The sequence below is a fragment of the Pedobacter sp. KBW01 genome (assembly GCF_003852395.1).
Taxonomy (GTDB): domain Bacteria; phylum Bacteroidota; class Bacteroidia; order Sphingobacteriales; family Sphingobacteriaceae; genus Pedobacter.
Genome location: NZ_QAJQ01000018.1, coordinates 1 through 47277 on the forward strand (window position 1 = coordinate 1; position 47277 = coordinate 47277).

The 47277-nt window shown below is 39.3% G+C and carries 38 protein-coding genes and 2 tRNA genes; 14 read left to right on the plus strand and 26 right to left on the minus strand.

Annotated features, from left to right (window positions below; genetic code table 11):
- Positions 1-170: 170 nt before the first annotated feature.
- Entirely contained in the window at positions 171-1376 is a 1206-nt protein-coding gene (locus tag DBR40_RS17760; RefSeq protein WP_124561088.1) for a metallophosphoesterase, read from the minus strand.
- An 85-nt stretch (positions 1377-1461) separates the two neighbouring features.
- On the opposite strand from DBR40_RS17760, the gene nagA reads away from it, so the two are divergent.
- The 3 genes from nagA to frr all read left to right on the plus strand — a co-directional run bounded on the left by nagA (position 1462) and on the right by frr (position 3930).
- Entirely contained in the window at positions 1462-2559 is a 1098-nt protein-coding gene (nagA, locus tag DBR40_RS17765; protein ID WP_124561089.1) for an N-acetylglucosamine-6-phosphate deacetylase, read from the plus strand.
- Positions 2560-2623: 64 nt separating this feature from the next.
- On the plus strand, positions 2624-3328 hold the full coding sequence (gene pyrH / locus DBR40_RS17770; RefSeq protein ID WP_124561090.1) for a UMP kinase: 705 nt from the start codon (positions 2624-2626) through the stop codon (positions 3326-3328).
- A 38-nt stretch (positions 3329-3366) separates the two neighbouring features.
- Positions 3367-3930, plus strand: coding sequence for a ribosome recycling factor (gene frr, locus DBR40_RS17775; protein WP_124561091.1), 564 nt, complete (start codon positions 3367-3369; stop codon positions 3928-3930).
- 58 nt (positions 3931-3988) lie between these two features.
- Here the strand turns inward: frr and DBR40_RS17780 are convergent, their stop codons facing one another.
- On the minus strand, positions 3989-5005 hold the full coding sequence (locus DBR40_RS17780; protein WP_124561092.1) for a LacI family DNA-binding transcriptional regulator: 1017 nt from the start codon (positions 5003-5005) through the stop codon (positions 3989-3991).
- Positions 5006-5152: 147 nt separating this feature from the next.
- Positions 5153-5297 (minus strand) — tRNA-Asp (locus DBR40_RS26725).
- A 344-nt stretch (positions 5298-5641) separates the two neighbouring features.
- Between DBR40_RS26725 and DBR40_RS17785 the strand changes: the two genes are divergently transcribed.
- A complete protein-coding gene (locus tag DBR40_RS17785; protein WP_025145395.1) occupies positions 5642-6118 on the plus strand; it encodes an Lrp/AsnC ligand binding domain-containing protein in 477 nt (158 codons plus the stop codon).
- A gap of 470 nt (positions 6119-6588) precedes the next feature.
- On the opposite strand, the gene feoB is transcribed toward DBR40_RS17785, so the two are convergent.
- From feoB to gcvH, 5 genes are all read right to left on the minus strand, one after another.
- The gene (gene feoB, locus DBR40_RS17790; protein ID WP_124561093.1) at positions 6589-8697 is read right to left on the minus strand and encodes a ferrous iron transport protein B; all 2109 of its coding nucleotides are present in this window, start codon (positions 8695-8697) and stop codon (positions 6589-6591) included.
- 10 nt (positions 8698-8707) lie between these two features.
- On the minus strand, positions 8708-8923 hold the full coding sequence (locus DBR40_RS17795; protein WP_039481214.1) for a ferrous iron transport protein A: 216 nt from the start codon (positions 8921-8923) through the stop codon (positions 8708-8710).
- 309 nt (positions 8924-9232) lie between these two features.
- Positions 9233-12040: an outer membrane beta-barrel protein gene (locus DBR40_RS17800; RefSeq protein WP_124561094.1), complete on the minus strand. Its 2808-nt coding sequence runs from the start codon at positions 12038-12040 to the stop codon at positions 9233-9235.
- A gap of 260 nt (positions 12041-12300) precedes the next feature.
- The gene (locus DBR40_RS17805; RefSeq protein WP_124561095.1) at positions 12301-12699 is read right to left on the minus strand and encodes a VanZ family protein; all 399 of its coding nucleotides are present in this window, start codon (positions 12697-12699) and stop codon (positions 12301-12303) included.
- Between the two features lie 11 nt (positions 12700-12710).
- Positions 12711-13091: a glycine cleavage system protein GcvH gene (gcvH, locus tag DBR40_RS17810; protein WP_124561096.1), complete on the minus strand. Its 381-nt coding sequence runs from the start codon at positions 13089-13091 to the stop codon at positions 12711-12713.
- A gap of 239 nt (positions 13092-13330) precedes the next feature.
- Between gcvH and DBR40_RS17815 the strand changes: the two genes are divergently transcribed.
- A complete protein-coding gene (locus tag DBR40_RS17815) occupies positions 13331-13795 on the plus strand; it encodes a hypothetical protein (RefSeq protein ID WP_124561097.1) in 465 nt (154 codons plus the stop codon).
- A 97-nt stretch (positions 13796-13892) separates the two neighbouring features.
- Here DBR40_RS17815 and sprA read toward each other — a convergent pair whose 3' ends face one another.
- From sprA to DBR40_RS17900, 17 genes are all read right to left on the minus strand, one after another.
- Positions 13893-21089: a cell surface protein SprA gene (gene sprA, locus DBR40_RS17820; protein ID WP_124561098.1), complete on the minus strand. Its 7197-nt coding sequence runs from the start codon at positions 21087-21089 to the stop codon at positions 13893-13895.
- Positions 21090-21101: 12 nt separating this feature from the next.
- Positions 21102-21686, minus strand: coding sequence for a Holliday junction branch migration protein RuvA (gene ruvA / locus DBR40_RS17825; RefSeq protein ID WP_124561099.1), 585 nt, complete (start codon positions 21684-21686; stop codon positions 21102-21104).
- 6 nt (positions 21687-21692) lie between these two features.
- The gene (locus DBR40_RS17830) at positions 21693-24011 is read right to left on the minus strand and encodes an NADP-dependent malic enzyme (protein ID WP_124561100.1); all 2319 of its coding nucleotides are present in this window, start codon (positions 24009-24011) and stop codon (positions 21693-21695) included.
- Positions 24012-24168: 157 nt separating this feature from the next.
- Positions 24169-24969, minus strand: a complete 801-nt coding sequence (locus DBR40_RS17835; protein ID WP_124561101.1) for a Fic family protein — start codon at positions 24967-24969, stop codon at positions 24169-24171.
- Between the two features lie 120 nt (positions 24970-25089).
- A complete protein-coding gene (locus DBR40_RS17840; protein WP_124561102.1) occupies positions 25090-26493 on the minus strand; it encodes a lytic transglycosylase domain-containing protein in 1404 nt (467 codons plus the stop codon).
- Between the two features lie 211 nt (positions 26494-26704).
- Positions 26705-28123: an Asp-tRNA(Asn)/Glu-tRNA(Gln) amidotransferase subunit GatA gene (gene gatA / locus DBR40_RS17845; RefSeq protein WP_124561103.1), complete on the minus strand. Its 1419-nt coding sequence runs from the start codon at positions 28121-28123 to the stop codon at positions 26705-26707.
- 18 nt (positions 28124-28141) lie between these two features.
- Entirely contained in the window at positions 28142-28342 is a 201-nt protein-coding gene (locus tag DBR40_RS17850) for a twin-arginine translocase TatA/TatE family subunit (RefSeq protein WP_029986031.1), read from the minus strand.
- A gap of 12 nt (positions 28343-28354) precedes the next feature.
- Positions 28355-28714, minus strand: coding sequence for a twin-arginine translocase TatA/TatE family subunit (locus DBR40_RS17855; protein ID WP_124561104.1), 360 nt, complete (start codon positions 28712-28714; stop codon positions 28355-28357).
- 47 nt (positions 28715-28761) lie between these two features.
- Positions 28762-30057, minus strand: a complete 1296-nt coding sequence (locus DBR40_RS17860) for a murein hydrolase activator EnvC family protein (RefSeq protein WP_124561105.1) — start codon at positions 30055-30057, stop codon at positions 28762-28764.
- 144 nt (positions 30058-30201) lie between these two features.
- Positions 30202-30993: a DUF4292 domain-containing protein gene (locus DBR40_RS17865; RefSeq protein ID WP_124561106.1), complete on the minus strand. Its 792-nt coding sequence runs from the start codon at positions 30991-30993 to the stop codon at positions 30202-30204.
- On the minus strand, positions 30971-32668 hold the full coding sequence (locus DBR40_RS17870; RefSeq protein ID WP_124561107.1) for a tetratricopeptide repeat protein: 1698 nt from the start codon (positions 32666-32668) through the stop codon (positions 30971-30973). The genes DBR40_RS17865 and DBR40_RS17870 overlap by 23 nt, the downstream gene beginning before the upstream one ends.
- 38 nt (positions 32669-32706) lie before the next feature.
- Positions 32707-33138, minus strand: a complete 432-nt coding sequence (gene dut, locus DBR40_RS17875) for a dUTP diphosphatase (protein ID WP_124561108.1) — start codon at positions 33136-33138, stop codon at positions 32707-32709.
- A gap of 54 nt (positions 33139-33192) precedes the next feature.
- Positions 33193-34671, minus strand: a complete 1479-nt coding sequence (locus DBR40_RS17880) for a lipopolysaccharide biosynthesis protein (protein ID WP_124561109.1) — start codon at positions 34669-34671, stop codon at positions 33193-33195.
- Between the two features lie 132 nt (positions 34672-34803).
- Positions 34804-35076 carry an acylphosphatase gene (locus tag DBR40_RS17885; RefSeq protein ID WP_124561110.1) on the minus strand — a complete coding sequence of 91 codons (273 nt, stop codon included), beginning with the start codon at positions 35074-35076 and terminating at the stop codon, positions 34804-34806.
- Positions 35077-35139: 63 nt separating this feature from the next.
- Complete coding sequence (locus DBR40_RS17890; protein WP_124561111.1) at positions 35140-36096, minus strand: NAD(P)H-dependent flavin oxidoreductase; 957 nt, start codon at positions 36094-36096, stop codon at positions 35140-35142.
- Positions 36097-36099: 3 nt separating this feature from the next.
- The gene (locus tag DBR40_RS17895; protein WP_124561112.1) at positions 36100-37260 is read right to left on the minus strand and encodes an amidohydrolase family protein; all 1161 of its coding nucleotides are present in this window, start codon (positions 37258-37260) and stop codon (positions 36100-36102) included.
- Positions 37261-37359: 99 nt separating this feature from the next.
- Positions 37360-37432: transfer RNA gene (locus tag DBR40_RS17900), tRNA-Thr, on the minus strand.
- Between the two features lie 286 nt (positions 37433-37718).
- Here DBR40_RS17900 and DBR40_RS17905 point away from each other — a divergent pair.
- The 3 genes from DBR40_RS17905 (at position 37719) to DBR40_RS17915 (ending at position 39828) form a co-directional block, all read left to right on the plus strand.
- On the plus strand, positions 37719-38033 hold the full coding sequence (locus DBR40_RS17905) for a hypothetical protein (protein WP_124561113.1): 315 nt from the start codon (positions 37719-37721) through the stop codon (positions 38031-38033).
- A gap of 80 nt (positions 38034-38113) precedes the next feature.
- Positions 38114-38428, plus strand: coding sequence for a hypothetical protein (locus DBR40_RS17910; RefSeq protein WP_039481283.1), 315 nt, complete (start codon positions 38114-38116; stop codon positions 38426-38428).
- A 68-nt stretch (positions 38429-38496) separates the two neighbouring features.
- On the plus strand, positions 38497-39828 hold the full coding sequence (locus DBR40_RS17915; protein WP_124561114.1) for a sigma-54-dependent transcriptional regulator: 1332 nt from the start codon (positions 38497-38499) through the stop codon (positions 39826-39828).
- Between the two features lie 3 nt (positions 39829-39831).
- On the opposite strand, the gene DBR40_RS17920 is transcribed toward DBR40_RS17915, so the two are convergent.
- Positions 39832-42303: a hybrid sensor histidine kinase/response regulator gene (locus DBR40_RS17920; protein WP_124561115.1), complete on the minus strand. Its 2472-nt coding sequence runs from the start codon at positions 42301-42303 to the stop codon at positions 39832-39834.
- A gap of 141 nt (positions 42304-42444) precedes the next feature.
- Between DBR40_RS17920 and DBR40_RS17925 the strand changes: the two genes are divergently transcribed.
- The 6 genes from DBR40_RS17925 (at position 42445) to rlmN (ending at position 46937) form a co-directional block, all read left to right on the plus strand.
- Positions 42445-43134 (plus strand): helix-turn-helix transcriptional regulator, encoded by a 690-nt coding sequence (locus tag DBR40_RS17925; protein ID WP_124561116.1) that lies wholly within the window; start codon positions 42445-42447, stop codon positions 43132-43134.
- Between the two features lie 71 nt (positions 43135-43205).
- On the plus strand, positions 43206-43766 hold the full coding sequence (locus DBR40_RS17930; protein WP_233603925.1) for a DinB family protein: 561 nt from the start codon (positions 43206-43208) through the stop codon (positions 43764-43766).
- Positions 43767-43884: 118 nt separating this feature from the next.
- A complete protein-coding gene (locus DBR40_RS17935; RefSeq protein WP_124561117.1) occupies positions 43885-44406 on the plus strand; it encodes an NADPH-dependent FMN reductase in 522 nt (173 codons plus the stop codon).
- Positions 44407-44433: 27 nt separating this feature from the next.
- Positions 44434-45396 (plus strand): 23S rRNA pseudouridine(2604) synthase RluF, encoded by a 963-nt coding sequence (gene rluF / locus DBR40_RS17940; protein WP_124561118.1) that lies wholly within the window; start codon positions 44434-44436, stop codon positions 45394-45396.
- Entirely contained in the window at positions 45396-45803 is a 408-nt protein-coding gene (locus DBR40_RS17945) for a DUF3995 domain-containing protein (protein ID WP_124561119.1), read from the plus strand. The genes rluF and DBR40_RS17945 overlap by 1 nt, the downstream gene beginning before the upstream one ends.
- A gap of 78 nt (positions 45804-45881) precedes the next feature.
- Complete coding sequence (gene rlmN / locus DBR40_RS17950) at positions 45882-46937, plus strand: 23S rRNA (adenine(2503)-C(2))-methyltransferase RlmN (RefSeq protein ID WP_124561120.1); 1056 nt, start codon at positions 45882-45884, stop codon at positions 46935-46937.
- Positions 46938-47277: the final 340 nt, after the last annotated feature.

Below are 47277 nucleotides of genomic sequence, written 5' to 3' on the forward strand. Positions count from 1 at the left end.
CCATGCATATCGGAAAGTCCGTGTACAGAGTTTTCTTCTCTGATTACCTTGTTGACTAAATCAAGTTTAAACTGATAGTCGTATTTCTGTTTTCTACTCATAAAAAATGCCCCAAAAAGCGTCTAACTTTTTGGGGCATGTCCATTAACTAAATAGTTAACCGGCTTTTTTTATTTCCTTGAAGCGGTGTAGGCGCCTACTTCTTTGCCCGAATCATCTAGCATGCTTACCACCAGCTTATTTTTATTTGCTGTTATTCTGGTAATGGTCCTATTGCCTTTTTGCGGTCCGCCGCCAATAATTAAGGGATAATGATTTAACGCTTTATCAGGCTGGTGTACCATATATTTGTGCGTATGGCCACTTAACACCAAATCAACCTTTCCCTCGTTCAATAAAGGTTCAAATAACTCAGTACAATGTTTTGGTCCATGCGCATCGCCCGAATAGCGCGGCGGAATATGCATCAACACAATCCGGAACGGGGCTTTTTTAAACTCCTTAGAATTAATCTCTGTTTTAAGCCACTCGGCCTGTTGAATCCGGTAATCATCAAAATTTACAATACCTGCATAAACCGGGTGAGCATCTTCTTTATCTTCTCCTGTATCGATAATTACAAAGCGAACCGGCCCTAAAGTAAAAGCCGTGTGGCCAACATGCATGTAATATTGTGCAAACTCACGCGCAAATTTGCCACGGGTTTCATGGTTACCCCTAACATATATAAAAGGTGTATTTTTAGCAAAATTATCTACACAGGGTTGCAACATGTGATCGATGATCTGTTTTTCGTCTGTTTGGTAATCGAAAATATCACCGTTAAAGAAAACAAAATCCTGTTGGGCAGCCGGAACAAGTCCCAACAAATGGGGAATAGACTCGGGACGATCATGAATATCGTTCATCATCACAAACGACACCTCTTCCTTTGCCTGATTCGTATTCAGAAATGTTTCTACATCGCTGCTTACGGTTTCGCCATAAGTTAGTTTGTAAGGCTGAAAATCTTTAATCTCTTTGGAGACAATTTTATAATAATACTTAACTCCAGGTTTTAAATTATTAAGCGTTACTGCATTTAGCTTACTGTTAGCCTGCATTAAACCCAGCTCGGCCTTTCCATAGGCTTTTTGGCTTAACTGATCGGCCTGCTCACCAAATTCTACCCAGCCAGCTGCATTTTTGTTGGTTAACCATAAAATGGTCATCGAGTTATTAAAATTGGTTTGAAGGTAAGGTCCAACTGCAATTTTAAATGCATCTTCTCTTTCTGTGACATCTGCAATAGCTGCACCAGGCGCAACCAATGTTGCTGCACTTAAAGTAAGTCCTGCTTTTAGAAAGCTCCTTCTATTGGACTGATTTTCATTCATTTGATTAGTTTATCTTATTAACCAAATATATCGTTACAATATTTAACTTTGATCGTGTAAGCTTAAATTTACTCAAACGTTTGATATGCCTAAGATAATTCCCAATACCTCCTACTATAATAACAACGTACTCTTAACCAACCAGGAAATCGAAATCAGCGGTGCAGATATTGCAGCCATCAGGCCGGCTGCAATAAACGGCAATCACCAGTCGATTACTGCACCGGGTTTTATAGATTTACAGATTTATGGATCCGGAGGTCGCCTTTTCTCTGCCGATCCAACTATCGAATCGCTGACCATTATGGAAGATGATTTGCTAAAAAAAGGGACAACAGGTTTCCTGGCCTGCCTGGCTACCAATACGCCCGAAGTATTTAATGCCTGTATCGAAACTGTTAAAGCTCATCGCCCCTTAGCAAAAAACTGCATGGGACTTCATTTAGAAGGGCCATTTTTAAGTCCAAAACGTTTAGGTGCACATGTTCCGGCATTTGTGCGTAAGGCTTCGCTGGATGAAATCAAACAATTGCTCGATTTTGGCGATGGAGTAATTAAAATGATAACCATCGCGCCAGAGCTTCAGGATGATGATGTAATTCAATACCTGCTCGATAATGGCGTGGTAGTTTCTTTAGGCCACAGTAACGCCACTTTTGATGAAGCTACCGCCGCTTACAATAAGGGTGTACAAACCACCACACATCTATTTAATGCAATGAGCCCCATCCACCATCGCGAACCGGGTATTCCTACGGCAGTTTTTAACCATAACAAGGCTATGGCCAGTATCATTGCCGATGGTCAACATGTAGATTTCGAGGTGGTTAAATTTGCGCAAAAATTGTTAAAAGAGCGTTTATTCCTCATTACTGATGCCGTTACAGCATGTGCTACCGGACCATACCAGCATGTACAAAAAGGAAATAAATATGTAATGCCCGATGGAACGCTTTCCGGTTCATCGTTAACGATGTTAGAAGCCGTTAAAAACTGTGTAAGCCATTGCGATATCGATTTAAACGATGCGTTGAAAATGGCTACCCTCTATCCTGCTAAATTAATCGGCATTGAGCATTTAACCGGAACAATAGAAACCGGAAAAACAGCCGATTTGCTGGTTCTTGACAGTGCCCTGGAGTTAAAAGAGGTGATATTTAAAGGCGAAAAAATTTCTATTTAAATATTTACATCAATTGTTAAAAAGCATAGCGAGGTATTAAAAAATTGTTAATATTTTTGGGGTCATGAAATACAAACGTATCCTACTAAAGCTTAGCGGAGAATCGCTAATGGGCGACAAACAATATGGCATTGATAATGAACGCGTTAAGCAATACGCCGAAGATATTAAAGCCGTACACGATAAAGGTTTAGAAATCGCAATCGTAATTGGTGGAGGAAACATTTTTAGAGGTTTAAGCGCCGAAAAAAGCGGGATGGACAGAGCACAGGCCGATTATATGGGCATGTTGGCTACTGTAATCAACTCAATGGCCTTGCAGGATGCCTTAGAAAAAGTGGGCATTAAAACACGCTTACTTACAGCAATTAAAATGGAGCAGATTTGCGAGCCTTTTATCCGCAGAAGAGCTGTTCGCCACCTGGAAAAAGGACGTGTAGTTATTTTTGGTGCCGGTACAGGTAACCCTTATTTCACTACCGATTCTGCTGCTGCCTTACGTGCCATAGAAATTAAAGCTGATGTGGTATTAAAAGGAACCCGTGTAGATGGTATTTATACTGCCGATCCGGAGAAAGATGCTACAGCAACAAAATTTGAACAAATTTCTTTCAGGGAAGTGTATGATAAAGGACTTAATGTTATGGACATGACCGCCTTTACACTTTGTGAGGAAAACCAGTTGCCTATTATTGTGTTTGATATGAACAAACATGGTAACTTCATGAAAATTGCCAGCGGTGAACCAATTGGTACCCTGGTTAAATAAGCATATTAAAATATTAATTCGTAGAAATACCCACAATTATGAACGAACTTATACAATTACAATTAATGGATGCCCAATCTTCAATGGATAAAGCCATCGATCATTGTGAAGCAGAATTAACTAAAATTAGGGCTGGTAAGGCATCGGCAGGAATGCTTGATGGCATTTTCGTTGATTATTATGGTGCTTCAACTGCTTTAGCACAAGTGGCAAGCATCAATACACCTGATGCAAGAACTATTGTGATCCAACCATGGGAAAAATCACTTTTAACCGTAATCGAAAAAGCCATCCAGGTTGCAAATATTGGTATCAATCCACAAAATGATGGTATTGTAATCCGTTTAGTTGTACCTCCATTAACTGAGGAGCGCAGGAAAGAACTGGTTAAAAAAGTAAAAGAAGAAGCCGAAAGAGGCCGCATCACTGTACGTAATATTCGTAAAGATGCCAACGAGAAAATTAAAAAACTTAAAGGCGATGGTGTTTCTGACGATGAAATCAAAACCGGTGAAGGCGAGGTTCAGAAACTAACTGATGCGTACATTATTAAAGTAGATAAACACGCAGAGGCTAAAGAGAAAGACGTAATGACAGTTTAAACTGTTTAAAACATAATAAAAAGGGGAACGAATTAAATTTGTTCCCCTTTTTATTGCCTTATTTTTTTGCGCTCGATGGCCTTATATTTAATGATGTAGGGAGCGAAATTTGTGTATTCCCGACGTTCTGCCCAGCTTTTTTAAGTTTATTGAGTAAAACCTTCATAATATTCTCTGCAATGGCCTCAAGGGGCTGTGCTATCGCCGTAACAGCTGGCTCACAAAACTCCAAAATCTCAAAATCATCAAAAGATACCACGGCCAGATCTTTGTGAATCCGGATGCCCGATTTTCTAAAAGTTCTCAGGCCATCTAAACAGATATAGTTGGCTGCAAAAATTACAGCGTCTAGTTGTTTTTCAGCTTTAAAAAAACTGGTCATCTCCAGAATCGAATCTTCAGATCCTGTGTATTTGATTTTCTTTACAACCGCTGGTAGTTTATGTTTTTCAATTGCTGCTTCGTAACCAGCCAAGCGGTCAACCATTTGTAGCTGCAACGTATCAATGGTAACAAAGCCAATATTCTTGTAACCGTTCTTAATCAGGTGTTCTGTGGCTTCGAATGTACTTTTCTTATTATCAATAATTACATAATCGGTTTTTACATCCTGTACGTAACGGTCAAACAAAACCACAGGTGCATCTGTCTGGATCAGCTTCTTCACTTCGTCTTCCAACCCTTCCGGCAGGGCCATAATGTAACCATCAACATGGCGGTCTTCAAAAATTTGCAACAGTTCTATTGCCTTCTCTGTATCGTTACGGGTACTGCTAAAAAGAATTTTATAACCAAGGTTCGATGCAATTTCATCAATATGGCGGGCTATACCCGAAAAAAACGGCTCAGAAATATCATCAACCAAAAAGCCGATAATTTTTGTTTTACCCGTTCTTAAACTAGTTGCAAGTGCATTTGGCTGATAGTTTAACTCTGCAACCAGATCCAATACTTTTTTGGTAAGTGCTTCACTAATATTTTTTTCGCGCGCCTTTCCATTAATTACAAATGATACGGTGGTAATGGAAATATTTAATTGTTTGGCTATATCTTTAATTGAAACGCGTTTCTTCATCACAGTACTTAAGTCGTTTTGAATAATTTAAGCCGGTAATATAACAATAATCTGCAAAGATTGTCATCTAAACTGGTGCTCTTAAACAAAAAAAGAGCAACCTATCCAGGATTGCTCGATTAACTAACTTATTATTCATAAAAAATGCTGTTGGGGAAGGAGTCGAACCTTCAAGGGGTAGTTAGCTACAGTTCAAAAAATTAATTTGTGGTCAACCCAATAAACTGCGTTTGTCCCATTATTCCCCACCACCGAGACAAGGAGGCGTGTCTGCCAATTTCACCACCCAACATTTTAAAAGTTAACAGTTTTAATTTGTAGCTTTCAGTTTTAAACTGCCAACCGTAAATTGATAACTGCAACTAGCTGTAGGGGAAGGAATCGAACCTTCAAGGAGTGGTTAGTACCGAAACCGGTATATTCCCATTATTCTCCGCCACCGAGACAAGGAGGTGTGTCTGCCTGTTTCACCACCCTACATTATGTTTAGCAATTTTGAAAGAACGTTTCCTTTTTGTTAATTGCTTGATACAAATGTAAAGGAACAACCAATACCTTGCAAATATTTTAAACATTTAATTTTATTTTTATAATATTGATAAATATTCGTAAATTCGCTTATCATAATTCAAAAATATGCTTAAAAAAGACAATTCCAATTTAGAAATTGACAACCTCGATATCGATATATTGAAACAATTGATGCAGGATGCCACTAAACCCTATACAGAAATAGCTAAAGATCTGATCGTTTCGGGTGGTACTATACACGTGCGAATGAAGAAATTACAGGAAATGGGCATTATTAAAGGTTCTCATTTAATTATCGATCCGCAAAAAGCCGGCTATGATATTTGTGCTTTTTTGGGTATTTATCTCGAAAAGGGAATACAGTATAAAGATGCGGTGGCACAGCTGAGTAAAATTAAGGAGGTGGTAGAGCTACACTATACCACAGGAGCCTATAGTATGTTTGCAAAAATAATCTGCAGAGACACCAACCACCTGCGTCATGTTTTAAACGAAGAAATTCAGGCAGTGAATGGCATCCAACGTACTGAAACATTAATTTCATTAGAAGAGAGCATTAAAAGGCAAATTGAGTTGGGCTAACAGCCCATAACAGGAAGAATAAAGCCAACAGCTAAAATAGTTTATTGAGTACGCCTGAGCTCAAACAACCTTATATGCCTTAAATGGTTAAAGGAACTTGTTGATTTTAATCTTTTCGAAAATGAAAGTTTAGGTGCATTTCGGGAGCAGCAGTCCCGTTATTCGCTATAGCCCCGATTAAAAATCGGGAGCTGCCGCTTCTACCAGTTTTAGAAACAATGGTTAATGCACAGGCCAAGTTGCTTAAAGTAAAGGCCATGCTACGCGCTCAACTAATTAGCAGCGCTAATTGGTCGTAAAGCGCCGATTCGGCAGCTATTGGATGATGCTGATCATTATGATGTAATCGGGATAAAACTTAGATAGTTGAGCGGGCAGAACTCCTCATGCTATCGACTCTGCTTAGATTGACCTTAAAATTTGAAATGCTCCAGGTTAACCAGCAGAAATAAACTTGGTATAATTTTAACTTATTTCAACAGCTGGTAAGCCACAAGCGCTGCAACATAAGCCATGGCCGTCATATAAGCCAATTGAATAACCGGCCATTTCCAGCCTTTTGTTTCGCGGTAAACAACAGCCACTGTACTCATGCACTGCATAGCAAAAGCATAAAAAAGCATTAATGAAATACCAGCAGCAAAAGAGTAAACCGGTAAGCCGGTACGGCTGTTAACAGAAGCCGCCATACGCTCCCTAATGGTCGAGGTATCCTCATCGCCACCATCAACACTGTAAATGGTTGCCATCGTTCCTACAAAAGCTTCACGGGCAGCAAAAGAGGTAATTAAACCAATGCCAATCTTCCAATCGTAACCCAGCGGACGAATTACAGGCTCAATCCAGTGCCCAAGCACACCTACATAAGAATTTTCAAGTTTCTCTGTTGCTTCTAAAACCTTAATGTGATCGGTGTTTTTGGTAGTATCGGCAAGTGCCGTAGCATATTTCTTTTCTATATTTTCGAAACGGTCTCCCGGTCCATAGGCAGCCATTACCCAAAGAATAACCGAAATAGCTATAATTACTTTACCTGCTTCGAAAACAAAGGTTTTAGATTTCTCGTACATGGTAAAAAGCACGTTCTTCCACCTCGGCATGCGGTAAACAGGCAACTCCATAATAAAGTAAGATCTTTCTTTGGTTTTGATGATGAATTTCATCACCCAGGCTACCAGTACCGCAGCTAGAATTCCTACCAGGTACATTACCATTAGCGCTAAGCCCTGCAGGTTAAAAATACTCAGCACATGCTTTTGCGGAATAATTAATGATATAATCAGGATATACACCGGGAGCCTTGCCGAACAGCTTACTAAAGGGGTTACCAAAATGGTTATCATCCGGTCTTTCCAGTTTTCGATATTCCTTGCTGCCATAATTGAAGGAACGGCGCAAGCCAAACCACCAATCATTGGTACCACCGATTTACCGTTAAGTCCAACCTTGCTCATAATTTTATCCATCATAAAGGTAACGCGGGCCATGTAGCCGGTATCTTCTAAAATGGATATGAAGGCAAAAAGAATGGCAATCTGAGGAATAAACACAAAAATCCCCCCCAAACCTGCTATCACACCATCCAATAATAAATCGGTAAGCATACCTGCCGGCAAATATTCGTGCCCAAGTTCGGTAATAAATCCAAAACCACTTTCAATCCAATCCATCGGGTAAGATGACCAGGCAAATATGGCATTGAAAATTATAAAGAGGATCAACAAGAATATAGTAAAACCCCAAATTTTATGGGTAAGTATCGCATCAAGTTTATCGCTGAAAGAGAATTTCTTTTCTGTTCCTTTATCCACCACCACATTAGCAAGAATAGTACTTAAATGCTTATAGCGTGCAATGGTTTCAGCAGCCTGTATTTTAGCCGATTCGAAATGGTTCGATTGTTCTATTTCTTCAATTTCTTCCTGCTCTTTTTCGGTAAAGAAAGTTAAATGCTCGTGCTGGTGCAAAACCTGCAGGGCATAATAATCGTTATCCGAATTTAGTTTTGCCTTAATTGCATTAATTGCTTCAGGGGCTAGAAAATTTAAATCAACCTCCTGAAACTGCGTGGCTATTTTAGTGGTATTGGCTATTGCATTTTTAAGTTTATCGATGCCAATGTTATTCCGTGCTGAAATAGATACTACCTGAATGCCTAATTTTTCAGCCAGCTTATCCAGATTAATCTCAATGCCCTGTTTGGCAGAAAGATCGATCATGTTTAAAGCCAAAATCATCGGGATGCCCAGATCGGCCACCTGCGAATACAAAAGCATGTTGCGCTTAAGATTGGATGCATCGGTAACCAATACAATTACATCGGGATGGCTATTGTTTTTTTGATCGGCCAGCACCTGAAAAACAATGCTTTCATCAGCGCTTTTGGGGTAAAGACTATAAGTTCCGGGCAAATCGATAATTTCAGCATCCTTATCGACTGCAAGTTTGGTAAAACCTGTTTTCTTGTCAACTGTTATACCCGGGAAGTTACCAATTTTCTGATTTAAACCGGTTAAACGGTTAAATAATGTAGATTTACCTGTATTGGGATTACCAACTAATGCAACTTTAATATCCAAACCCAAATATTTATTGAATGATTACCACATCAGCTTCGCTTTTACGCAAACAAAGCTGATAACCAGCAACACGAATGGCCATTGGATCGCCAAGAGGGGCAAAACGTTCAACTTCTACAACCTCGCCCGGCAAGCAGCCCATCTCCATTAACTTTACAGACATATCTAAATCTGTAAAAGCGACAATTGTTCCTTTTTCTCCAACTTTTAGGTGCGACAGTTTCATCTGTGTTTATTTATATTTTATTAGCCAGATAGAGCCTAAAGGGTTCATGTGCTAATCTTGGCGCAAGTTAGCCTTTCTTTAGATTTATTCCAAATAACAAGGCTTTTACATTCAGGAAATAATGCAGGGTTTTACGGTATCATGATTAATTTCTTTGACGGCCGCCACCAAAACCACCACCGCCACCACCTTCTTCGTTACCGCGGATCCCGTTTCTGCCTCCCATACGGTTCAGCGAATAGGTAAACGCTGTAAAACAAAAAAAGGCCCGAAAAAAATCGGGCCTTTTAATTCTGATATTGATATTTTTTACATTCTCATGCGTCGGCCTTCCCCACCCTGACCCGGCATTTGCATATCGCCACTCATGTTACGACCACCAATACGGGTTAACGAATAGGTGAACGAGAACATGTAGTAACGTTTTAGAACGTTATAGTTTAAATCGGTAATTGAAGTACCTGATGTAGTTCTCGAAATACCTGTATTCTGATTCAATGCATCATTTACAGAGAATTTAAAGGTAGCCCTATTTTTAAAGAACTGACGACTGATGTATGGGTTAAGAATGGTATATTCCTGGTTGTATAAATCGCCACCACCAAAATTTCTGAAATAATCGATATCCATAGCCAGCCTGATATTGGCTGGAAATACATAGCTTACATTAAAGCTTGGGTTAATGGTGTAATACTGCGTATTTGCCGATTGCTGTGCCGAAAACGTAGAGTTGGTATAGCTACCGGTAATACCACCTGTTAAATCAAATTTATCAACGTTGGTAACCAGCTTATAGCCATTAGATATGGTGTAACTATTGGTCACGTTTTTAACCAGTTGAGTACTTGCGTTAGGCGCAATAAAGTTTACGTTTCTGCTATACGAACCATTACCAGAAATATTTAAGGTAAGCTTTCGCTCAGGCATTAAAGGTAAAGACCAGGTAGCATTGGCATTACCGGCATAAACGCCATTAACGTTAATGTAACTAACCTGCTGAAGGCCGCCAGATATTGGAACAACCGTATTACCGATACTGTTAAAGGTTTGCGTAAGGTTTAATCCAGCAAAGAAGAAACGGCCACTTTCGATATTGAAATTATTGAAGTTAATCCTCAACTGGTTATTAAACGAAGGTTTCAAGTCCGGGTTACCTACATAACGGGTTTGCGAATTTGTATTATCTGGGATAGGCTGAATCTGATCGATACTTGGCTGAGTTGTAGAACCACGATAGTTAATAAATAATCGTTTACGGTTACTGAAATTATACCTGAACTGTGCCGACGGCGTAATGTTAATGAAGTTCTGTGTACGTTTTAACCCTGTGGTTAAATTGGTATTTATCCTATTGGTTTGTTGTGCAGCTAAGCCAATATTCCAGTTGTATTTTTTCTCGGTTGTAGTAAAACTAAAACCAGCTGCATTGGTTAAAGTACGGTTATTATAAATATTCGAGAATGTATTATCTACTAAATCGAATTGAAGGGTAAGGGGATTATAGTTATATACGTCTCTCTGCGAATCGCTGTTTGAATAACCGTTCTGATAATTAAACTCTACGCTTAAGGTTTTATTTAAAGGCTCGGTATATACCACTCTTGTGGTATTGTTTATAGCATGGCTACTGGTATTGTTTAACTGGTTGGTTAACGAATCTCTTTTTACTCCATTTTCAGTAATATGATCTAAACGGTAATTCTGATTGGTACCACTGTTGTCGTTAATACTGGTGTTTACATTAAGCGAAAGGGTACGGCCTCTGCGTTTAAAACTTTTACGGACTAATAAATTATTGCTAACAGCAGGAGTAGCAGCAGTAGTTGTATTTTCCTGACTTCCATCTGTTATACTCGTCACATAATTCCTGTAATATTTGGTTATGCTATTGCCATCGCTTTCTGTATAAGTTACGTTCGGTTGGATTTTAATAGATAATGACGGATCGATTTTTGTATCCACCATAAAATTGAATCGGTGGTTGGTACGGTCGGTTGTATTGTTTAAATTCTGCGTAACATCGGTCGTAATCCCCCCAAAAAGATTTTGGATATGTGAGTCCTGAATGATATCGGCAGTCGATTTATTGAAGAAATAACTGGCCTGAAATTGTGTACCATCTTTGTAAGTGTCGGCAAAGTTTAAACCTGCTGCATTGGTTGTGGTAATACCACCTCCGCCACCACCAGAGTTACCTCCACCGCCGCCGCCAAAACCGCCACGGCCGCCGCCACCTCCACCAAATCCGTTTCCTACGCCACCACCCTGGCCAAAGTTTTGTTTATTTACGTTGTTAAACTGACCAATGAAACTAATCTGACGATCATCATCAAACTTGTTTACATTTAAACTGGCATCATAACGGTCGTTAGAACCATAACCTACAGTACTGTTTCCAAAATAACCATGTTTCATACCATTTTTAGTGGTAATGTTCAGGATTTTGTTTCTGGTTCCATCATCAATACCGGTAAATTGTGCCTGTTCAGAAAGCTCGTCAATTACCTGGATTTTATCAACCATATCGGCTGGTAAGTTTTTGGTAGCCAATAAAGGATCGTTACCAAAAAACTCTTTTCCATCAACCTTTACTTTGGTAACGGTTTCGCCTTGTGCTTTAATACTTCCATCTTTCGCAACTTCTACTCCGGGCACTTTCTGTAATAAATCTTCTACTACAGCATTTTCGCGTACTTTGATTGATTTTGCATCAAATTCCAATGTATCTTTTTTCACCACAATCGGAATAGTAGCGGTTACATTTACCGTATTTAAATCAACACCGTCATCGCTCATGGCAATTTCGCCTGCGTTTACGGCCGCCCTAGCCACTTCGACATCTTTGGTAGCTGTTTTTAAACCTAAAAAGGCCGAGTAAATCCGGTATTTACCAGGTGCTATAGCTTTAAAGCTAAAAGAGCCATCAGGATTGGTTTGACCTGAGGCTACCACGCTCGAATCTTTCAAGCTCTTAACGGCAATGGTAGCAAAATCAACAGGCTTTTTATCTTTTGCGTTAATTACTTTACCACTTATAGCGCCGGTATTTTGGGCCTGAGCGATATATCCACAAAATAGGAGAACAATAAAGATTGCCCTCTGAACGTTCTTTTTCATCAAAAAAATTTAGGTATTACATACAAAACTAAGCTATCAGACTACGTAAAAGCTTAAAGGTTTGTTAAGGTGTGTTAAAACCTTGGTAACATTTTAAATACAGCAAACAGGCTGCACATCAAATCAAAAAGGGGGAGGTGATTTGGTAATGTTATTTTTGTGGTGAAGGATAACTCTTGTAATATACTTTTGGGCAATTACAGTTTTTTTTAAAAATACTACAGCTGCTTAAACTGATGGCTATAATAACGCAGATAATACTAACTTTCGTTTTCATTGAAATTTAATTTATGGAGCAATACATAACTGAAAACAGCCATTAAAGCCCCTAACATATCGCAAGCAAAATCCCACCATTCAGCAGATCGGTAGGTAAAAACTTTCCACTGTAATATTTCGATTGCCCCCCCAATAATGGCATTGATCAGGAGTATTTTAAAAATTGTTAATGTTCTGAAAGCGAAAGTATGCTGATATCTTATTTTTCCATAAAAGAGCAGCACTGATAAAACAAAGAAAAAACCCAGGTGGGCCATTTTATCAAAACCTTCGAAGAAAAAACCCGGACCAGAAGACTCGGGCATCCTCATATTACAAAGCACTAAAATAACAACGGTCCAGATAATGGCCCAAACTTGTCTTTTTAGTGCTTTGTACAAAATATGATAAATTAAGCGCCTACCAATTCCTGGTATGCAGCAGCTGTAAGTAAACCTTCTACTTCAGTTAAATCAGCTAAAGATACTTTTACCATCCAGCCTTCTCCATAAGGATCAGAGTTAACCAATTCAGGGTTATCGTTTAGGTCAGCATTAACTTCTAATACGGTTCCGGTAACAGGCATATATAAATCAGACACAGTTTTAACGGCCTCTACTGTACCGAAAACTTCTTCTTTAGCTACTTCGCTACCTACGGTGTTGATGTCAACATAAACGATATCACCCAATTCGCGTTGTGCAAAATCAGTTACGCCAATATAAGCTTCGTTACCTTCAACTCTAACCCACTCGTGGTCTTTAGTGTACTTTAATTCTGATGGAAAATTCATTATTTTATATGTTTTGAAAATAAGTTATTTATTTTTTTAATCTCGTTAAGCCTACATACCAGGTTCAAAATATTTATATGTCTGGTAGTGTTTTCGCCTCAAAAATACAATTTAGTTTATCCATTCGCAATGGCTGAAAAATTAACTTAACAGAAAAGTTGAATGATGCGATCACTATAGCTGGTTAACGCCAAACTCAGGAATAATATCTATATTGAAAATACAAATTAACCCTCAATATGAAACCTTTCATTGTTTATACCTTAAAAGTATGCCTGGCAACCCTAATTGCTTCTGTTCCCCTTACTATGACGATCGGATTTGTCTATATCTGTTTAATCATGCTGATTAAACCAGCGAATTATATTTTTACGTTTAACCTTCCATTCAACCATCTGTTTATATTTGTCGGCATTATAGCCATTCTTATTACATTTAATATATACCTGATTGAAAAAATGGGGTATAAAAGGTTTATTAATGACAGGCCCATAGCGCACTCAATTGTAATCTTTCTTTTTTATCTGATTGCCAGCGGAAACGCCTATTTTATGCATTTCGATCATCTTTTATTTAGTTATGTCCCCATGTTCGTCACTGCCTATTTATTTAGCAGGGTATTCTCTACCGGGTGGAACAAGGTTTTTTCTAAGTTAACGGATGAAAGAGATAACAATAACTTAGAGCAGTTAAGTGATCAATAACTTTTCACTATCTGCGACATTGATCTGTTTAACATTTTTTTCTTCTGCATGAAAAAGCCTCATTAAAAATGAGGCTTTTTCATATGATTGAAATTCATTAATTCAATGTAAACCTTAAACTAAACCCAAAATTACTGAACGAGGTATTAAAGGTTTGCGAGGTATAAGGTTTGGTAATGTTCGAATCGTAAAATAACTTAATATTAAACTTCTGGTTTAACACATAATCAACACTTGGCCTAAGTGTAATATTTTTTGCTCCTGAAGAAACCTCTGCTTCGGTAATATCAGCCCGGTAAATAACCGTTTTATTATCGCGAATGGCTACATCAAGTTTAAAATCCATGTTGTTATCCATTTTTAAGCTTTTAAACCAGCCAAACGGGAAACGGAATTTATTGGTACGATAACCCAGGCCTAAAACCATATTGTTTTCTGATAGTTGTGCCAGTTGACTGTTCGATAAACTTAAGCCTAACAAACGTGACCGGTTTAACTCAAAAGAAGCCGTCAGGTTATTTTTAAACCTCGTATCAATCCCAACCAGCGGAGCAAAGTACTCTGAAATGGTTACCTGCGCAAACTGGTATTCTGGTAAAAAGTTATTGTTCACATCCCTGCTGCTAACCCCACCATTGGTTTCCTGATAGCGCAATAATGAATTGTAGCCATTAATGTTGTACATAGAACGGTAGCCATGTCTGATATCAACCGACGAAAATTTATCGGCAATAAAAGGAATGCGGGTTAAACCGCTATACGTTAAGTTCCAGTTTGGAAGCGGAATTTTAGGGAATGAATTCATTTTAACCTTTCCGGCATCCTTGCCCGAGTAGGCAGCCATAAAAGCAGAGATAATTACATCCTGACTTTCTTTACTATATCCGTCAGCAAAACCTCCGGTAGCTCCCGATGAATTAGGGTTTTGCGCACCCAACCTTCTCGAAATCACACTACGGTTATTCATAAATTGCTGGAACAAGCTCGAAACCCGGGTTGCATTATTTTCTTTAAACGCAGTACCTAAAGCAATGTAAGAAATGCTGTAATCACCCGTGGTAATGGCACTCAAATTTTCGAACGAAGACACACTGGCTACATACCTGAAATTGGTAGAGAAGTTACGTGTTTGCGCCTTGTTTGCTTTTAAGGTAATACGCAAATCTTTAAAAGGCTCTAGCTGACCGGTTAATTGTAAATCTTCGCGAAGCGTGTTAACATACAACTGGGTTTGCAAGGTATCCGTAGTTAACCAACCGTTGTTAAGGGCCATTTCGCGTATGTCGCGCTGACTACCAAAAGCAAAACCTAAACCTGGTGCACCCGTGGCATTATCGATACCAAAATATCTGGTTGTTGGCAGATAACCCGGTAAGAAAATACCTTTGGTTTGCACAAAACTGGCATTTACATTTTTTAAACTGGTTAAAATATTGATGAAAAAGTTTTTCGCCTTATTTCCATTGTCATCGTTACCGGCATTGCGGATAAAACCAAACTTATTGTATAGTGTGGTTAGGTTTAAAGTCGGGTTAACCTGTACCGTACGGCTGTTTTGCACTGTATTACCTAAATTGATATTTGGATCGCGCAAGGTAGCCAGCGGCTCTGTTTGCCAGTTAAAATTGGTTCCGTAACGGGTTTTAACAGTAATCCAGTTTAAGCCGGGTATCTTATCAATCGGCAGGTTATAGGTAACGTTTAAGTTATGATTATAATCGGTTGTACGGCCTAAACGTTTTAAGTTTTCCCAAACGGTATCGCGTTTTAAACCTTCAATTCTGCCATCAGGTTCATCAATAATAGAATAGTTAGTGGCATTAAAATCTAACTGTAACGAACGGGTAAGGTTCCAGGCAATACCATAAACACGGCTCATGGTAAAGTTTTTATTAAAAGTGGTTCCGTAGCCCCTCTGATAAACGCCTATAGTATTGTTCGGGTCGTTATTTCTCAAAGTATTTTCTGAGTATAAACGGTCTACATCAATCCTGAAATTAATGGCACTTGGAAAAATACTGAAATTAAAATCTTTCAGTAAGGCCAGCATATTCGATTTTATGATTTTTTCGAACGGCGCAATAGTTTTAGCTTCTTTCGAATAGCTGTACTGTACCGATGCCCTATAGGTATTCTGGATACTGCTTTGATTAATAAAATCGCGGTGGTTATATTGGGTATAGGCATAACTTGCAGAGAAATTTTCGATATCCCATAGCCTTACAGGTTTACTATTGTTGGTGCGTTCTTTCCTAACATTAGTAAAGTTAATCCCTCTCCTAACGGTATAATCCTGGGCAAAATTTAAAATAGAATCTTTTTGCTCTTTGGTTGATCGGTCTAAAGCATTTTTCAACTCAATATCCGGCGTTCTTGGGTTATACTGCGGCGTAGAAACCTGCTTAGAATAACTGACAAACATTGGTATTTTAACCCCTGATTTTTGTGGCAGGAATTTTCCTAGTTCCATAGCCGAAGATACATCCAGCAACACATTATCGGCACGGTTACGTTCGCTTACTTTCGAGTCAATTGAACCAAAACCAACGGTCGATTTACTGCCCGAAATATTTACGTCGGCAAAATCGGCCAGCTTTAAATTCAGTCTTCCTGTAGCTGCCCATCCGCCTTTTTCATCAAATTCGGTTAGCCTTAATTCGTTAAACCAAACCAGGGCATTTTTATCCTGTCCATCATCATTACCTACATCGTTAGCCAGGCGAAGCGGATTTTTAATCCCCACCATGTAAACCCTCACTTTACTCATATCGGGCTGACCCTTAACCACAATGGTTCTGGCACCATCGGTATAAGTAAATGGAACGTTAATTGGCCATGGCTGCCCGTTGGCCTGTTTAGCCACATTCCGGGCAAGTTTTGCATTTTGGAAAAGCGTTAAATCGATATCCATCCTGTTGGCTTCTGGCCAAATCGCATCCGGATCGCTGGTGCCTGGCGCAGTCACCTTCAATGGCATTACATATTCGTAATAGTTATCCTGATTATCGGTTCCGATCCTTAAAAAGGCGTCCACATCGCCATCGTTTAATAGCTGATTATTAACAGCCTCTGCATGCACAAACATCTCCAAATGTTTATATGACCTGAAATCACTATAGGCAGTTTTAAATGCAGCGCGGCCATATCCATCTCTTAACGATTTTACCGTTACTGACAACGATTGCTCATTTAAACGGGTATCGCCACGGTAGTTGCTGTAATCGCGCTCGCGCAGAATACCCGGAGGGGTAACATAAGGAATAGGCGAACGTTTACCGTTTTCCTCAATATTTACAGTCGATACTTCGATTGTAGAATTATCAGGCGTTAAAGCTGGCAAAGCCGGATCGACAATAACCTGTGCAGCCTGATTGGATGCATTGTACTCGCGCCACTCGCCACGGATTAACTGTAGTTTTGCAAAACGCATAACTGCGGTATCGGCGAAGTTGGTCATAAACATCCTGAAAAAACGGATCGATTTAAAATCCTGAATACCGCCAACTTTTTGCTGGTACTGCCCGATTGGAATTCTGAACTGATACCAGGTTACTGCCTGGGTATTTCCGTTAGCTAGTTTAACCTGCGAGGTTACTTTATCGGTAATGAAATTCTGACCAACATTTAAGTCGCCCGGACGAATAGAAACCTTGTACTGGAAATACTCGTCGCTTTGCGTCATGTTGTTATCGCGGTTGATATCTTCACCATCTGGTAAAGAGGTTGAAGCCGAATTTTCCAATCCAAGTTCAGCCTGCGATTGTTGTGAGGTTTTAGAGTTACCCTCAGTTCCGTTATATTTTTCGTAGCGTTTTAAAATGCCGGCATTAATCTGATCTAAAGCCGGACCTCTGAAATAAGCATAGTTATCTGATGATGGATCGGCATCAAGGGTGGCAGCGGCATTGGCATTCAACTGCGATTTAATCTGGTTGATTTCGGCTGCGAACTTTGTCTTTTCATCTGCATCTGATAAACCATCTAAACCAACGTCCTGTGCCTTACGCGAATCTGCATTGTTATCGAAAGCCTGTACCACAGGTTGTAGTTTGGGTACTCGGCCCCAGACGGTTTCATCATATTTTGTCGGATCGTTCGTAGCCGGCAAACCATTCTCTAACGATTTCCGTCCATCTTTAAGAATATCCTCCGAAATATTTCCCAGGTTAAAATACAGATCTCCACCGCTCGAATTTGGTTTATAAATAAACGGATCCATCACCCAAAGTTCAATAAAGCCAACGTTTAAGGCTTCAAAATCATTGGTTTCGATCTTCCGCTGAAAACCTGCCCAGCTATTTTGTGGTTGCAATAATGATCCGTCAGGTTTGAAACCTGTAGTACGGAAATTATAAGGTCCCCTAACCGTTGGGTAGTAAGCCACATCAAAAGTGGTAATATTTAAGGCCTGTCCGGTTGCGGTTTCTTTGAAAGGAAAAACCTCCTGTTCTATTACTTCCCTAACATAGTGGTTAGAAAGCTCGGCCCTGTTATTTCTGATATTGGCCGGTGTAGTTGAAGCTGCCGAATTGTAAAAAGTCGGGTCGATATTATAAAAGGCTACCCTTGCCCTGTTGTATCCGTACGAAAGATCGTTCGACCGGTCGAACTCCTGAAACAGTTGAGGTGTACCCGATAACTGCCATGAAATAGCACTTTTTAAATCGATAACTGAACGCGAAGCTTCAAAGTCATCGAGATAACTCACTCCGTTTTTACTACCTGCAAAATTCAAAGCCCTAGGGTGCCCGGGAATTAACTGTGCAAACTCCCCATAAAAAGTAACGCTCGATGGCGCCTTGGTAGAAATAAGTGGAATTTTATCAACCAGCTTGGTTAAAAATCTTGATGGCGAACTGTAGTTGATATCCGCTCCCCAAATGGTATTCGAAATGGGTTCTTCGCCAATATTCACTTTTTGGGTAAGCGGTTTTTCCGTCAGGTTCATTATGGTACCACCTAAATTCAGTTTGTTGTTTACGCGGTAATCTAAACGGGTACCAAAAAGCGAGCGCTGTTGTAAACCAAAAAGCTCGTTATTTTCGGTTGTAATGCGAATAGGCTGCCCCGAAACCAAAAGTGCCTGGTTAATTACGCTTACCCTTCCTCCCTGGTAATCAACAGTAAAATCTACACCCTCGGTTAAAGGCATCGTACCGGCAAAAACCTTTACCGATCCTTCAGGAACATTAATGGCATTTAAACTAAATTCAGAAGAAATATCAGACTGATAGTTTACTTTAATCACGTAACGGTTCTGATTTTGGAACAATTGCTTGGCAATGGTTTGTGTCGAATCGTAAAGTGCAGTAAAAGTATATTTATCTATCAAAGCCTGTTCGCCTGGTAAAAATTTCGCGGCCAAATCCTTTCCAAATGGTTCTATCACCGGAAATATAATTCTTCCGTTTGCAGGGTCGATGGTAATATAACCCGTATTGGTGTTGGTTACCAGCGAAGTTTGTCCGTTGCTGCCGGTTCCAAATAAACTTGGGATATTGGAATTACTGGCTGTAGAATAGGAGCCAAAGGCATTATTTGCTGCGACAAAATCGAAAACCCCATCGGGTCTACGCTCATTCTGCTGGTTTAAACGGTCAAATTCGGTTAGAGCAATCCACTGTTTATTGGCTGTATTCTGCCCTTCGGTCATTACCGGATTATCAACACCCGTTTGGTTGTCGATTCGGTAAATGTCCAGTTTAAAATTCTGGCTGCTGATCTGATATCCACCTATTGAGTAGATGTTTTTCATCATCAAATCCCATGTTGGAAGCGAGATTTTGGTGGTTTCGTTCTTTAATAATTTGGTGTAAAGTACTTTTGGTTTAGCAGCGTCAAAAGGTATGTCAGTAGAGAACTCACCCACCTGGTATTCTACTCCATTATAGGTATAACGGTAGGCAACCGACAAAACTTCATCGGCATTGAGTGGATTATTTAGCGACAAATAACCCAACTGCGGTTGAAAAGTAAACTCTCTTTCCGTTAATCTCCTTGCATAAGTTAATTTGGCAAAGTTATCTGTACCAGCCATGTATGGCGGACTTGACTGAAAGAAAGATATAACAGCATTAGAATTGGTCTCCCTGATAGCTCCACCCTGATAAGCATTTAATTGCGAAATCAGGTTATTGGATTGTTGAGAGAAACCGGCAGCAGTTGTTCCTGCAGGCAGACCTGAAGTACCGCCTGTAATTAAGTTATTATAAGGTGTATTCTCACCTAAATCAAGCAAACCCAAAACATCTCTCGAATCGGAAGTATTGCCAGCTTTATTGGTAATCCATACCTCAATTTTAGTAATCTGAATTGGTGAGGTAATAATTGGCGCATTAGCCAGATTTTTATTGTAATTATTTCTGAAATACTGCGAAAGGAAATAGTGCTTATTGGCCTCGTAGCTATCGATATTTACGGTTGTGGTATTTTGCTGGGCACCATTGGTAATTTTAATTTCGCGTGATTCGGATTTCTGTTGGGTGTAAACACTGGTTACATTTAAACGTCCGAATTTTAGCTGTGTTTTAATACCAAAAAGTGCCTGTGTTCCGGTAATTAAAGAGGTATTTAAAGGTAAACTTACGTTACCGGCCTCAATTTTCTGGATAATATCATCTTTACCACCGGTATAATCGAGTTTAATCTGGTTTTCGAAATCGAACTGCGCCTCGGTATTGTAATTACTTTTTATTTTCAGTTTTGTTCCGATATTTCCTACCAGGTCCATCTGAATCCTTTGGTTAAAATCGAAATTGGTTTGAACTCTTTGTCTTTCGTTAAAAAGCGGATTTTCATTTTTATTTACACGGCCTAAAAACGTAAGCTCGGCCTCACCACGTGGTTGAATATCAATGGTGGTACCGCCAAATAATTTTTCGAAGGCCTTGCTGTTTACCTGAATTTGCGGGATAATGCCTGTACTCCGGTAATCGCTCACCTCTGCATTGGAAATGCTACGCCAGTTACCGCGTTTAATTTCACTGCTTACCAGGCGCTGATATTCATCGATGGTTAAATACTGGGTATTGAGTACAAATTGCTCGCCTATCAGTTCTTTAACGATATAGCGTTTGTTTTTGGCATCGTATTCTACTACGCGCTTTAAATTACTGGGCGCAGGATAAAATGGATTAACAGATGGCCCAAGGCCTAAACGTTCCTTTTCACGTAAACTAAAGTTATTTTTTTTAACAACAGTATCCGCTTTGCTTGGAACAACTTGAGAGAAGGCGTTTTGAGTAGCAATTAATAAAAGGGGGATGAGAAACAGAAATGTAGATATTCTCTTCAAAGGCGTTAAGATCTATAAGGTTTTCAAGGCATATTTAATTAGTTGTTCAACCGAAAGTGTTCCCTCATTCACTTTTAATATCTGATCTATAGTTTTTTCGGCAGTTTGTTTGGCAAATCCGAGCATTACCAATGCTGATAACGCTTCATCTTTAACAGTATTGTGTAAAGGCATAGAAATTAATGAATCTGCGCCTTCTTTTTTCAGTTTATCCTGTAATTCAAGAACCAGGCGTTGTGCTGTTTTTGCACCCAGGCCCTTAATGCGTTGAATAAGTGGCAAATCGGCCTTAATTATTGCCGTTTGAATTTCCACAGGGGTAATGGACGATAAAATCATCCGTCCGGTATTGGGCCCGATTCCTGATACCGAAATCAGGTGTAAAAATAAACGGCGTTCGCCTTCATCGGCGAAGCCGTATAATGTGTGTGCATCTTCTTTTACATGCAGCCAGGTATAAATTTTACACCTTTCTGCATCGCCCAAAGCACTGTAAGTATTTAATGAAATATTTATATGATAGCCTATACCTCCGGCTTCTACCACAACATAAGCTGGGTTTTTAAACGTCAATTTACCGTCGATATAGGCGTACATGTAATTCTACTTCTTGGTTGATTTGGTAAATATACCTTTTCGTTTCGAAGTTCCAGCAATTTCTTCTTTGGCTTGAACATCTACTACTGCAATAGTAACCATATTTACGATCTCACGCACTGAACTTCCTAACTGAACAATATGAACAGGCTTGTTTAATCCCAATAAAATTGGCCCAACTGCCTCTGCTCCACCCAGCTCTTGTAACAATTTGTATGCAATGTTACCTGACTCTAAATTCGGGAACACCAAAGTATTTGCAGGAGCATCGGCCAAGGTACTGAAAGGGAAGTTATCTTTCAATAATTCGTTGTTAATGGCGAAGTTTCCTTGCATCTCTCCATCAACCACTACATCGGGATGATTTTTATGCAAAAGATTTACGGTTTCTCTTACTTTGTTTGGCGTTACACCATCGTTTGAGCCAAAGTTTGAATAAGATAATAAAGCAATACGTGGCTTAATGTTAAACTGCTTAACCGATTTATCCAGTAATAAGGTAATATCTACCAGTTCTTCTGCAGTCGGGTCAACATTTACAGTTGTATCGCCAAAGAAAACCGGACCTTTTTTGGTCATCATCATATACATACCAGCCACACGTTTTACGCTTGGATCAACACCAATTACGTGTAATGCAGGCTTAATAGTCGATCCGTAATTTTTGGTTAAACCAGAAATCATGGCATCAGCTTCGCCAAACTCAACCATCGATGCACCGTAATAGTTACGGTCTCTCAATAATTTAGTCGCATCGGTTAATGAAATACCCTTACGCTGACGTTTTTTATAAAGCGCCTCGGCATATTGTTTAGTTTTATCAGGGTTCTGCATCTGATCGATGATTTCTACACCTTCAAGTTCTAAACCATGCTCATCAATAATGGCTTGTATTTTATCTTTATTTCCTAAAAGGATCGGAATCGCAATATTTTCGTCGTTAACGATCTGCGCTGCTTTTAAGATTTTATAGTTGTCTGCTTCAGCAAAAACCACACGCTTCGGATCCGTTTTGGCTTTAGTGGTAATGGCACGCATAATGGCATCATCCAAACCTAAACGTTTTCTCAGTTCTTCGGTATAAGCATCCCAATCGGTAATGATTTTACGGGCAACACCACTTTCAATAGCAGCTTTGGCTACAGCAGTAGAAACTTCGGTAATTAACCTGAAATCTACTGGTTTAGGAATGATATAGTCTTTACCAAATTTAAGGTTGCGGGCATTATAGGCCAGGTTTACCGATTCCGGAACCGATTTTTTAGCCAGCTCGGCAATCGCTTTAACCGCAGCAATTTTCATGGGCTCGTTAATGCTGGTTGCACGTACATCAAGCGCACCACGGAAAATATAAGGGAAACCTAAAACGTTGTTAACCTGGTTAGGATAATCAGAACGACCGGTTGCCATAATGATATCTTTACGGGTTTTGATCGCCAGCTCGTAAGCGATCTCAGGATTAGGGTTCGACATGGCAAAAACAATCGGGTTTTTCGCCATCGAGTTCAACATATCTACGCTAACACAATCAGCAGAAGAAAGACCGATGAAAACATCCGAATCTTTCATGGCTTCTTCTAAAGTGTTGATCTTTCTGTCGGTAGCAAATTCTGCTTTAATCGCATCAAGCGACTCGCGGTCTTTGCGGATTACACCAGAACGGTCGCACATTACGATATTCTCTTTTTTAGCACCTAAAGAAACATATAATTTGGTACAAGAAATTGCAGCGGCACCAGCACCATTAACTACAATTTTAATCTTATCCATTTTTTTCTTGATGATTTCGCAGGCATTTAATAAGGCTGCAGCAGAAATAATTGCGGTACCGTGTTGGTCATCGTGCATTACCGGAATGTTCATCTCTTCCTTTAAACGGCGTTCGATTTCGAAACATTCTGGAGCTTTAATATCCTCAAGGTTTACACCTCCAAAGGTTGGCTCTAAAGCTTTAACGATTTTTACAAAATCATCTACGTTTTTGGTATCCAGCTCTAAATCGAATACGTCGATATCGGCAAAGATTTTGAAAAGTAAACCTTTACCTTCCATTACCGGCTTTCCGGCTTCAGGGCCAATATCGCCCAAACCTAATACGGCTGTACCATTACTGATTACCGCAACAAGGTTTCCTTTTGCGGTGTACTTATAAACATCTTCTTTATTTTCTGCTATTTGCAAGCAAGGCTCGGCTACTCCCGGCGAGTACGCGAGGGTTAAATCTCTCTGCGAATTTGTAGGTTTTGTTGGAATTACCTGTATCTTTCCTGGACGGCCTTGTGCGTGATAATCAAGCGCATCTTGCTTTCTAGTGGTTTTACTCATTACGTAACTTATTAGTGACGGCGCAAAGGTACAATTCTTTTTATGAGGCATAAAATAAAAAGCCCTCCAAAAAAGTTTAATCTGGGTTTAGTAAAAAATTGAGTTAACATAACAAGAAGAACTCATTATTTCAACCTTGCAAATGTGATAGCAAAATCTACCTCCCTCTTTTACGTGGTTGGAAATTCATCTCAAAATTATTAGTGAGGTTTATTTTTTGATCAATCTCTGATTGCATACGTGCTATGCTCAATTCTGCAAAATAGTTTGTCAAGATACTAGTATCTCTATGCTTTTCTGAAAGTTTGAGTGCATTAATATAAGCTGGTTTATCTGCCACTGTTACAATCACATGGGGCTGTGACAATCTGGCTAAAATATAATTGGATATTAACCTACCCACTCGACCATTGCCGTCTGGGAACGGGTGGAGATAGATAAAAAACTTGTGGAAACGCGCACTGATTTCCAATGGGTGCAAACTTGATTTGATGATTGCGTCTTCCGTTGACTGCATCAATTGAGGCATTCTTTTAATACTAGTCTCGAAATCCCCAAAAACTGTATCTCCAGCTGCCATTTGAGTCTTCGTGTATTCCCCTGGCTCATACCCTTTTGCAAATTTAATCGTATTTCTGGTAAGCAATTCCTGTGTTTGTTTGACAAAGGGTTCTGATAAAGGCTTGTCTAGGTTGTCAAAAACAAATTCGTATGCATTAAAGTGGTCTAAGATTTCGAAAGCTTCAAAAAGCGAATGGTTTTGAAGTTTAAGGCTCATCCCCTTCTCTCTTAATTCCCTTGTCTCATCTACCGTAAAAGAATTGCCCTCAACTGCACAGCTGTGTGCAGAGAAAAGGATCTCGTTGTACTCCCGAAAGTCATCAACATCAAAACTATCTGAAATAATTTTTTTATATTCGGTTACCGTCTTGTCGTAAGTTCGGAGAAGTTGATCCATTCTGTAAAATTACAAAAGAGATTTAACAAATGTCATTCGATTAATGGACAGTACCAATTTAGTTAGGAATTCAACTGACTGAATCCGAATAAAAATAGTGAAATCCCTTTTGAAGTTCGCTTAACCCTTACTGATTTTCAGGATCATACCAGCCTGTAAGCCTGCTTTGCTCAGCTTATTATCCCGTCTAATACTCTGAACAGTAGCGCCATCAAATTTCTCGGCTATTTCTGATAAGGTATCTCCGGTTTTTACTTTATAGCTTAAAAACGATGCTGGTGCCTTCAGCACTACACGGTTTTTAGCATAAATTTTAAGTCTTTGTCCGGGTACAATAGTTTTACTTTTTAAGCCGTTCCAAACCCGCAAATCCTGCACTTCAACGCCATACTTATCAGCAACGGCGGTTAAATTCTGTCCGCTGGTAACTTTATGGTAAACTACAGCAGATGCAGTAGCGCTTTTGGCTTTTTTCTTTCTTAAATCACGTACATCATCGGTGCTCGCCTCTATTACGCGCATGTTTACATCAACATCTACATTGTTGAGCACTTCGTAAACACCAGCAAAATCAATATCTTTTAATTTAGGCATCACAATGCGCTTGGGCTCATCGTCAGTACCGTTAACAATCTTCTTCTTATACGACGGGTTTAAGGCAAATATGGCCGATTCTTCTACATTTAAGGCCTTCGCCAGTGTAGAAAGCGATACAAACCTAGTAGTTTGAACGGTATCGGTTTTTAAGAACATGTTGCAGGCCTGACTGGTAATCTGATGTTTGTTCGAATAATTCATTACGTAAACCGCGGCAATAAATGCGGGCACATAATTCCTGGTTTCTTTGGGTAAAAACTGTCTGATTACCCAAAAATCGCGAGATCCGGCTTTATCAATTGCACGGGTTACATTCCCCTTGCCACAGTTGTAGGCTGCAATGGCCAAAAGCCAGTCGCCAAGCTCTTCAAAAGCATCTCTAAAATAAGCCGCAGCAGCATAACTGGCCTGAATGGGATCTTTGCGTTCATCAACAAAGTTATCCATCTTCAAACCGTAAGCTTTTCCGGTACCAAACATAAACTGCCAGATACCCGTTGCCCCAACGCGCGAAATGGCGTGTGGGTTCATTTGGGATTCTACGATAGTGAGGTATTTTATCTCTTGCGGAATGTTGTAATCTTTTAAAGCCTTATCAAAAATAGGGAAGTAATAACTCGATAAGCCGATCATTTTGCCGAACATATCTTTACGCTTGGCATAAATATCGATGTACTGCTGTACGTACTCGTTGTAAGGAAGCGGAACGGTTTTGGTAATCGAATCGAGCCTGAGTTTATAGATGAAATTCTGGCTCATCATTAACGGATTCTCGGTAACCAGCGGAACGGCTACGGTATCAGTATTGATGAAAATGTTGTTTTGCGCTTTACGAAGGCTATCTAAATGGAGAAGTTGTTGTGCCGAAACGGAAGAAATCAATCCGAAGCAAACACAAATTGAAGCAAGAAGTAATTTTTTAATCATGGGCTATTGGTTTAAACTTCCATTGGCCGTGGTTTGTGTCGCCACAAACCTTATACAAATCCCTTCTCTTTTTCGGCTTTACCAATCCAGAACAGCAATTTGATAATTTCTAAACACTGTTTAGAAAACAACTCATGAAATGCCATTGCCATACTTAACGATAATGCTTTTTTGCATTAAGATTGCCTCGTACCTCGCAATGACGATAATACTATGATAAAAATGCCTGAGAAAAAGCCAGAAGCTTATCTTCCTCAAAATGTTTGGCTGTAAATTGTATACTTAACGGCAAATTTGCTTCGTTATTGCCCAAAGGCAGTGCAATAGCCGGGTTACCACTTAAAGATGGTAGTACCGTAAAAATATCGGCCATGTACATTACCAGCGCATCCTGTACATTATCGCCTATTTTAAAGGCTGCTGTGGGTGCTACCGGCGATAAAACAAAATCATATTCTTCGAAAAGCTGATCCATTTTTTCGCGGATTAAACGGCGAACTTGCTGGGCTTTTTGATAATAAGCATCGTAATATCCGGCACTTAAAACAAAAGTTCCTAAAAGGATACGGCGTTTTACCTCTTCGCCAAAGCCCTCTGCACGCGATAATTTGTATAATTCGTTTAACGATTTCGCTTCCATATTACGGTGACCATAATGCACACCATCGTAGCGCGAAAGATTAGATGAAGCTTCGGCTGTGGTTAAAATATAATAAGCCGGAACGAGGTAGTCTAACAGATCAAAAGATACATACTCAACGGTATGGCCTTGTGCCTGTAAATCTGCTATAGATTTTAAAATGGCAGTTTTAATTTCAGGATCAAGCGCTTCGCTCTCAATCGTTTCTTTTAAAACCGCTATTTTTTGTTTTTTAGTTTCGTTTAAATGTGCCGGGTAATCCGGAACGGTTAAAGCCGAAGCAGTAGAGTCATGATCATCAGAACCCGCCAAAACCTGAAGCAATATTGCTGCATCTTCTATCGATGAAGTAATTGGACCAACCTGATCAAAAGAAGAGGCATAGGCAATTACACCATAACGGGAAATACGTCCATAGGTTGGTTTAAGGCCGATCTGACCGCAAAAAGCAGCTGGTTGCCTTACCGAACCACCTGTATCGGTACCTAAAGCAGATAAACACATATCGGCCTGAACCGCTACCGCCGAACCGCCAGACGAACCGCCCGGAACAAGCTCTGCATTTGCCGCGTTTCTTACTGCACCATAGAAAGAAGTTTCATTTGAGCCACCCATGGCAAATTCGTCGCAGTTTAAGCGGCCAATAATAACGGCATCTTCCTGCAATAAACGCTCAACAACAGTGGATGAATAGGGAGAGATAAAACCTTCGAGCATTTTCGATGATGCAGTTACCTCATGGTCTTTGTAGCAGATATTATCTTTAATACCAATAACCATCCCTGCAAGCTTACCTGCTGTACCTGCTTCTATTTTCTGCTGTACCGCTTTTGCCTGAACTTCGGCCGTATAAAAAAACACCTCATTAAATGCATTGAGGTGTTCATTATCTTTAATCTGCTTAAAATAATAAGCTAATAAATCGGGTAAAGTTAACTGCTTTTGCGAAATGAGCGATTGAATCTCTTTAAGAGAACTGTATTTCTTCAAAACAAAAAATTATTGCAATTAAACAGTCTTATCGCGGTTAGATGGATCTACCTGATCGCCATCAACGCCATCTTTACCATCTTTAAATTCTTTAACACCTTTACCTAAACCTCTCATTAGTTCAGGAATTTTTTTACCACCAAATAATAACAATACCACTACCGCAATAATGATAATTTCTGGTGTTCCAAGCATTGCTGCTATTGTTGTATTTAACATAATTTTTTCTGATTAAACTTTTTGATTGTCACTTACTTTTTTTTCGTCAACAGGTGTGCTTTCAGGTGTATGCGCTGCTTGTGCTTCTACCTTTTCATCAACCGGTGCTTCTTCAGTTGGGTGATGACGTTGACTATGGTTTACTGTTGCTTCTTCCGCTTCTTCTTTATCCAAATCCATGGCATTAATATTTCTATGGATTTCGCGCTTCACACCATCCGAGGCATCTTTGAATTCTCTGATCCCTTTCCCTAATCCTCTTGCCAGTTCGGGTAATTTTTTACCTCCAAACAACAAAAGAACCACTACTAAAATGAGTACGATCTCCGACCCCCCCATATTTAAAAACTCTAATAACGTGCCTTGATACATCACTAATATAATTTATACAAATATAGACATTTTAACTTGTCTTAAGTTTATTTACTAATCCAGGCCTCCGGGTTTAATTTTGTCTGGCCTCTCATAATTTCAAAATGGAGTTCTGCAATATCTCCTGTATTTGCCAACACACCAATGGTTTGGCGTGTGCTTACTTTATCGCCTTTGCTAACACTCGCCGATCTCAGGTTTTGATAAATGGTAAAATAGTTACCGTGCATTAATATCACCACATATTTACCATAAATAAGGCTTACTCCTAACACTTCGCCATCAAACACCGCTCTTACTGCAGCACCTTCTGAAGCCGTAATATTTACCCCTTCGTTGTTCATCGACGCCTGATCTACTTTATGTACCCCGAAGTGCTCGGTAATGGTACCCGAAACCGGATAAGGCAATCTTCCTCTATTATTTTCAAATCCTGCAGCCAGTTTTGCCGATCCGGCATCGTTGGTAAGCAGTTCGTTGGTATTTTTCTCTTTTGCTGCCGCCGGAGCTGCTGGTACAGGTTTGTTTTCTGCCCTTGCTTTAGCCGCCGCCGCTTTCGCCTCTGCCGCTGCTTTCGCTGCTGCTATACGTGCTTCTTCTGCTGCTTTTCTTCTTGCCTCTTCAATAGCACGTTGAATCACTACACGAATGGCTTTATCAATCTGCGCCTGTTGTTTTACACGGGTATTAATGTCTTGCTTAAACTGCTTTTCCTGCTTGCTCAGTTTATTTAGCACTACCGATTGTTCGCTCTTATCTTTACCTAAGCGCTCACGCTCTCTTTCCTGCTCTTTTAACAGGTCACTTTTTTCCCTAAGCGTTTTATCCAAAACCTTAATTTTACCATTCAGGTCTTGCTGCGTATTTTCAATGTAGCCTGCCTGTTTTTTACGGTACTGGCTAAACTGCTGTAAATATTTTATCCGTTTATAAGCCTGGTTAAAATCTTTGGCAGCAAAAATAAACATCATTTTGTCGTAAGCATTTCTGTTACGCTGGGCAAAACGGATCATTCCAGCATACTCCTTTTTAAGATCGCCTAACTGACCTTGTAATGTATGTACGGTATTGGTGTTCTGAGAGATTTGGTTATCCAGATTTTTTATTTCAGAATTGATGGTACCAATCTTATCCTGGCGCAACCGAATCTGGGCATTAATGGTATTAATCTGCTGTATGGTAAGCTTTTTACCACTGGCAGCCTTATTTAAATTTTTCTGAAGTTGTTCAATTTCGCGCTGAATCGCTTCTTTTTTCCTTCTAAGTTGGCTTTCAGTTTGCGCTACTGCCGAAAGGGTGAACGCGCTTAAAAAAAGGATAAATAGATATTTGTGTAGCTTCATTAAGCCAAAAGTATAAAAATTTTGTAGTAAAAAATATTAAAATTGAGATACACAGGCCATAATCACTTATAACAGAACCGTCTTCACTTAATCTTCATGCTCCAGATAAGTTTGAACGCCACACCTGGTTAATTTGTTTGGTAATTACTTTACTACAGTAAATCTCTTTGGTACACTAAACGGAAAATCGACCGGAACATTGCCATCAATTTTAACAAACTGCATGTCAATGTTTATTCGCTTTGCTTTAGATAAAGTTTTGATTTGCAAAGCACTTGGAAATAAATATTCATTTAATTTCTGATAATCGGTATAAGTTACTTTTAAGGCCTGTCCGTTTTGCGAATCATTTAAATTGGTTTCCGCCACTTTAAAAAGCGTATTGAAAAGCAATTTATAATCGAGCGTTTGTTTGCTGCCCGAAACCACCCAAACACCATTTTCGTTTTTAACATCCGATTGATCGGTCAAAAATTCTCCCATGGCATTCCCGGTTAAAATAGACTGTAAAGTATTAAAATTAACCTGCTTATTGGTAAAATTATAAATATAGCTGAAAGGCTTTTTCAGGTATTCGCTTTTCATGCGGTTCATAATTTTGATACTATCAGGTGTAATTAAAGCCCTGGCCACTTCGGCCATACCACCCAGAGCAGTAATGCTTACCCAAATCGTTTCCTTGTCTTTCATTTTGAAATTCATGGTTACATCATTGGCATCACCGGCAATATCGAGCGTAGCTTTCGCTTTGAGAGAAAGGGTATTAAATTTAAGTTGTTTACCGTTTAATAAGGTTAAGGCCTCGGCTTTAGAATTATCGGTTTTGGTTTCTGTTTTGGCCTGTGGAGCCACTACAATTTCTTTTTTAGGCTTACATGCCGAAACAAAAACTACTATACCTAATAGGAACAGGCTATTTAAAATATTTCTTCTCATTTATTTTTTTATTTAATACATCTGAACTGTTTCCAGCCTCTTTTGCTTTTTGCCATTGAATTAATGCAGCATCTTTTTCACCCTTCATGTACAGGATATCGCCATATCGCTCCAAATAAACACCATTTTTACTACTATTGTTTTGCAGAGCCTTTTCAATCCAGGTTTTGGCCAGATCGTATTTTTGCTGTTTAAACAGGATAAAAGCATAGGTATCGGTAATCGACGAATTATCAGGCATGGCATTGGCCGCAGTTTCGGCATATTTAGCCGCTTTATTTAAATCGTCATTCCTCAAAGCCAGATAGTAGGCATAATTATTCATGATGAGGTAATTATCGGGCTCAGTTGAAATAGCCTTTTCGAAAGCTGTTTTGGCCAGGGCAAAGTTATTCTGGTTAATATAAATATCGCCTTGCAGCGCATAAACCTGTGCCTGCAAACTTTTATTCTCTACATCCAGTTGCAGCGAGGTTTTGAGGTTGCTTAAAGCCGCATCATGCTTACCGGTTTTAAATAGGGCATAGGCCATATAGTAGTACAGACTGGCCTGGTTTGGATAAATGGTCAGCGCTTCATCTCCAACTTTTACAGCCTCATCATAATGCCCAAGCAAGGTATGAATATTAATAACCTGTTCCCAAACCACATAAACCTGTTCGTTTAGTTTTAAAGCGGCCTGATATTGTGTTAAAGCTTCTTTTAAATTGTTTTGCTGATAAAGTACATCGCCATAAAGTGCCAGCGCTTTGGCATCAGCAGGATTTTTTTCAGCAACCAATTTACTCAGCTCGGTTACATTTTTGGCAACAACAGGCTGACCGAGTTTTGGAAAAAGAGCAGCAATAATTTTTATTTTCTCATTTATTGGCATGTCGGCACTTTCGAAAGCCATTTTTAAGGAAGCAAAGGCTGCTTCATCATTTTTCTGTTTGCGATAAATATCGGCCAAGCCTAAGTTTACCTCAAAATTATGAGGTTCTAGTTGATGTGCTTTTCCCAGTACTTTTAATGCTTCGGGATCGTTGCCTTTTTGCAACAGCAAACCCGCGGCGTATAAATAGTTTTTTACATCGGCCTGGTTGCCCTCTAGTAATTTAACAATGTCGCTTTCTGAGGTACTCCCATTCTGATCCATTCTTCTTTTGGCTACAAGCAACTCTTTCGACTCGCCAAATTTGGCTTCAATTTCATTATAGGTTTTCTTCGCGGCATCGAGCTGATTGGCTAAAAACTGTGCATTGGCCTTATCAAAATAGTAGGCATCGTTTTGCGGATCAAGCCGGATTAACTGATTAAACACCTCAACCAGTTCGGGCATTTTATTGTTCCGTTTGTACACCTCGCCCAATAAACGCCAGTACCAGAGGTTATCCTGATTAATTTTTAAAGCCTGCTTTATATTTTGCTCTGCTTCAGTAAGTTTATCTAAGCGTAAATTGGCATTGGCCAGCTCGAAATAGGCCGCATGGTTACCGGGATCTAAACTTACAATCTTGTTGAAATTGGTTGAAGCGACTACATAATTTTCAGACATTTTCTCACGCAAGCCTGCAAAGAACAATTGTTTTACCATATTGCTATCGCGATTGGTAGCTGGCGTAACCGTTCCCTGACTAAAAGCCTGGAAGCTCGTCAAAGTAAGTCCGATAAGAAAATGAATTTTGTACTTCATATCATCCAAAAATTAACTTCAAACTGAAAACTACGAACTTACTTTCCGGTATGACCATAACCGCCTTCGCCCCGATCGGTTTCGCCTAGTGCATCAACCGCCTGCCAACTCACCGTTTCGTGCTTAGCCACTACCATTTGCGCAATCCTGTCGCCATTAACAATTTTAAAATCTGTATCCGATAAATTTACCAATAAAACTTTGATCTCGCCACGGTAATCGGCATCAATTGTACCCGGAGCATTAACAATACTAATGCCATGTTTATAGGCCAGTCCACTTCTTGGCCTGATCTGCGCTTCGTAACCTACGGGTAGTTCGATAAACAAGCCTGTAGGCACCAGTAAGCGCTGCAAAGGTTTAAGTGTAATTTCTTCTGTTATTGCAGCCCTCAAATCCATGCCTGCCGCATGTGCAGTTTCGTATTGAGGAAGTGGGTGTCCGGATTTGTTGATGATTTTTATTTCCATTTTTACTAGATGCGAGATTGGAGATGCTGGATTTTAGCTATAACAAGAACCCGATTACTTTTTCAGAAGCTTTAACAAATTATTTTTTTCAAAATAAAACATGCCTACTAAAAATATAATCAGCAGCCCGTTTCCAAAGTAAATATTTTGTTTAAATACCCAAAAAGAAAGGTAAACTAAAATTATGGAAACAACAAGATAGGCAACCATGCGCTTTAAATTATAAGGAATAGGGTAATGCTTTTGTCCCAACACGTAAGAAATAACCATAATAATCAGGTAAGCAAACATAGATACCCAGGCAGAACCAATGTAGCTAAATTTTGGAATTAGAATGATGTTCATGACGATGGTGAAAACTGCACCTACCATAGAAATATACAAGCCATAACGGGTTTGATCGGATAAGCGGTACCATACAGATAAATTCATATATATACCAAGGCAAACATAACCAAATAACAAAAATGGAACAGCATTTAGCCCTACCCAATACCTTGAGTCAATAAAATGTTTTATAACCTCAATATTGGCTGTTAAACCAACAAATAGTATTGCCAAAGCAAGTACAAAATAATACAATATGTCGGCGTAGGTTTGTTTTGCATTTGCATTTTTGGCGTGGCTAAAGAAAAATGGTTCAGCTCCAAGTCTGAATGCGGTATTGAAAATACTGATGAAAATAGCCAATTTACATACAGCACCATAAATCCCTACATCGTGATTGGCAATATTTTCTGGCAGGTATTTTCCCAATAAAATCTTATCCAGATTTTCATTGATAATGAACGATAAATTAGCGACTAAAACAGGCCAGCTGTAGCCAAGCATATTATTGAACAAACTTTTGTTAAACTTAAACTGAATTTCTAAAAACTGTGGAATAAGCATAAGCAGCGTAACCACACTGGCAATCAAGTTGGCTACAAATACATAGCCTACCCATCGCCCCTTGTACCAAGAAGTAAGCCATTCGCCAAGTATATCGTGTTTGATCAGAAACGGGATAACATAGATAAATACCAGATTCAGACCTACAAAAGTACCTATATTAAGGAATTTGATCAGGCTATATTTGAAGGGTTTTCCATCAGCCCTTAACTTTGCAAAGGGTATTACACTAATCGCATCAACAAATAAGATCCAGGCAAAATAATGTACATAAGATTTCTGATTGGCCAGTTCAGTTAGATTTCCGTCTAAGGTATACCTGGCTAAAAAATCTGAAAAAACCAGAGCTGTTATTAAAAATAGTGTAGAGATGAATGCAATTACCAAAAAACTGTTATTGTAAACTTCCTGCTTCTTATCTTCATGCTTATTGAGGTATCTAAAGAAAGTAGTTTCCATCCCAAATGCCAAGATCGGGTTGATGATTGATACATAGCTGAACATTTTAGTAAAAACCCCATAAACTCCTGGAGGAAAAACGCCTGTATAAACAGGGGTTAAAATAAAATTGAACAATCGCGAAAAAATGGTACTGATCCCATAAATCATGGTTTGCCCAAGAAACTTTTTATATACAGACATATTTTAGTAGCAAGAAAAAATGATGATAGCAAAAAACAAGATGTTTAGCAGCAAGAGATTAGTACATGAAGCAAGAATCGAAGCACACTTACTTGATACTTGATTCTCCATACTTGATACTCAATGCCCCTATTACTTCCTTAAAATTTCAAAATTACGATAGTTTTTCACTTCGGCTTCGTTTACTACAACATTTTCTACGCGTGAACGATCGGGTCCTTCATGGCACCAGTTTACAAATTCTTCGAGAAAAATATCCTCACCTTCTGCTTCAATATATACCGAGCCATCCTTTTCGTTCCGTACAAAACCATTCACCATCATCTGGTTGGCAATAATTTTAGTGGTTTCCCTAAAGCCTACGCCCTGCACTTTACCTGTTACTGTTATATTGAGGTGTTTCATTTATTGTTGTAAAATTGAAATGTTTTAAAGTTGTAAAGTTAGTAAACCAAATGTATCCTTATGTTATAAGTCCAATTCGTTTTGCAATTGTTTAATTCGTGCTATTTCAGTTTTAAACTCCTGCCATATTTCTTCGAGTATAACGCTTGCAGGCCTGATTTCTTTCAGCATGGCCGAAACCTGACCAATTTCAAGTTCACCTTCTTCCATGTCACCTTCAAACATACCCAGTTTTGCTCTCGCCCGGCCTAAAAGTTCCATTAACTCTGTCCGGCTAGCTCCCTCAGCTTCGGCAAAAGCAATGGTATTGGCAAATTCATTTTTTAATAACCGTACCGGAACCAGTTTTTTCAAGGCAAGTTTGGTATCACCCTCAGCTGCTGCAATAATTTTATGCTTAAATGCCGGGTGTGCCGACGATTCTTCGGCCACAGCAAAAGCCGATCCCACCTGAACAGCATCAGCACCTAAAGCAAAGGCTGCCAGCATGGCTTTTCCACTGCCTATACCACCTGCTGCAATTACAGGAATCTGCACCACTGCTTTAATCATCGGAATTAAACACAGGGTGGTGGTTTCTTCACGCCCATTGTGCCCACCAGCTTCAAAACCCTCAGCAACAATGGCATCTACACCCACTTCTTCTGCTTTTAGCGCAAATTTGGTGTTTGCAATAACATGAACAACGGTAATCCCTTTATCTTTCAAAATTTTAGTCCATGTGGCCGGATTGCCCGCCGATGAAAAAACAATTTTCACACCTTCGTCAATTACAATATCAATAATTTCCTGGATGTTGGGATACAGCAACGGAATATTAACACCAAAAGGCTTATCGGTAGCTTTTTTACATTTTTGAATGTGTTCTCTTAAAACCTCAGGATACATGGAGCCTGCTCCAATAATGCCTAAACCACCAGCATTAGAAACTGCAGAAGCCAGTTTCCAACCGCTACACCAAACCATGCCAGCCTGGATAATGGGATATTTAATATTGAAAAGTTTGCAGATTGGGTTCATAAACTAAATTAATCTTGTTACTTGATCACTTTCAATAATAAAACCTTCTGAAAGCTGTACGAGGTTTAACCCTGGTGTTTTACCAATTTCTATCGTACCAAACCGCTCATCCAATCCAAGAAATTCGGCACCATTAATGGTTGCCCATTGTAAAAGTTTTTCAAAATCCACCTGTTTATGTTCCTGAAGGGTTTTCATTTCGGCTAATATATTAAGCTGGTGGTTACTGGCCAGACTATCGGTCCCTAAAGTAATTTTCACACCTTCCTCTACAAGTAGATCAACATCGGGCAACGCATTTTCTATATATAAGTTGGCCAGCGGACAAAGGCACCAGTATAAATTTGAATTGTTTTGTTTGGCAAACTCCACGTCGGCCCGGTTCGAAACTGTATTGTGTACCAGCAAGGTTTTTTGTTTCGCTATATAAGGCAGCCAGCTTTGCAACGATGTTTTTTTAGTGGGTTCGAAAAACGAAATGTCCAATCCCAAAAATTGGTACAAAGCTAAAAACCCGCCTGTTTTATCTTCAAAAAAAGCATTTTCATCAACAGTTTCCTGATTATGTACACTGATTAAACTCCCTTCATTTTGTGCTTCGGTATTAATTAACCTGAACAATTCAGGAGAAACAGAATATGGTGCATGGGGAACCACAGCAGCTGAGAGCGGACTAAATGCCTCTCTAATTCCTTTGGTATAATCCATTATTGCCGCTGCACGTTCGGGATTAAAGCCCATTGCCTCTACAAAAGTATAGTAGTGTATTTTACTGTTTTGCTTTATTGCTTTTGAAACGATTTGGTTAGCAATATCGCCAACGGCAACAATCCCGTTTTCAAACATTTGCTGATCAGCCTTTTGCATAGCCAATTCAATCTGTAAGGTATCGCTCTGCCTGCTTTTAATAATAGATTGAACAAATTCTACCAAACCAGTCTTTTCCGGTATCAACCCCAGCATGTGCGAAAGCTCTAAATGGCAATGCGTATTGATAAAGCCGGGAACAATAGCGCCTTTATGATGAACTACATCCAGATTTTTTGCCGCTGCAGCAGTTAATACCTGTTGTATTTCACCGGCGGCATTTACCGCAATTACACCATTTTTAATTGGCGAACTACTTACAGGAAAAATCCAATCGGCAGAAAAGTATTTAAGCATACCTGCAAATTAAGTGGATTAAACCAAGGCATCAAAATATATTGATGGCTAAATAAAATGATTTTATAATAATAAGGTGGTAAGGGAAGAAAGAAAAAGAGCCTCCTATCGGAATCGAACCAATGACCTACTGATTACAAGTCAGTTGCTCTACCAGCTGAGCTAAGGAGGCTTTTAATCGGGCTGCAATGATAGAAAAAAATTCTCTTTTTAAAAAAATTAAATCAAAAATATTTAAAAGCAAGGTGTCTTAACCAGCACAGCCTATTATTTAACCTCAAAAGTTGACCATACCTGTAGTTATTCTCCCCAATGTGTGGAGGAACTCCACACATAGTAAAACCACACAAAACAATAAAGAACTAATAATCAGAAGATTAACAATCTGTGCCAGTTTTGGCACCATTATGAAACCTTAGCAAGTATTGTTACATAAATTAAATTTTAAAAATCATACTATGAAAAAGTTCGTATTAGCAGCAACAGTATTAGCATTAGCAGGATTCTCAACCGTAAAAGCAAGTGAAGTTAAAGATTTAAAACCTACTGCAATTGTAGCAGTTCAAGATAGCGCAGTGAAAACTCCGGTTAAATTAGAAGAATTACCTGAGCCGGTAGCTAAAGCATTAAAATCTGATGCATATAAAGGATGGACCGCTACTGAGGCATGGTCGGTTAAAGAAGGAACAAAAGAGTATTACTTAATCAATGTTAAAAAAGAAGCAGAAACAGGTTCTGTGAAAATTGACAAAGACGGTAAACCAGTTCAATAATTTAAATTGTATAAGCGCCGTTCAGGCATAATTAATATAAGCGTAGCCTTTGTGCTACGCATCACCTCAAATTAAAAAAAATGAAAAAATTAATTTTATCAGCTGCGTTCTTAGCTTTTGCAGGATTCTCAGCAGTACAGGCAAGTGAAGTAAATACAATGAAAAATGCTGCAATTGTTGCAGTTCAAGATAGCGCAGTAAAAACTCCGGTTAAATTAGAAGAACTACCTGAGCCAGTTAAAACTGCATTAAAATCTGATGCATATAAAGGATGGACCGCTACTGAAGCATGGTCGGTTAAAGAAGGAACAAAGGAGTATTACTTAATCAATGTTAAAAAAGAAGCAGAAACAGGTTCTGTGAAAATTGACAAAGACGGTAAACCCGTACAATAAAACCCAAATATTACATCTACCTAGTATAAGAAAGCCGGATTATGTCCGGCTTTTCTTATTTTTGTTACATGGCGAGAATCCTGATTTTAGAAGACGATACTACTTTTGCTCAATTACTTGAAGGTTTTTTAACAAAAAACGATCACGCGATTACCCTTGTAACCCACGTAAAACAGTCTTTTAAACTGATTGAAAATAACGAATTTGAACTGCTCTTAATCGATTACCGCCTGCCAGATGGAACTGGCTTTGATGTGCTTAACCACCTTCGTGATCAGGGGATATCCATTCCGGTAATTATTATGACCAGCTTTAATGATGTGCGTACCGCTGTAAGATCTATCCAGCTAGGTGCATTCGATTATATTACCAAACCGGTTAATCCAGATGAGCTTTTAATGGTAATTAAGAACTCTTTAGCTAAAAAGGATTTAAAAAGCACGGAACCTGAACAGATAAACAGCGATTTTATAAAAGGCAAAAGTGCCATTGCCGATAAACTATACGGCCACATTAACCTGGTAGCACCTACCGATATGTCGGTAATTATTCAGGGTGAAAGTGGTACCGGAAAAGAATTTGCAGCCCGAACGTTGCATCAGCAGAGTAAACGTGCCGACAAGCCCTTTGTGGCAATAGATTGTGGCGCATTATCGAAAGATTTGGCAGCCAGCGAATTATTCGGGCATATTAAAGGAGCTTTTACCGGTGCTTTAAACGATAAAAAAGGACAGTTCGAAGCGGCAAACGGCGGAACCCTATTTTTAGATGAAGTTGGAAACCTGAGTTACGAAGTGCAGATTAAACTACTGCGGGCTTTACAGGAAAGAGTAATCCAGCCGCTGGGCAGCACCAAACAAATTCCGGTTAATGTTCGCATCGTTACCGCTACCAACGATGATTTGGCCAACAGCATACAGCAGGGAGAGTTTCGCGAAGATTTATACCACCGTTTGAACGAATTTAAAATCCAGCTTCCGCCTTTACGCGAGCGGGGGGGTGATCTTGAATTATTCATCAATCATTTTATACAACTGGCGAACCGTGACCTTGAACGTAACGTTAAAAGCGTATCGGCCGAGGCAAAATCACTTCTACTCCATTACGATTGGCCGGGTAACCTGCGCGAGTTAAGCAATGTAATTAAACGAATGGTTTTGCTAAGTCCGGGCGAGGTGGCGCAGATAGAAGCCCTACCAGATGAAATGATGATTGCTGTTCATCAGCAAACGCAGCCCGGAAGTTCTTCTGATTTAAAGGCTGTTAATGAACAGAACGAAAAAACACTCATTGCCGAAACGCTGATTAAAGTTAAGCACAACAAATCAAAAGCGGCAAAAATGTTAAATATCGATCGCAAAACCTTATATGCGAAAATGGAGCGTTACGGTATTGAGTAATCGTTAATCTGTATAATTCATTTCTTCCATTACAGCAATCAAATCCGCTAGTTTTTTAATCTGTACAGAAACATCGGCTTTAATTTGCCTGGTTAATCCTTTCCCGGCAATTTCAATTTCTAACAACCTAAATGAGTTAGCCAGCGTTTTTGCACCTAATTGCCCTGTTCTACCCGCAAGCCGGTGCACAATTAATCTGCTTTTATCCTGATCGTTTTCTTCAAGGTGCGCTTTTATAGCAGCCAGGTCATCGATAGAATCCTGTTTAAACCTATCCATTATTTTTTCCAGCAACTGCTGATCGCCGAAAGTCATTTTTTCTATAGCCGAAAAATCAAATTCGGGTTGCTCGGTTAAAATTGCAGCTTTATCAAAAATAGATAAGATATCTATCGCTCTGAATGGTTTCATAATCAAGCCGTCAAAACCATCACTTAAAACCATTTCACGCTCCTCGGGCAAAACCTGCGCGGTTATGGCATAAAATTTAACCGAATCAGACAGTTTTTTCCTTAGTAAATGGCAAAGCTCAAAGCCTGTCATTTCAGGCATCCGCATATCAATCAGTACATATTTTAAATCATCTTCAGGCTTCGCGTGCAAAATATCGGCCACCTGGGTAAAACTTCTAAAAGGGATTTTATTCTTCTGAAAGATTGTACCACAAAGCTCCAAAATCAGCCTGTCATCGTCAATTACCCATACTGTGCCCGGATTTACAATGGTATAATTTTCTAAATCGCGTTCATTATAAACGCGCTCAGTAGTATGTTCATATTTGAGGTAAATATTAAACGTAGTACCGATGCCAGGTTTGCTTTTAACATAAATCCGTCCACCCTGTGTTTCAATTAACGATTTTACAATGGGTAAGCCCAAACCTGTACCGGCCTGATTGATGATGTATTTTTCGGGCGATTCAATCTGCTCAAATTCATTGAAAATTTTGGCCTGGTCTTTTTCTTCAAAACCAATTCCGGTATCCTGTATGGTAAAATGAAAATGCAGGTCGTTACCTTGCTTTTTATAAGAAACTGCCAGTTTTATTTCGCCCTTTAAAGTAAATTTAACCGCATTGCCCAAAAGGTTAAATAAAATTTGCTTTAACCTGAAAGCATCACCTTTAACCGATTCGAGGTGATCAAGGCCTAAATCTACAATTAACTGCAGCGATTTCTGTTCGGCCAGCGGACGCATTACCGAAATCACTTCGTCTAAAACATTTTTAATATCGAATACCTGATGATTAAAACGGAACTCGCCAGAAATGATCCTGTTGTAATCCAATACTTCATTTACAATCTGCAACAAATGGATAGATGACTGATAAATGGCATCGATATCTTTTTTCTGGGGTACATCCTGCTGGGTAATTAATTCGGCATAACCCAGTATCGATTGCAGCGGCGTTCTGATCTCGTGACTCATGTTGGAAAGAAAACGCTGTTTGGCTTTACCATGGTACTCGGCCTCATCCTTGGCCTGCTCCAATGCCTTCCTGTATTTATTGCTTCGGGTAATATCGGCAAGAATTAAATAGAGCAGAATAACGGTAAGCAGAAAAAATGCGAGGATGATGATCGTAATTTGTGTAATCCCGTCGTTTACCACTTCCTTGGCCTGAATACCGTTTAAATCAACCTGCGCTACAGCTTGTCCTTCAACCTCGCGCAAAATTTGTAGCATTTGTGCCGTTAATACATTACTGGCATTGGATAAATCAGCTTCCCGTTTTAAAAATTTCTGGCTTTTCTGGCGTTGCTCCTGTTCGATATTTTTTAACGAACCGGTCATACTTTTCATAATGCTATCTTCGGCCTTCGCATTTAAAGTATCGCGTTTAACTTTAAACTCTTCATTAATAATCTTGTAGGCTTCTGATTTTTTCTTTCCAAAGATCTTGGCAAAAATACTACGCGATTTTTTCTCTTCCTCCGGAGCAACGGTAGTGGTAGATGTAGTTGTTTCGGTGGTTAATATGGCGCTGTCTGTTTGCCTTGCACGTGTGGCCACCAGTTCATTCAATTTCTGAACTTCATCAGAGAACGATTTGGTATTTACCAAAGTTTCTCTCACTTTCAGGTAGTTTACAAATTGTTTATCGCGATCAGAGAGCAGGTTCTTGATAGATTTTATACGCACCAGCTGTGCCGAATCGCCCCGATATAAGCTCCTGAGCGTATCTAAACTAGAACGTAATTTGCGTGATTCTTTCAGAAAACTGTAATTGCCCTGCTTATTAAATGCTTCATCGCGCTGCAACTGATCAAGCCTGGCAATTTTATGCGAAAGATCATTCACAATCCTTAAACGATCATTTGGTGCCGAAATTTCCTCAACTGTATCCAGCATACGCGTAAAGGCAAACTTACTGATCCCCCATGCCATCAGCAAGGCAAAACAGGCCAATAAGAAACCTATAATTACTTTACTTTTTACTGCCCGGAAAAAACGCTTTTGAATTACAGCCGCCATATTTCAGATTATATACCCCCACCACCATTATAAACGGCCTAACAGGTAAAATTGATATCTTTTTATTGTTTACAAATAACGTACCACAAGAAATCTGCACAAAAAACTTTAATTTTATACATCGCCTAATAAAAACCAAACATGAACCGTATCGATCGCCTTTTCGGCATATTAACTCTACTCCAATCTAAAAAATACATTACCGCCGAAAAAATTGCAGAACGGTTTGACATGAGTATCCGTACGGTTTACCGCGATATTAAAGCCCTGTGCGAACAGGGTATTCCGGTAAGTTTCGAGCAGCACAAAGGTTACTACTTGGTGCAGGGTTATTTTTTACCTCCTGTTTCTTTTAATATGGAAGAGGCCAATGCCCTCCTACTGGTAGAAAGCCTGGTAAATGGTTTTGCCGATCATTCTATCCGGGCGCATTATTCCACCGCACTTACCAAAGTAAAATCGGTTCTCAAAAGCAACCAGAAAGAAAAGCTGGAAACCATGAACCAGCACATTAAACTGCAGATACCCGAAAGGCTTAATTTTAATTTTGAGTATTTATCGCTCATTCAGCAGGCCATTGCCGAGAAACATATTATTGAACTCGATTATAAAAACAACAAAGAAGAAGTAAGCAAACGGGAAGTAGAACCAATTGGATTAATTTTTTATGCTTTTAGCTGGCATTTAATTGCCTGGTGCCACTACCGCAATGAGTACCGCGATTTTAACCTCACCCGGATTATCTGCATCAAAAATCTGGGTATTTCCTTCAGAAAATCAACACACATGCCTTTAAACGATTACATGCACCTGCTGCCTGTAAATTATTAAAATATTTTTTTTACACTGCCATAGGGTTGTCAGTCGGCCATGTTTTCTTTGTTTAAACAAACATCAAAATCATGAGCATTGCCGATTTATTACTGATGGACTTACACACAGCAGAAAAAACAAAACAAAAAAATATGGACATTATTAAAGCATTATTGAAAGAGTTAGAGGCAGAATTTAATACGACAAAAAAATTTATGGCCCTGGTACCAGTTGATAAATTTGATTGGGCTCCGCACGAGAAAAGTATGAAAATGAAATCATTGGCCGGCCACATTGCCGAATTACCAGGTTGGATTGCGATGGCACTTACAACCGACGGGCTTGATTTTGCTGCAGTACCATACGAGGAGAAGAAAATCGAAACTGCTGCCGATTTAACCAAACTTTTGGAAGAAAGCTATGCCAGCGGCAAAACAGAACTCGAAAAAACAAATGAAGGAGTGCTATCAGAAAAATGGACTTTGAGAAATGGCGAACAAATTTTGGCTGATTATACCAAATACGAAACTATCCGCCATGCCCTTAGCCAAACCGCACACCACCGTGCGCAACTGGGGGTTTATTTAAGGTTATTAAATATTCCTTTACCAGGTAGCTATGGTCCGAGTGCCGATGACCAGAGTTTTTAAGTAAAATTATACCCGTCATTTCATGGGAAACAGATTTGGTGCATTACTGTTCCTCTGAAATGACGGTTGTATTACCTCCCTGCTTTTGTATTGCATTTTCACTTTGCTAATTTTAGCCATGAAGAAAATATTTGCAATTTGCGGTAGTACCAAAACAGCATCTACCAACCTCCTATTTATTGCGGCCATCGCCCAACTGCTGGGCGCTGAATACGAGGTAACCACCCTCAATTCTATTGCAGATCTTCCACATTTTAACCCCGATTCAGATACCATGCACCCGCCTCAACAGGTCGAACAACTCAGAAAAAGTATGAGTCAGGCAGATGGAATTTTAATTTCCACTCCCGAATATGCAATGGGGCTTCCAGGTAGCTTGAAAAATGTAATGGACTGGACTGTAAGCTCCTCCTCCTTTTCTAGAAAACCCGTTTTAGCTATCGTTGCTTCCTCGCAGGGTGAAAAAGCGTACCAATCTTTAATTGATATTTTAACGGTTATTGAGGCAGAAGTATATCCATTGTTAATTCCTTATGCTAAAACTAAAATTAACCAAGAAGCTACTATTTCGGATGCAGAAACCTTAGCGGCACTTAAAAGTACCCTCGATCAATTTGTTGCCAACCTATCGAATGGATAACACAATTTATTTCCGTAAAATTGCAGTATGAACAACAACTCTGCCACCCGTTTAAATAAATTCATCAGCGAAAGTGGACTATGTTCGCGCCGTGAAGCAGACCGTTACATTGAAAAAGGAACGGTTTTCATTAATGGAAAAAGGGCTAAAGTTGGCGATCAGGTTTTTGCCGGCGATAAAGTGATGGTTAACGGGCATAACATCGAACCTAAAGAAGAAAGCAGTTTTGTTTTGCTGGCCTTTAATAAGCCGGTAGGCATTACCAGTACGACCGAAAGTGGAGTACGCGATAATATTGTAGATTATGTAAACTACAGCGAAAGGATTTTTCCCATTGGCCGCTTAGATAAAGATTCGTCGGGTTTAATTTTCCTGACAAACAATGGCGATATCGTGAACAAAATTTTACGGGCAGGGAATAAGCATGAGAAAGAATATATCGTTACAGTTAACAAACCCATTACCGAAGATTTTATTTTCGAAATGAGTAATGGTGTACCCATTTTAGGTGTGAATACCCGCAAATGCAAGGTACGGCAAATCAGTACCTTTGTGTTTAATATTATCTTGATTCAGGGCTTAAACAGACAAATCCGTAGAATGTGCGAGCATTTCGGATATGAAGTTACCAGATTAGAACGCACCCGGATTATGAACATTAACCTAAAGGGCATTCCAACGGGCGAATTCAGGGAGCTTACCGAAGACGAGATGAACAGCATTACCAAAAGCATTGAAAAATCTTCTTCAGAAGCTAAACCAAAATCAAAAAGTACCGCTAAGAAAAAACCAAATGCCTGGGAAGAAATTCCGGAACTTAGGGAGGAGCAACCGAAGAAACAGATCAAGCCAAAAACAGCTGGCAAAAAATATCCAGCTCAGGGAGGGCAAAAAAAAGGCCCTGCTAAAAGCAATTCTGGTAACCGTAATGTTAAATCATCCAGACCGAAATCAACAGATAAATCACATTCACGCAAACGCGGACGCTAATGAATAGCATTATTTACCTCAATACAACCATTTTTCTTTTTCTGGCAGGTGTTCACTTTTACTGGCTGTCTGGTGGTAAATGGGGTATTAATGCTGCCTTACCCACTACAGCGCAACACCAGCTTATTTTTAATCCCGGAAAAATCGGCACACTGGTTGTAGCCCTGGGTTTGCTTGCTTTTGCAGCCATTACCTTTGCGCATAACTTTCATTTCGAAATCGATGTACCACACTACCTCCGCTATGGGATTGCAATTATTTTTTTGATCAGAACCATTGGCGATTTTCGGTATGTGGGTATTTTCCGAAAGATAAAGCACACTGTATTTGCCCGTTACGACCAGAAATATTATGTTCCCTTATGTGCTTATCTCGCGCTATCAGAATTCTTCCTGGCTGCGTATTAATGTAAAATTTATTCATTTGGAATAGGTTAAAACTTCATTTTTTCTGCCTTCCAGCTTTTTTAAGTACCTTTGCAGCAAATGGTAACAGCAAAAAAAACCGATATCCGTGCGTTAGATCTGCCACAATTGCAACAACATCTTACTGCAATGCAACAACCTGCATTCAGGGCTAAACAGATTTATCAATGGCTTTGGGAAAAATCGGCAACGAGTTTCGAACAAATGAGCAATCTTTCTAAAGACTTAAGAAAAGCTTTAGACGAAACTTTTACCATTAATGCTGTGCAGGTTAACAACTCTCAGTTCAGTAACGACCATACCATTAAAAATACCTTTAAACTAGCAGATGGAAATATCGTTGAGGGGGTTCTAATTCCTTTAGAAGACCGCATGACTGCTTGTGTAAGCTCTCAGGTAGGTTGTAGTTTAACCTGCAAGTTTTGTGCAACGGGCTATATGGATCGCAAGCGTAATTTAAATGCGGATGAGATTTATGATCAGGTTGTATTAATAGATAAACAGGCTAAAGAAAACTATAACAATCCTCTTACCAATATTGTGTATATGGGTATGGGAGAGCCGCTGTTAAACTACGCTAACGTATTAAAGTCCATTGAACGCATAACCGCACCAGATGGCTTAAACATGAGTTATAAGCGCATTACTGTCTCTACAGCTGGTATTGCTAAAATGATCAAGAAACTGGGCGATGATGGCGCTAAATTTAATCTAGCCTTATCATTACATGCTGCCAATGATGAGAAGCGTAACGAAATTATGCCGATTAACGAGGCAAACTCGTTAAAAGCGCTGGCCGAAGCTTTAAAATACTATTTTGCAAAAACCAAAAACCCAGTAACTTACGAATACATTGTTTTCAATCATTTCAATGATGAAATTTCTGATGCTATGGATTTGGCCAAGTTCTGCAAGCATATTCCTTGTAAGGTAAATTTGATTGAGTATAACCCAATTTCTTTTGCTGATTTTACTAACGCAGAAGGTGATAAAATAGATGCTTTTTCAAATTATTTGAAGAGCCAGGGTATTAATACCAATATTCGCCGTAGCAGAGGAAAAGATATCGATGCAGCTTGTGGTCAACTCGCTGTTAAAGAAGAAGCTAAAGCTTAGTCTAAGCCTTTCAAATGAATCTATCGATTGTTTCCTGCGATTAATAACAACATAAGCTAATAAATCCATTAGTAAAAGCTCTCCTAATGGCAAAGGTTCAGTCCTACTATTCGTACAATTCTTTTGGAGGCGTAATGCGAGCTTTGGTATGTTCTTGTAGGAGCCAAAAGGGATTTCCTTTACCATCTGGGTTATCTTCCTGCGTTTGTGGCTTAAATCTTTATTTATTGAAGGGGGTAAGGAAATTAAAACGCTTTATAAAGCATATCTTACCATCCAAAAACAACCTTAACTTGCGTAACTCTTTAATCTTTCCACCCAAATGCTATAAACGAAGAAA

What these genes read in the sequence shown, in the direction of transcription:
- DBR40_RS17930 (WP_233603925.1), top strand. Translation starts at nt 43,206, where the DNA reads ATGAGCATTGCCGATTTATTACTGATGGACTTACACACAGCAGAAAAA.
- pyrH (WP_124561090.1), top strand. Translation starts at nt 2,624, where the DNA reads ATGAAATACAAACGTATCCTACTAAAGCTTAGCGGAGAATCGCTAATG.
- DBR40_RS17890 (WP_124561111.1), bottom strand. Translation starts at nt 36,096, where the DNA reads ATGAACCCAATCTGCAAACTTTTCAATATTAAATATCCCATTATCCAG.
- DBR40_RS17880 (WP_124561109.1), bottom strand. Translation starts at nt 34,671, where the DNA reads ATGTCTGTATATAAAAAGTTTCTTGGGCAAACCATGATTTATGGGATC.
- DBR40_RS17815 (WP_124561097.1), top strand. Translation starts at nt 13,331, where the DNA reads ATGAAACCTTTCATTGTTTATACCTTAAAAGTATGCCTGGCAACCCTA.
- DBR40_RS17855 (WP_124561104.1), bottom strand. Translation starts at nt 28,714, where the DNA reads ATGTATCAAGGCACGTTATTAGAGTTTTTAAATATGGGGGGGTCGGAG.
- DBR40_RS17870 (WP_124561107.1), bottom strand. Translation starts at nt 32,668, where the DNA reads ATGAAGTACAAAATTCATTTTCTTATCGGACTTACTTTGACGAGCTTC.
- ruvA (WP_124561099.1), bottom strand. Translation starts at nt 21,686, where the DNA reads ATGTACGCCTATATCGACGGTAAATTGACGTTTAAAAACCCAGCTTAT.
- DBR40_RS17785 (WP_025145395.1), top strand. Translation starts at nt 5,642, where the DNA reads ATGCTTAAAAAAGACAATTCCAATTTAGAAATTGACAACCTCGATATC.
- DBR40_RS17840 (WP_124561102.1), bottom strand. Translation starts at nt 26,493, where the DNA reads ATGATTAAAAAATTACTTCTTGCTTCAATTTGTGTTTGCTTCGGATTG.
- dut (WP_124561108.1), bottom strand. Translation starts at nt 33,138, where the DNA reads ATGGAAATAAAAATCATCAACAAATCCGGACACCCACTTCCTCAATAC.
- DBR40_RS17885 (WP_124561110.1), bottom strand. Translation starts at nt 35,076, where the DNA reads ATGAAACACCTCAATATAACAGTAACAGGTAAAGTGCAGGGCGTAGGC.
- DBR40_RS17835 (WP_124561101.1), bottom strand. Translation starts at nt 24,969, where the DNA reads ATGGATCAACTTCTCCGAACTTACGACAAGACGGTAACCGAATATAAA.
- DBR40_RS17910 (WP_039481283.1), top strand. Translation starts at nt 38,114, where the DNA reads ATGAAAAAATTAATTTTATCAGCTGCGTTCTTAGCTTTTGCAGGATTC.
- rlmN (WP_124561120.1), top strand. Translation starts at nt 45,882, where the DNA reads ATGGTAACAGCAAAAAAAACCGATATCCGTGCGTTAGATCTGCCACAA.
- DBR40_RS17780 (WP_124561092.1), bottom strand. Translation starts at nt 5,005, where the DNA reads ATGAAGAAACGCGTTTCAATTAAAGATATAGCCAAACAATTAAATATT.
- gcvH (WP_124561096.1), bottom strand. Translation starts at nt 13,091, where the DNA reads ATGAATTTTCCATCAGAATTAAAGTACACTAAAGACCACGAGTGGGTT.
- DBR40_RS17795 (WP_039481214.1), bottom strand. Translation starts at nt 8,923, where the DNA reads ATGAAACTGTCGCACCTAAAAGTTGGAGAAAAAGGAACAATTGTCGCT.
- DBR40_RS17760 (WP_124561088.1), bottom strand. Translation starts at nt 1,376, where the DNA reads ATGAATGAAAATCAGTCCAATAGAAGGAGCTTTCTAAAAGCAGGACTT.
- DBR40_RS17800 (WP_124561094.1), bottom strand. Translation starts at nt 12,040, where the DNA reads ATGAAAAAGAACGTTCAGAGGGCAATCTTTATTGTTCTCCTATTTTGT.
- DBR40_RS17865 (WP_124561106.1), bottom strand. Translation starts at nt 30,993, where the DNA reads ATGAGAAGAAATATTTTAAATAGCCTGTTCCTATTAGGTATAGTAGTT.
- DBR40_RS17945 (WP_124561119.1), top strand. Translation starts at nt 45,396, where the DNA reads ATGAATAGCATTATTTACCTCAATACAACCATTTTTCTTTTTCTGGCA.
- frr (WP_124561091.1), top strand. Translation starts at nt 3,367, where the DNA reads ATGAACGAACTTATACAATTACAATTAATGGATGCCCAATCTTCAATG.
- DBR40_RS17915 (WP_124561114.1), top strand. Translation starts at nt 38,497, where the DNA reads ATGGCGAGAATCCTGATTTTAGAAGACGATACTACTTTTGCTCAATTA.
- nagA (WP_124561089.1), top strand. Translation starts at nt 1,462, where the DNA reads ATGCCTAAGATAATTCCCAATACCTCCTACTATAATAACAACGTACTC.
- DBR40_RS17905 (WP_124561113.1), top strand. Translation starts at nt 37,719, where the DNA reads ATGAAAAAGTTCGTATTAGCAGCAACAGTATTAGCATTAGCAGGATTC.
- DBR40_RS17850 (WP_029986031.1), bottom strand. Translation starts at nt 28,342, where the DNA reads ATGTTAAATACAACAATAGCAGCAATGCTTGGAACACCAGAAATTATC.
- rluF (WP_124561118.1), top strand. Translation starts at nt 44,434, where the DNA reads ATGAACAACAACTCTGCCACCCGTTTAAATAAATTCATCAGCGAAAGT.
- DBR40_RS17860 (WP_124561105.1), bottom strand. Translation starts at nt 30,057, where the DNA reads ATGAAGCTACACAAATATCTATTTATCCTTTTTTTAAGCGCGTTCACC.
- DBR40_RS17895 (WP_124561112.1), bottom strand. Translation starts at nt 37,260, where the DNA reads ATGCTTAAATACTTTTCTGCCGATTGGATTTTTCCTGTAAGTAGTTCG.
- DBR40_RS17830 (WP_124561100.1), bottom strand. Translation starts at nt 24,011, where the DNA reads ATGAGTAAAACCACTAGAAAGCAAGATGCGCTTGATTATCACGCACAA.
- DBR40_RS17925 (WP_124561116.1), top strand. Translation starts at nt 42,445, where the DNA reads ATGAACCGTATCGATCGCCTTTTCGGCATATTAACTCTACTCCAATCT.
- DBR40_RS17920 (WP_124561115.1), bottom strand. Translation starts at nt 42,303, where the DNA reads ATGGCGGCTGTAATTCAAAAGCGTTTTTTCCGGGCAGTAAAAAGTAAA.
- DBR40_RS17935 (WP_124561117.1), top strand. Translation starts at nt 43,885, where the DNA reads ATGAAGAAAATATTTGCAATTTGCGGTAGTACCAAAACAGCATCTACC.